Consider the following 57,671-nt stretch of genomic DNA (forward strand, 5'->3'; position numbering starts at 1 on the left):
ATAAATTTGGTGAACCTCAAGCGGATAGTGAACTCACACTTTCTATTCAACGCGCAGCACTCGAGCGTGGCTTGATCGTTGAGAAAGGTGGACGCGAAGGCGCAGTAATTCGTTTCCTTCCTCCTCTTATCATCTCGTTTGAACAAATCGACTTTGCTTTACGTGTATTTGAAGACGCGATTTTAGCGGCTGGCGGTAGTCACATCGAAACTCAGCCACAAGATGAATGGAAGAAGCATTTCATCCACAGTGGAGAGATGGGCAGCAATGAATTTGCTTCGGTGATGAATCACACTACTACGGCAATGAAGTCAGTGTTTGAACAAGTGACTGCACCGTATTCAGGTATGGATCCAAAAGCATTGGAAGCAGCGATTCACGACGTTGATCTTGATAATGGAAATGCGCCTCTTAAATCCGTTATCGACGATGCTGCTGAGCTGGTCGCGAAAAACGCAATTTTTACTCAACATCCAGATTGTATTGCTCACCTACATACTCCACCGTTGATGCCAGCGATTGCGGCAGAGGCAATGATTGCGGCTTTGAACCAGTCGATGGACTCATGGGATCAAGCTTCATCAGCGACTTATGTTGAACAGAAAGTTGTGAACTGGCTATGCGATAAATACGAGTTAGGTGCAAAAGCGGACGGTATCTTCACGAGCGGCGGCACGCAAAGTAACCAAATGGGTTTGATGCTTGCGCGAGATTGGATTGCTGACAAACTCAGTGCACACTCAATTCAAAAGCTTGGCCTTCCTGAATACGCAGACAAGCTACGTATTGTATGTTCGAAAAAATCCCACTTCACGGTTCAAAAATCAGCGTCTTGGATGGGATTGGGTGAAAAAGCGGTCATGACCGTCGATGCTAATGCCGATGGAACGATGGATGTCACTAAATTAGACGAAGTTCTCAATCAGGCCAAAGCAGAAGGTTTGATCCCATTTGCCATTGTTGGTACAGCGGGTACAACGGACCACGGTGCTATTGATGACTTAGACTTTATCGCCGATATCGCAGCGAAACATGACATGTGGATGCACGTCGACGGTGCATACGGTGGAGCTCTGATTCTAAGTAGCCAAAAAGCGCGTCTGAAAGGTTGTGAGCGTGCACATTCCATCAGCGTAGACTTCCATAAGCTGTTTTACCAAACCATCAGTTGTGGTGCGCTATTGGTAAATGACAAGTCTAACTTTAAATTCCTGCTTCACCATGCAGACTATTTGAACCGCGAACACGACGAACTACCGAACTTGGTGGATAAGTCTATTGCGACAACTAAGCGCTTTGATGCGCTCAAAGTGTTTATGACGATGCAAAGCGTAGGGCCAAAAGCCCTAGGCGATATGTATGATCATTTGCTTGAACAGACGCTTGAAGTGGCGGACATGATTCGAGATAACAAACACTTTGAGTTGTTGGCTGAACCATCACTATCTACGGTTCTGTTCCGCGCGACACATGAATCAGCGGATCTTGATGAACTGAACAAAACGTTGCGCTTAGAAGCGTTAACACGCGGTATCGCGGTATTGGGTGAAACCATTGTCGACGATAAAACTGCATTGAAATTTACGATTTTGAACCCGTGTCTGACGACGGCGGACTTTGAATCTTTGCTCTCAAAAATCAATACGCTAGCGGCAGAGCTAGTTTAACAAAGGTAACGGAAAACTATGGCAATTCTACAGATTGGTGCAGGCGGCGTTGGCTGGGTAGTTGCACATAAAGCAGCACAAAACAACGACGTTCTGGGTGATATCACAATCGCATCACGTACCGTAGGTAAGTGTGAGAAAATCATCGAATCGATTCAGAAGAAAAACAATCTGAAAGATTCAACTAAGAAATTAGAAGCGCGAGCGGTAAACGCGGACGACGTAGATTCTTTAGTTGCTTTAATTAAAGAAGTACAACCTGACTTAGTGATCAACGCAGGTCCTCCTTGGGTGAACATGTCTATTATGGAAGCATGTTACCAAGCTAAAGTGTCATACCTTGATACATCTGTTGCGGTTGATTTGTGCTCTGAAGGCCAACAAGTACCTCAAGCTTACGATTGGCAGTGGGGTTACCGTGAGAAGTTTGAAGAAGCCGGCATTACAGGTATTCTTGGTGCTGGTTTCGATCCGGGCGTAGTATCGGTGTTTGCCGCATACGCAGTGAAGCATCTGTTCGATGAAATCGATACTATCGACGTAATGGATGTAAACGCAGGCGACCACGGTAAGAAGTTCGCAACTAACTTTGATCCAGAAACGAACATGCTTGAGATTCAAGGCGATTCGTTCTACTGGGAAAACGGCGAGTGGAAACAAGTACCTTGTCACTCACGTATGCTTGAGTTTGAATTCCCGAATTGTGGTTCACACAAAGTGTACTCAATGGCGCACGACGAAGTTCGATCTATGCAAGAGTTCATCCCGGCGAAACGCATCGAATTCTGGATGGGCTTTGGTGACCGTTACCTAAACTACTTCAATGTGATGCGCGACATCGGTCTACTCAGCCCAGATCCACTAACGCTTCACGACGGTACGGTTGTTCAACCTTTGCACGTGCTAAAAGCACTACTACCAGATCCAACATCACTCGCACCAGGCTACACTGGCCTAACGTGTATCGGTACTTGGGTTCAAGGTAAGAAAGATGGTAAAGAGCGCAGTGTATTTATTTACAACAACGCTGATCACGAAGTCGCATACGAAGATGTTGAACACCAAGCTATCTCATACACCACTGGCGTACCAGCGATCACTGCGGCTTTGCAGTTCTTCCGTGGCAAGTGGGCAGACAAAGGCGTGTTCAACATGGAACAACTAGATCCAGACCCATTCCTAGAAACCATGCCATCTATTGGTCTAGATTGGCATGTTCAAGAACTGGAGCCAGGACAACCTGTTATCCATAAATTGAAGTAAGAATTTAGCGACTCTTATTTGTACGTTTAAGCCGATGCACTTGCGTCGGCTTTGTTCGATTTTATAGTGTCTTTGCTAAGGCGAAGAGACGTAAGGTATCAAAATGCAACAAAACGAACTAAAAACGCCATACTTCATGATCAATGAAGACAAGCTGATTGAGAACCTAGAGAAAGCAAAACAGCTAAAAGACATCTCTGGTGTGAAGCTTGTATTAGCACTGAAGTGCTTCTCAACATGGGGTGTATTCGACATCATCAAGCCTTACCTAGACGGAACAACAAGTTCTGGCCCGTTTGAAGTGAAGCTTGGCTACGAAACGTTCGGTGGTGAAACACACGCATACAGTGTGGGTTACAGCGAAGATGACGTTCGCGATGTGGCGGACATCTGTGACAAGATGATCTTTAACTCTCAGTCACAGCTAGCGGCTTATCGTCATATTGTCGAAGGCAAAGCATCGATTGGCTTGCGCCTAAACCCAGGTGTGAGCTATGCAGGGCAAGACTTAGCAAACCCAGCGCGTCAATTCTCTCGTCTTGGTGTTCAGGCTGATCACATCAAACCGGAAATTTTTGATGGTATTGATGGCGTAATGTTCCACATGAACTGTGAGAACAAAGACGTGGATGCGTTTATCGGCTTACTCGATGCTATTTCAGCTCAGTTTGGCGAGTACCTAGATAAGCTGGACTGGGTAAGCATGGGCGGCGGCGTGTTCTTCACATGGCCGGGTTATGACATCGAAAAGCTTGGCCTAGCGCTGAAAGCGTTTGCTGAAAAACACGGCGTGCAAATGTACCTAGAACCGGGCGAAGCGATCATTACCAAGACGACTGACCTAGTGGTCACTGTGGTTGATATCGTTGAGAACGTAAAGAAGACGGCGATTGTCGATTCAGCCACAGAAGCTCACCGCTTAGATACGTTGATCTACAATGAGCCAGCGTCAATTCTTGAAGCATCTGAAAATGGTGAACATGAGTATGTGATAGGCTCGTGTTCATGCCTTGCGGGTGACCAGTTCTGCGTGGCGAACTTTGAACAGCCGCTAGAAATTGGACAACGTCTGCATATTCTTGATAGTGCGGGTTACACCATGGTGAAATTGAACTGGTTTAACGGTCTACGTATGCCGTCGGTCTACTGTGAACGCTCGAATGGTGACATTCAAAAACTGAATGAATTTGACTACTCTGATTTCAAACGTTCACTATCTCAGTGGTCAGTGAAATAAGACGTATCGCGCCATAAGCACCAAAAGAGCAGCTTAATCGCTGCTCTTTTTATTGGGGAAACGATAACAGTACGTGATTAACTCTCCACAATCACACGAGTGTCTTCACTCAGAGATTCTAACTCATTGGCTATGTCTTCAATTTCTAGCTCGCTAGGCAGTTTTATCGCCATTTTAGCGCTGAATAAGCTAGAGCTTACCCCTCCGCCTCCAGCAATGAATACACGCTGACAATCCATATCTAAAATTGAGATACCTTGATTATCGAGAACGTGAGTAATTTCATTCACAATACCCGCTCTATCGTTGGCATCTAAACGAAGTTGGAAGATAGTGTCTTCACGATATGAATGAGGCTCAGAGTCGACGAACCTAACAACAAGAGTCTGACAAGAAGAGAACGCCTGTTTAACGATGTCGGCATTTTCTCTTGGAAGCTCTACTTTGATGACACCTGCAACTTGGTCTTCGATAAAGTTTACTTTGCTGATCAGCCATTTCCCGCCGTTTTCGTGTGTGATTGCAGCGAGCTCTTTAATCGTGGCGGGTGACGCTTGTCCGACAAAATTAACAATAAATACGGTGTTCATAATGTCCCCTCCTGGAATCAAGGTTTGGACGCAGTACGAATAAACGTGCTACTTAAGTTATTGGAATAAATCCTTTTATTTAGTGTAGGTGCTAAGGGCAGGTAATGTTTGATGAAAGTCAATTTTTAACACTAATTCGTGATGGAAATAATTAAAACAATGTTCAGAGCACAAAAAAGCAGCCATCGTAAGGCTGCTTTTTACCGAGTATCAACTTAGGATTAGAAGGTTACTTTTAACTCGACACCATAAAATTGACTGTCATAGTTTGCGCCTGCGTCCATGGCGAATTTTGCAACATCTTGGTTTCCAAACCAAGGTGATGAATTGAATTGTAGTTCTGCACTACCGCCCCATGCATCAGTTACCCAATAATGAATATGTCCAACAGGGTTTAAGAAGAAGAGCGAAACATCACCTGCGGTTTCAGAACCCATAACTTCGCCGCCGTTTGCAATAATGTCTTGCTCAGCCGTTAACATCATTTCACCAACAACAGCACCAAAGAATGGTGTGATAAAAATATCCTGCCAAGATGGTACTTCTGCGAACGCCTCCACGCCATACTCCCAAAAGAACGTCGACATCGTTGCGGAGTACAAAAACGACTGAAATTCATTATAGCCAGCGTGACGTGCTGCCGTGTAGTAAACGCCGCCAAAATATGGGTGCATGATGTAGTTGAGGACATGTTCATCGCGATCCCAAACGGGGCCGTCAGAGACATTATCTTTCCACTTTTGCCCCAACTTACTCATGTCTCGGTCTTCTTCGTCCCATTTGGTGATACTTTCTGGAAGAAAAGTCATCATGCCTACGGTCGCGATACTGAGACCTAGAATGGTGTAGGTTTGACCCATCAGATAATCCCAGTCTTTATCTTGAGGGATGATGAGATGTTTAGGCTGAAGCCCTGCGTCAAGGTTTAGCGAATCATCATTATTCTGTTCATACATAACACCGCGATTTTGAGCCTCGAAGGTGTACAGAGTCGTCGTTTCGCAGTAACCTGACAAGCAATCAGGTGTGTAAGAAAACTCTGTATGACGGCTTAGGTCATAGTGACTTGCGTGCGCAAGCGCTGACGAAGCCAAGCAAAGGCCTGTTAGAGTCGTCTTGAACATGGATGATTTTGACACAAAGGTCTCCGAGTTAATGGTGTATGTTCGGGCTCGTAATTATCCCTCAAAACATCAATCATTTAAACACTTGACCCTTATTTAGTCCCAACAAACCTCGGCGAGATTTGTCCAAATAAAAAGAAAAATAAGCGCTATAACGAAAATAGGATTGTGCTTACGTTCAGGAGTCAGTTGTGAAAATAGCAATGCTTAGTACTGGTGAGGAAGTCCTCCACGGTGATATTGTTGATACTAATGCGGCATGGTTGTCTAGCCTGTTTTATCAACAAGGATTTGGCTTAACAAAGCGCTCAACGGTTGGTGATAGCCTATCGAGTTTGGTTGAAGAGTTTTTAATGCTCAGCTTTAATAACGATGTGGTTATTGTTAATGGTGGTTTAGGCCCTACAACGGATGACATGAGTGCCGCCGCCGCCGCGAGAGCCGCCGATTGTAAACTGGTGCTATTCAAAGAGTGGTTGCAGCATCTAGAAAGTTTGTATGCTCGACGTGGCATCCCTATGCCGGACAGTAATTTAAAGCAAGCAATGCTGCCAGAAACGGCAGAGATATTGGACAACCCGATAGGCACTGCTTGCGGTTTCAAAATGCTGATTAATGATGCCATTTTTTATTTCACACCGGGTGTACCAAGTGAATTTAAGCTCATGGCAGAGACGCAAATTCTTCCCGATCTGAGAAGAGTGTTTCCCGATGTTCAAGGTTCATGTTGTAGTCGAATCTACACGTTTGGTCTGTCTGAATCCGGTATTTCAGATAAGCTAGATCAGCTAAAACTTCCTCAAGGCTATGAGCTAGGGTATCGCTCTTACTTGCCTTTTATTGAAGTGAAACTTTTTGGTCCTTCAGATCAGCTTGAACAGCGTTTGAAACTCGTACAGATAATTAATAAACACCTTGAGAGTAATACCGTTAGTATTGACTTACCTATGGTTGAAAATGTCGGCCAGTTGTTGGTCGATAAAGGACTAACGGTGTCGACCTCCGAAAAAAGTAGCGGAGGATACTTAACGTACTGGCTAAACGGTGATGAAAACGCTGAAAAGCAACTAGGGCATGGTTGGATACTACCGAGCCTGACTCAAGCGATGGCCAACAGCGGAGATCCATTAGCAGAAACGTTTGCTCTGGCTGGTGCTACGCGAGAGAAGTGTGGGACGGATTTATCACTCGTTACTGGCCATATTGAAGAGGGTGTTTTTTCCGTCGCTTTATCGACACCGTCAGGCGAGTGGGGAGCGTTATATAAACTCTCGAAAAAGTATCAGCGCAGTGATCAAGTTAAAGTGATCAGCACGGCAGCTCTAGACTTGTTGCGTCGCTACCTAGAACGTAAACCGATGTTTGCGCATTATGCATTTTTAGAGAAAGTTAAAGAGATGCACCTCCCGAGCAGTGCTTTATAACCAAAGCTCTCTACAGTAGTCTGAGAGACAAAAAACAGAGACAAAAAAGCCAAGGTGATTACCTTGGCTTTTGCATTTTATACCGTCGAGTCAACGTTATGCGCGCTGCTTTTCTTTCATCGCGTAGTTAACGCCGCTAAGTGACAAATCTGATTTTGCTTTACAGATACAAGGTAATATTTCATCACTTTGTGTGTAAGCCATGGCAAAACCAACATACTCCACTTCACCAGACTCCAATTTGCAGCGACAGGCGCCGCAGTGCCCATCACGGCAGTTGTATTCTGGTAATAGGCCAGCTTGCTCCATTGTTTCCAAAATCGTATTGGAAGGGTTGGATTCAATGCTGATCAGTTTGTTGATTTTGAGTGTTGCCATTACAGCTCGAATCCTTCGAAGTCATCTGCGCGAACTTCATTGTCAATTTGACCCACAAGGTAAGAAGAGATTTCTGCTTCTTGAGGCGCAACTTGAACGTTATCTGAAGACAACCAAGCGTTAATCCATGGAATTGGGTTGGTTGTTGCTTCTGGATACGCTGCTGGTAGACCTACCGCTTGCATACGAATATTTGTGATGTATTCAACGTATTGGCTTAGGATGTCTTTGTTTAGACCGATCATAGAGCCATCTTTGAATAGATACTCTGCCCACTCTTTTTCTTGCTCAGCCGCTTCTTTGAATAGGTCAAAACAGTCCTGTTTTGCCTCTTCTGCGATTTGCATGAAAGTGAAGTCATCTTGACCGTTACGTAACAGGTTGATCATGTGCTGCGTGCCGTTTAAGTGAAGTGCTTCGTCACGAGCGATCAGCTTGATGATTTTCGCGTTACCTTCCATTAGTTCGCGTTCTGCGAAAGCGAAAGAACATGCGAAACTGACGTAAAAACGAATAGCTTCTAATGCGTTAACAGACATCAGACAGATGTACAGCTTCTTCTTAAGATCGTACAGACTAACCTTAACCGTTTCACCGTTAAGGACATGCTCACCTTCACCGTAGCGATGGTAATCATTCGTCGCTTGAATCAAATCGTCGTAGTAGTGCGCGATGTCTTTTGCACGCTTCAGAATGTGCTCGTTCTCAACGATATCATCAAACACCACCGCAGGGTCGTTCACGATGTTACGAATAATGTGTGTGTAAGAACGAGAGTGAATAGTTTCAGAGAAAGACCAAGTCTCAATCCAAGTCTCTAGTTCTGGCAAAGACACAAGCGGCAGCAGTGCCACGTTAGGGCTGCGGCCTTGGATAGAGTCTAGAAGCGTTTGGTACTTCAAGTTAGAGATGAAGATGTGCTTCTCGTGATCTGGAAGTTTGTTGTAATCGATACGGTCGCTAGATACGTCTACTTCTTCTGGACGCCAGAAGAAAGAAAGTTGTTTCTCGATAAGTTTTTCGAAAATCTCAAACTTTTGTTGGTCGTAACGTGCAACGTTTACTGATTGACCTAGGAACATTGGTTCCTTCAATTGGTCATTCTTTTTTTGGTTAAAAGTACTGTAAGCCATAATGCCTCAATTCCTTTTAAACCTCCCCGTAAGGGGGAGGTTATCGATAGTCTGTCTTTACGGGTTCGCTAGGTACGGGAAGATTAAATCTTACAACCGCCGCCAGCACAATCGTCATCTTGTGGTTGAACAGCATCTTTCTGTTCATCTTTCGCGCCATCACGAGTGTTGTGGTAGTAAAGCGTTTTCACACCAAACTTATACGCTGTTAGCAGGTCTTGAAGTAGTTTCTTCATTGGAACCTTGCCAGTCTCGTAACGTGACGGGTCGTAGTTAGTATTAGCAGAGATAGCTTGGTCAACAAACTTCTGCATAATACCCACAAGGTGTAGATAACCGTCGTTCGAACTGATATTCCAAAGCAGTTCATAGCTGTCTTTAAGTTCTGTGAACTCTGGTACAACTTGCTTCAGGATACCGTCTTTCGAAGCTTTTACTGAAACGTAACCACGTGGTGGCTCAATACCGTTAGTTGCGTTTGAAATCTGAGAAGAAGTCTCAGAAGGCATTAGCGCAGTCAGTGTTGAGTTACGTAGGCCGTGCTCCATAATTTCTTTACGTAGGCTGTCCCAGTCGTAGTGCAGCGCTTCGTCACAAATTAGATCGATATCTTTCTTATACGTATCAATCGGCAGTAAGCCTTTCGCGTAGTTCGTCTCGTCGAATGAAGGACACTTACCTTGTTCTTTCGCCAGTGCTACAGATGCTTTCAATAGGTAGTACTGCATTGCTTCGAACGTACGGTGAGTTAGGCCGTTCGCGCTACCGTCAGAGTATTTCACGCCATTCTTCGCTAAGTAGTAAGCAAAGTTAATCACACCAACACCTAGCGTACGACGGTTCATAGTCGATTTGTATGCCGCTGGTAGAGGGTAATCTTGGTAATCAAGCAGTGCATCTAACGCACGAACAACAAGATCGGATAGCTCTTCGAAATCATCTAGAGACTTGATAGCACCTAAGTTGAATGCAGAAAGCGTACACAGTGCGATCTCGCCTGAGTCATCTTCAACGTTAGTTAATGGTTTCGTTGGCAGTGCGATTTCTAAACATAGGTTCGACTGACGAACTGGAGCGACTTCAGAATCAAATGGGCTGTGAGTATTACAGTGGTCCACGTTCTGGATGTAGATACGACCCGTTGATGCACGCTCTTGCATTAGCAGAGTGAACATTTCAATCGCTTTAACCGTTTCTTTCTTGATTGAAGGATCGTTCTCGTACTTCACGTATAGACGCTCAAACTCTTCTTGGTTTTCGAAGAATGCGTCGTACAGACCAGGTACATCAGATGGTGAGAATAGCGTAATATTGCCGCCTTCAACTAAACGTTGGTACATCAGTTTGTTTAACTGAACACCGTAGTCCATGTGACGAACACGGTTTTCTTCAACACCACGGTTGTTCTTAAGTACCATTAGTGAGCGTGCTTCGCCGTGCCACATTGGGTAGAACACAGTAGCTGCGCCACCACGTACACCACCTTGTGAACAACATTTTACTGCGGTTTGGAAGTACTTGTAGAACGGAATACAACCAGTGTGGAATGCTTCACCACCGCGAATCTCTGAGCCTAATGCACGGATACGACCTGCGTTGATACCAATACCAGCGCGCTGAGATACATAACGAACAATTGAGCTTGCTGTTGCGTTAATAGAATCAAGACTGTCTCCACACTCGATCAGAACACATGAGCTGAACTGGCGAGTAGGGGTACGCACGCCAGACATAATTGGCGTAGGTAGAGAAATCTTAAATGTCGATGTCGCATCGTAGAAACGTTTGATGTAATCAAGACGTGTCGCTTTTGGATATTTCGCAAATAAGCACGCTGCTACAAGGATGTATAAGAACTGAGCACTTTCGTAAATTTGGCCCGTAACACGGTTCTGTACGAAGTACTTACCCTCTAGCTGCTTAACTGCCGCGTATGAGAAGTTTAGGTCGCGTTTATGGTCGAGGTACGCATCAAGTTCGTCGAGTTCTGCTTTTGTGTAGTCTTCTAGAATATGTTGATCGTACTTACCCATATCGACGAGGCGAGACACGTGATCATAAAGCGTTGGTGGCTCGTATTGGCCATACGCTTTTTTACGCAGATGGAATACCGCTAGGCGAGCAGCTAGGTATTGGTAATCCGGAGTCTCTTCAGAGATCAGGTCTGCCGCAGACTTGATGATTGTCTCGTGAATATCTGTCGTTGTGATGCCGTCGTAAAACTGGATGTGAGCGCGAAGTTCTACTTGAGAAACCGAAACGTTATCTAGACCTTCTGCAGCCCAAGTGATAACGCGGTGGATTTTATCCAGATCGATACTTTCTTTACGGCCATCACGCTTGGTGACGGTAAGTTGTTGGTTCATTCTGCTTTATTTCCCTAAGAAAACTGATAAAAGCCGTATTTTTGTTTGTTTATGTGCAATATGAGTAAAGCTTGCGGCGGCTTTGTGATCAAAGTCTATCTATATATTGTCGCTTAAACACAACATATAGGGGTTCATTTGTTTGCGGGTTACAAGATAGTGCTATTACACTGATTTATCAAGGTACAGATCGGGGATGACTTGTGGATAACTGACAAAATGAAAAAAATCAGTAAGTGAACACTAACCGATGAGAAAAGGGCAGACTTGAATGGTTAAAAGTACGGTTTCGAGATCGGTTTAGAAATAACCGCATGCAAAAATATTTTCCTTGATCTTTGGCCGTTTTTATCTACGAAAAATGGCTTGGTCAAAATGGAATCTAGAGCACGAATTTTAGCCATAAAAAGACAAAAAAAGCGGCAACTTTATGCTACCGCTTCCGATTCATTTTCTTTAAAAAATGTCAATCACAAAACTCATTTTTTAACTTAATAGCGTTCAGTATTTTTTAGTATGAACGATGTAGTTTACATCTACATTACGACCGAGTTTGTAGCTATCATTTAGAGGGTTGTAATGAAGCCCAGTAATGCCCATTTCCGTCAGGTCAGTTTGGTCTATCATCTTCATCATTTCGGCTGGCTTGATAAACTTATCGTGCTCATGAGTGCCTTCAGGAACAATCTTAAGAAGCTTCTCAGCACCGACAATAGCAAATAAGTACGACTTAATGTTTCGGTTCAAAGTTGAGAAAAACACGTGACCACCGGGTTTGACTAGCGCAGCACAAGAGCGGATAACGGAGAGAGGATCTGGAACGTGTTCAAGCATCTCCATACAAGTCACGACATCGTAAGTTCCTGCGTTTTCTATAGCGTGGTCTTCTATTGTGCTCTGAATGTAGGTCAGTTGAGTGCCTGTTTCTAATGCATGTAGTCGCGCGACTTCTAATGGTTCTTTACCCATATCAAGCCCCGTCACAATAGCGCCTTCTTTTGCCATGCTTTCAGCAAGAATGCCACCACCACAGCCGACATCAAGTGTTCGCTTGCCAAACAAGCCATTTGCTTTTTCAAGTACATAGTTCAAACGAAGTGGGTTAATTTGATGAAGCGGCTTAAACTCGCCTTCTAAATCCCACCATCGAGAAGCCATGTCCTCGAATTTCTTAATTTCACTTGGGTCGACGTTTTGTGCTTTAGTCATAATTGGTTTTATTGCATTCAATCTGAGTCCTTTAGAGGGCGCCAGTATACTCCAACGTTTTACACCCAAACAACCTCGATGTGCTTAGTTAAGGGACAATGACAGAGTTCACTGGCGCGGCAATCGAGACAGGTGCCTGTAATTTGTAAAGCGCTAACTATTGTTTTTGGTTCATCCTTGAACTGGTGCCAGTGATAATAACTCTAAAACCTGCATTTTCGCGTTGTGTGGTTAAAGGAATTTACCTCGCTTTTCCGCGTAAAGGGTCCGATTTTGCTCAATATTGACCGAAATATAACCACTAATCAGAAAGATATGGGATGAGTGTGCAAATTCTCGACATTTGATTCATAACCAAGCTCACAACCTGATAAAAGGAGAGGGAAAGTGATGCCGAAGTGATGAATTGTGTGTTATATTTTTGCACCTTACACGTATCGTAATTACGATCAGATAATAGAGGGATAATGGCTCTATGAGCGATTTAGCTAAAGAGATCACGCCCGTAAACATTGAAGATGAGCTTAGAGGTTCATACCTAGACTATGCGATGTCAGTCATCGTGGGTCGTGCTCTTCCAGATGTGCGTGATGGCCTAAAACCAGTACACCGCCGCGTTTTATTCGCGATGAACGTACTAGGCAACGATTGGAACAAACCATATAAAAAATCAGCCCGTGTTGTCGGCGACGTAATCGGTAAATATCACCCACATGGTGATATTGCTGTGTACGACACAATCGTACGTATGGCTCAGCCGTTCTCGCTTCGTTACATGCTGGTCGATGGTCAAGGTAACTTTGGCTCGATCGATGGCGACTCTGCTGCGGCAATGCGTTACACCGAAGTTCGAATGGCAAAAATTGCCCATGAACTATTGGCTGACCTAGACAAAGAAACCGTAGACTACGTACCAAACTACGACGGTACTGAGCAGATCCCAGCGGTTCTTCCAACTAAAATTCCAAACCTATTGGTTAACGGTGCTTCTGGTATCGCAGTAGGTATGGCAACCAACATCCCGCCTCATAACCTTGGCGAAGTGATTGATGGCTGTCTTGCATACATCAATAATGAAGAAATCACTATTGATGAACTAATGGATTACATTCCTGGTCCTGATTTCCCAACGGCGGCGCTTATCAGCGGTCGTAAAGGCATTGTAGACGCGTACAAAACAGGTCGCGGCAAAATCTACATGCGTTCGAAAGCGGACATCGAAGTGGAGAAGAATGGTAAAGAGACCATTATCGTCACTGAAATTCCTTACCAGGTGAACAAAGCTCGCTTGATCGAAAAGATCGCTGAGCTAGTTAAAGATAAGAAAGTAGAAGGTATCAGTGCACTGCGCGACGAGTCAGATAAAGACGGTATGCGCATTGTTATTGAGTGTAAGCGCGATGCTGTGGGCGAAGTAGTTCTAAACAACCTTTACGCTCAGACTCAGCTGCAAACCACTTTCGGTATCAACATGGTGGCCCTAAACAATGGCCAGCCACAGCTATTCAACCTAAAAGATATGTTGAAGTGCTTTGTTGATCACCGTCGTGAAGTTGTGACACGCCGTACTATTTTCGAACTGCGTAAAGCGCGTGAACGTGCTCATATCCTTGAAGGTTTAGCTCTAGCGCTTGCTAACATTGATGAAATCATTGAGCTTATCCGTAAGGCACCTACACCGGCTGAAGCAAAAGCGGGTCTTATCGCTCGTGGTTGGGATTTAGGCAACGTTTCAGCAATGCTAGAGCGTGCTGGTACAGATGCTGCGCGCCCTGAATGGCTAGAGCCTGAATATGGTATTCGTGATGGTCAGTACTTCCTGACTGAGCAACAAGCACAAGCTATCCTAGATCTACGTTTACATAAACTAACAGGTCTAGAACACGAGAAGATTCTAGGCGAATACAAAACACTTCTAGAAGAAATCGCTGAACTCATGCATATCCTTGCTAGCACTGAGCGTTTGATGGAAGTTATCCGTGAAGAACTTGAAGCGGTTCGTGACGGCTTTGGTGACGCTCGTCGTACAGAAATCACAGCTGCGAGCCATGATATTGACATGGAAGAGCTGATCGCACGTGAAGACGTTGTAGTTACTCTATCTCACGGTGGTTACGTTAAGTACCAAGTACTGAGCGACTACGAGTCACAGCGCCGTGGTGGTAAAGGTAAGAGTGCGACTAAGATGAAAGATGAAGACCATATCGAGCGTCTTCTAGTGGCGAATACCCACGATAACATCTTGTGTTTCTCTACTCGTGGTAAGACATACCGCCTGAAAGTTTACCAATTGCCTCTAGCGAGCCGTACTGCGCGTGGTAAGCCAATTGTGAACATCCTTCCACTCGAAGAAGGTGAGCGCATTACCGCGATTCTGCGTGTTGATGAATTCTCTGAAGACAAATTCATCTTCATGGCAACAGGTGACGGTACGGTTAAGAAAACGCCGTTGAACCAGTTTGCAAACGTACGTTCAAACGGCCTAATCGCTGTGAACCTACGTGAAGACGATTCGTTAATCGGTGTGGATATCACTAACGGCGAAAACGAAATCATGCTGTTCTCTAAAGCGGGTAAAGTGGTTCGCTTTAAAGAAGCAGAAGAGATTCCAGTACTTGATGAAAATGGTAAACCAGTTCTTGATGAGAATGGTCAGCCAGAGATCAAGTTTAAAGGTGTTCGTCCTATGGGTCGTACCGCCTCTGGTGTTCGTGGTATGAAACTGGCTGAAAATGACCAAGTTGTATCACTTATTGTTCCTTCGCACGAAGGCGACATCCTAACGGTTACAGAAAACGGTTATGGTAAACGTACAGCACTTAGCGAGTACCCGACAAAAGGTCGTGGCACTCAAGGTGTAGTTTCTATCAAAGTTTCTGAGCGAAATGGCCCGGTAGTTGGTGCTATCCAGGTTGTTGAAGGTGATGAAATGATGATGATCACCGACGCTGGCACGTTAGTACGTACTCGTGTGGGTGAAGTTAGCCAGGTTGGTCGTAACACACAAGGTGTAACGCTTATCCGTACTGCGGAAGATGAATCAGTTGTTGGTTTGCAACGTATTGAAGAAGTTGATGATGAAGAGCTGCCTACTGATGAAGATGCAGAAGCGTTAGAGTCAACAGGCGAAAATACGCAGCAAGACGCTTCAGAAGCTCCAGCTGCTGATGATGCAGAGGAAGGTAACGAAGAGTAATCTTACATCGTTATCCTGATATGAAAAGCCGAGCCTTAGTTGCTCGGCTTTTTTGTATCTGTATCAACGCATTTAAAGTAAGAAATGCGTACACTGACGTTATCTTTGTTTATGGGACGTGTTATGTCTGTTTGGTTTTTCGCTGCCATCACTCTAATGGGGTTGTTTATCGTACTCTTATCACTGAGTGCATCAAAAGTTAAACCTGCTCAATGGTTTGGTTTTTGCCTGTTAGTACTTGTCGTGACGAGTGCCAGTTTCTTATTGCTGCATCAAACTCCGCCTAAACCAATACAAGCGGAAATGTCACGAATGATGACTGCTCGTGACATCATGAAAGAGATTCAAGACCAGTTGCGTGAAGACCCGAACAACGCTGAATTGTGGTTCCAACTCGGGCAGGGCTACCTGCTAGAGGGGGAATTTGATGGCGCGCTGATTTGTTTTGATTACGCGATCCAACTGACTGAGCCAGTCAGTGCCACGCAACTTGCCGCAAAAGCGACGACCTTGTACTACATTCACCAGCAATCAATGACGCAAGAAGTTAGCTTGCTTTTGGAGCAAGCTTTGCAGGTAGAGCCGCACAATGAAGCCGCTTTGTCTTTGATCGCAAATGATCATTTTCTGTCATTCCGATTTCAGGAAGCGATTGATGCCTGGGTACTATTATTAGATTCTGATGATCCAAATTTAGATAGGGTGCAAATCATTAACTCTATTAACAAAGCAAAAGAGCTGTTGTAAGCGTACAATTTAACAAGCAATAGAGGGAAAGGTGGGCAACGAATGAAAAATAAAGCACTAAGCATATTGGTTTTGCTGTGCGGCTCTGTGCTGGCGGGTTGTAGCTCTTCCGATCATTCTGGCTCTTCCTCTACGGTTTATTATTCATCGGGTTACTACGACCCGTGGTGGTACGATCATGACGACTACTGGATTTATTACTATCCGGGCTGTTGCGATAACGACGATGAATACAAAGAGAAACTGGAAGAGTGGTGGAATGGTTTAGATGAAGACCAACAGCAATCCATCAAAGACAAAGTCGAAGATTGGAAAGACGACGATATGTCCGCCAATATCGATAACATGAAACGCCAACTTGACGATCATTGGCAATCACTGCCTGACGAGCAAAAGCAAGAGATTCGAACCCAATGGGAGAATCGTCCGGAGCATATTGAACCAGCGACTTTACAAGGCAAGGCGGTGAAAGAAAAGGTTCAACAAAGAAAAGCACTGCCGGAAACGAAGATCCAGCGTCCAGTTGCTCGCCCAAATGTGCAGATACCTAAAGCACGTCCAAATATTCAGCCTAGACCGAGGCTTCCTCGTCGCTAGTACATTCGATTTTCACTCTCGATAGAATCGAGGATGAAGAAATAAGGATAACAAAGAAACAAATAAACAAAAAAAAGGGGCGTTCAGTGCGCCCCTTGTTGTATCTATAAATTAACCTCTGCCAGTTAGACTAATACGTGGCCTCGCGTTCAGCCGCTGCTTTATCCCAGTCTGGCGCTACTGTTTCTAGGAAGTGTTTCTTGTCTGCGTTCATTTTCTCCATATCCATGCCCAGTGCTTGTTGTGCTTTCGCTTTGGTCGAGATATCTGGAATTTGAACAGGGTGAGTAATGCCTTTGGTTGCCAGTAAACGAACCAATTTGGTACGGGCGTCAGCAGCGCGGTCAACTGCAGTACCTAGTACTTCAAGTGCTACCTCAGGAGCATGCATGTGAACACCGTGAGAAGCAATCGCGTAGTCCCAACGCCATTGTGCATGGCGAATATCTTGTAGGATAGGTTCCATCTCTGCTTCTGTTGCACCTGCTTTCCACGCTGCTCCTGCTTCAAAGTGTGCCGCTACGATTTGCTTCTCGGCGGTTAGCTTCATGTTCAGTACTTGCGCTTTGCGAGTCGAGACGATGCCTTGTAGCTGCTCTTTAGTTTGGGTATGGCATTGCGCACAGGTGTCTTCAAAACGATCAAATGGGTTACCCACTTTGTGGTCTGTGTACACCGTACCGTCTTCTTTGGTCACTTTAGGCATGTGGCAGTCCACACACACCACTTTGTTTTTACCATGAATACCCGCTCTCCAAGTTTCGAAACCTGGATGTTGCGCTTTTAGCATCGGCGCTTTAGATACGGCATGCGTCCAATCTTTGAAATTCAACGCGTCGTAGTATTTCTCCATGTCATTAACGGTGGTGCCCATATCCCATGGGAATTTAACCGCTTTAGTTGGGCCGGTGAAGTAGTATTCAACGTGACATTGAGCGCAGACCGATGCTTGCTTATCTAGGCGAGACTGTTCATCAAAGTTTTTACCAATAGTATCAAAAGCACGCTCGACGTATGGGCGAGTCAGTGCTAGCGCAGGTTCGCCTTTCTTGAAGGCTTCAGAGCCTGTGTTGTGGCAATCGGAACAACCGATAGGGTTGATGATTTCTGAGCCTAAGCGTGCCCATTTACCTTCGAAATAACCGTCTTCACCACGTTCATCAATCACGCGAGCAACGTCTGGGCTTTTACAGCTCCAGCACGCCATCGGCATAGGCCCGGACTTCTCGTCGGTTGGTGCGCCGGTACGTAAGGTTTGGCGAACATCATCAAGTGCGTAAAAGTGACCGCGCGCTTTGTTGTAGTCTTTCGCGAAGCCATAACCTGCCCACAGGATAACCATGTTTGGGTCTTCACTTAGAGCATCTTCAATGTGCTCACTTTCGGATGTTGCTTTCCAAGAATGGTATTGATCAGGGTGGTTCTGTTCAAAGACATCGTTACGAGGATCGATAAAATCCTTCTCTTCTGCCGCTAACGGAGCGTCAACCAAAAATAATTGGCTGGCGAATAAGGTCGCAACCGCAATAGGTGCGCTCATCCAGTGTTTTATGCTCACAGTGTTATCTCCATATTCGTTTTTATTAGCAGCGTTGTGAGGAGCTATTCCAAATAAGAACTGGAGATCTACGATTAATAATATTGCTTAATTGGATAGATGAAATAGTGAGTGAATCTTGTCTTGTTTTAGATCAATTTACACCAGTGATCTCAGTCATGTTTGAATTTATATACCTCTAAAGTGGTAGTTGTTAAGTCATTGTTCTGCAATGCTTTGGGTTTTTAACCTTTTTAAAAATAGGGTGATTTAGTTCGCTTTTTGAGCAGGCGTTTCTACCCCTTATGAATAATAGAGGTATTATAAATATAGGTTTAGCGTTGTGGCTTTCCGAAATAAGAATTGATGTCATTTGAAGATCTAAAAAATATCTTCAGAGGAAATTAATTGTCGCTCAAATAAATAATTGAGAATAGTTATCAATTATTATCGAGCTAAGGAAAGAACAATATGGGCAATATAAAATTGACCATAGAGACAATGCTGAAACTTCTCTTCGTCTTTGCCATCTATGGTTTCTCCATCGCCGCCCATGCGACTTCTTCAGAGCCGATTGAAGGTGCTCAAGCTGAGCGTCATCAAGTCGAGTTGATCCGTGACCGTGACTACAAGTGTCTGCAATGTCATAAGGATGCAAAAGAGACTCTGAACCTTTCGCATGACCCGCAAGCTCTACTCAGCCAAGGGAAGCAACTTAATTGCACCAATTGCCATAGCAACATTGGTCCCGACCATCGTGAAGGTGCGCCTGATGTGATTAAGTTTTCTGCCGCGCAATCGAAAGAGGTACACGACAAAGTGTTCCTTGATCCAAGCATGATTCTTAAAGCCAACGGCCAATGTGTGGATTGCCACGCACCGACACAGCTGAGAGAAAGCCACTGGACGCACGATGTGCACGCCAAAAACCTCACTTGTTCAAATTGCCACGATGTACACGCAGCGAAAACCAAAGCGTTGTCGTACGACAGAAAACAACTGATCAAGCAGTGTGTGGATTGTCACTCTGAATTTGCCGTCGAACCTGAACTTGCCAAAGAAGAGGAGAGATAGCATGAAATGTTCGAGAAGAAACTTTTTAGCCGGCAGCGGCGCGTTGATTTTAACTACAGGCGTTGCAGGCACTTCCGTTGTTAGCTCCTCTCTCTATGCCAGCAACAGTGAACAAGCGAAACGCATGGGTATGGTTCATGATGAAAATGCCTGTATTGGCTGTACCGCTTGTACCGATGCTTGTCGCGAAGTAAATAAAGTCCCTGAAGGCGTAACGCGACTTAAAATTCATCGCAGTGAACCGATTGGCGAATTTCCAGATGTGGAATACCAGTTTACTCGCGAATCCTGTCAGCACTGTGATAACCCACCATGTGTGTACGTTTGTCCAACAGGCGCTGCATACAAAGATGAAGCGACCGGCATCGTGGATGTGCACAAAGAGAAATGTGTCGGATGTGGTTATTGCCTTGCCGCTTGCCCTTACCAAGTGCGCTTCTTTAATCCAGTCGATCACTCTGCGGATAAATGTAACTTCTGCCGTGATACCAACCTAGCGCAAGGTAAACAGCCAGCTTGCGTGGAATCTTGCCCAACAAAAGCACTCATCTTTGGTGATTTGAATGACCCAACTAGCGAGGTGAGCAAAGCTATCGAAAGCCATGTTGTCTATCGCGATAAATCGCATTTAGGTACGCAACCTAAACTGTACAAAATTCCGCATAGCAAAGGGGAGGTGTCATCATGAACGGCTTCGAAAGTGCATTCCACTTTGACTCGTTAGTCTGGGATTGGATCATCGCGATTTACTTATTCCTTGCTGGGATGTCAGCAGGTGCGGTGATGATTTCTATCTATTTAAAACGCAAAGTGATTGAAGGTGATCCCGCAAACAACGGCATCATGAAAGCTATGGCTTGGCTTGCGCCATTTGGCATCATTGCTGGGTTGGCAATTTTGATTTTCCATTTAACCAAGCCTTTAGAGTTTTGGAAGATCATGATCTACTACAACCCAACGTCTGTGATGTCGATGGGCGTGATCTTGTTCCAAGTGTACATGCTAGTGCTGTTTGTTTGGATTGGCGTTATCTTCCGCCATCAAATCATCAGCTTTTGTGAGGGTAAGTTACCGAGCAAACTGTTGGATTTTGCCGATGGCATTTTGATTAAGGCGGGGAAAGCCAACAACGCAATTGAATTGTTCTTGGGCTTCTTAGCCATCGTGCTTGCAGCGTACACTGGCTTTCTATTGTCTGCATTGAAGACTTACCCAATGCTAAACAATCCAGTACTGCCAATCTTGTTCCTGTTCTCTAGTTTGTCCTCGGGTGCAGCGGCATGCTTGATGTTCGGCATCTTGGTGTTTAAAGAGTCGACCAGCAGCCCAAGTGTGTCTTGGGTGCACGGATTTGAACGCCCTGTAGTGTTGTTTGAGTTGTTTGTCTTAGTGACATTCTTTACTGGACTGATCTTCAGCGGTGGTCAGAACGAAGTCGCGGCTTGGAATGCTATTTCGAGTGGATTCTGGGCTCAATGGTTCTGGGTTGGCGTAGTGTTCATCGGCATGATAACGCCTTTGACTCTCAATTGGTTAACGCCTTCAGAAGTGCGCCACAGAGGCAGTTACGTTTTTGTGGTCACGACGTTGAGCTTGGTTGGCGTACTTATGCTGCGTACTTTCATTCTATATGCCGGTCAAATGACCATAGTGTAAGGGGGATAAATGGAAGCTGAGCTAGGGTTCTTCTTACTGATATTGGTGGCTGTAACATCGACTTGTGCATCGTTGCTGCATTGGCTACGTCGTGCTATGAGTAAGAAGGCGACATTGCCGCATCAAGTCGCGATGTCCCACATCATTAGCTTAGCTTCCTTCATTTGTTTAGCACTTCTGATCGTCTGCTTCGTGCAAGACAACTTCGCGTTGGAATATGTTGTTACGCATTCCAACAGTCAACTTCCCGTAGCATTCAAGATTGCTGCCGCTTGGGGCGGGCATCAAGGCTCCATGTTGTTTTGGGTCGTCACCTTGAGTTTATGGGCGTCGTTTATTGCATTTAAGTCACCGCTCAACGCCCAATATACTTGTGACTGTTTAGGAATCATGAACCTTCTTATTGCGACATTTGCTTGGTTCACGTTAATGACCTCTAACCCGTTCGAGTATGCCCAAGTATTGGCGTCGGAAGGACGAGATCTAAACCCAATGTTGCAAGATGTTGGGCTTATCATTCATCCACCATTGCTTTATCTCGGTTATGTCGGTTACGCAGCAATATTAGCTTTTGCATTAGCAGCGCTATTGGGTAAACAACCGATGAGCGATTGGTATGTGGTTGCTCGAAGCGCAGCGTTTTTTGCATGGGGAACGCTCACGTTGGGTATCTTGGTGGGATCATGGTGGGCGTACAATGAGCTAGGGTGGGGCGGCTGGTGGTTTTGGGACCCTGTGGAGAACGCTTCTCTACTCCCTTGGCTTACTGGTACTGCTTTGTTGCACAGCGGTGTTGTCGCAACACGTAACAGAGGCGCAATTTGGAGCACCTATGCACTGGCGTTTGCTACGTTCAGCCTAAGCATTTTAGGGACATTCGTGGTGCGCTCTGGCGTGCTGACTTCAGTGCACGCTTTTGCGGTGGACCCAACTAAAGGTTTGGTGCTGATTGGTGTATTGAGCTTGCTTGTCATTATCACTTTTGGCGTACTGATTTTGCGAGGAGAACAACTCCCTCGTTTCAAACTTCAATCTCTAGCGAGCCAAGCTTACACTGCTTATATCGCCAAAGGGCTGCTGGTTATTGCGACTGCCATCGTTTTTCTTGGCACTTTTTATCCGATGGTTTATCAACTGCTCGGCTTAGGGAACATTTCGGTTGGCGCACCTTACTTTAATAGTCTGACCTTTCCATTAAGCATACTGGCTCTGATTGCCTTAGCATTCATGCCAGTGCTGAAATGGACAAAAGGCGCAGTTCCGAGTGGAAGCACTGATATCGCGATTAGTATTGCGTTATCTCTAGTCTCTGGGATCGGGTTTATGTTCTCAGTGAACGTACTGCATTTCGAAGTATTGCTAACCATAATATTGGCTACTTGGGTGATTGTGGCGCATCTCGTTATGCTGTTTCGTTGTTCCAATAAGCGCAAACTCATGCCAATCGTGATGGCACATATCGGTTTTGCGCTGGCGGTGAGTGGAGCTGTATTCAACAGTCACTACTCATATGAACATAATTTACGTGTCGAACCCGGCAGTTCTCAACAAAGGGCGGGGATCACTATCGATTATCATGGTATCGAATGGCTGGTGGGGCCAAACTACACCGCGGAACAAGGACAGATCACCTTGCACTTGGAAGATGGCCGCATGCTCAATTTCAACCCGCAAAAGCGTCATTACCCTGTGCGAGTGATGAATATGACCGAGCCTGCGATTCGTTCACTATGGCATGGCGATTATTACGTGACATTGGGTGACAAAGTCGATACTCATGCTTATGCGATTAAAGTTCAGTACCGCGCAGGTATTTGGTGGATATGGTCTGGCGGGCTACTAGCTGTGTTTGGTGCGCTATTAACCGGCCTAAAGAAAAGGAGAGAGGCTATCAATGCGATCGAGAAATACGCTTAAACTCGCAGGTCTGTTTGTGGCTGTTGCCGTGTTTGCTGTAGTAACTGCGGTGGCTTTGTCTGAGCGACCACATGTTGAATTGTCCCCACAACGAAATTTAGATGCACCTAATTTTCGCTCTACTTCTCTGATCTCTGATGACATGGTTTCTGAGCAGTTGTTCAAAAGCGACGGATATAAATTATTGAATGTTTGGGCATCTTGGTGCGGAGTATGCAAACGAGAGCATGAAGAATTATTGCAGTTAGCAGAACTCGGTGTGCCTATTATTGGGCTGAATTATAGAGATCAAAAACAAGCCGCTCGTGAATATTTGAGCTCTAAACGAAATCCATATATTGAAGTAATTAGTGACCCTAATGGAAAGCTCGCTGTGGAGCTAGGTGTTATCGGAACGCCGGAAACTTACTTGATTGATCCAAATGGTCGTATATTGATCAAATATCGTGGAGAGCTAACGGCAGATAAATGGAACGATATATTTTCAGGATACTTGAATGTTTCGATTTAATAATCTTCTCCTCACTTTAATCCTATTTATACTATTTTCTCCTTTCACGAGAAGTGCGGATATAGAACAGAATGTTGATCTGTTTGAATTTCATTCCGTTGAAGTGCAACAGCGTGCAACCTCGTTAGCCAAGGCATTACGCTGCCCGCAGTGTCAAAACCAAAACCTTGTCGAGTCTAATGCACAAGCGGCTAAAGACCTGAGGTTGAAAGTGTATACGATGGCCAATGAAGGCAGCTCAGATCAAGAAATAAAGGACTATCTAGTTGCTCGTTATGGGAATATTGTTCTGTACCAACCACCATTAAATTATTCCACGGCGCTGTTGTGGATCTTTCCTGTGCTATTTTTGATCTTTTTTGTCTTATATTCGATCCGAATGGTGAAGCGTAATTAATGTGACCGTTATTCCACTATTAAAAATAAATTGTGCACTTAACAAGCAGAATGTTATCATTTTTCCGAATTTATGAAGTTTCCAGTATAAAGAAAATAAAAATTTTGAGCTGGATAAGTAATAAAAGAACGAAATAGGTGCACGCAGTGGATTCAGTTATATTACAACTTAAAAAAGACTTCTATTCGCAGATTCGTGCATTGCAATCACCGAACCTGCCTCAAGTTACTTCAACGCTCGCCGTGTTGACCGACGAGGAAATCCAAGAACTCGAAGCAGTTTGGATTGAACTCGCCGTTTGGAAGCGCAGTCAGACCCATTAAAAGATAGACCAAACGACCTTCTTGAAACCCCAGACAAAATTTGTCTGGGGTTTTTTATTGTAGTTTTTTTAAATTGTTATAATATAACAATTGTTCAGTTGGAGAGTGTTTCTCTTTTGCTGTCTTGAGTGGATAACTGCCCTCAATTGTGATCTCTATATTGCAAAATGCGGTATCAGTCCCCATAGTTGAAGAGCAACGAGTAAATCCCATGAATGCAATAACGAAAACGCATCAAGCGCATCAAGCAATAAATCGAGTGAGTATAGATATGGCGGAAGTACGTGCCAGAGTAGATTTTAAAGTCGGGGCAAAAAGTAACATTGATGCCGAAATTCTGTCTTTCCATGGTCTGAAGACAGACAAAGAGCATGTTGCTATTATCTTTAAACAAGCGGACCAAACTCAGGACATGCCTTTAGTTCGTATGCACTCTGAGTGTTTGACAGGCGATGTGTTTCACTCTTCACGCTGTGACTGTGGTGAGCAACTAGAAGAGACGATCAATCGCATGGGCGAGTCCGGTGGTATCATCTTGTATCTCCGTCAGGAAGGTCGTGGTATTGGTTTGTACAATAAGATCGATGCATACCGCTTACAAAGCCAGGGCATGAACACGTACGAAGCTAACAACCATTTGGGCTTTGATGATGACCTGCGTGATTTCACAGAAGCAGCACAAATGCTAGAAGCTTTAGGCGTGAATAAGATCCGCCTCGTGACGAACAACCCTAAGAAAATTCGTGAGTTATCTGAGTACGGAATTGAAATTGGCGAGGTTGTCAATACCTCTGCACATATCAAAGATGGCAACGAAAATTATCTGAAGGCAAAAGTCTCTCACGGAAAACATGACCTAAAGGTTTAATCCTAAAGATAAAACTGACAATAAAGTCTGTGAAAAACCTCATTTTTATGAGGTTTTTTTGTATCTGGAGTTGCAAATAAATTGTAAATTTGTATTATCTCGAGACTAAAGTGCAAATAAGAATAATTAGCACTACCAATACGATAATTGAAAAGCTCAACAAGGATGCTTCAGATGAATGCAAAAAAAGTTTTAGTCCAATCTATTGCTGCATCACTCCTCATTGCCAGTGGTTCTACCGTTGCTGCCACAGTAACTAAACAACAAGTAGTCGAACATTACGCGGACGTTGCCCATGCTGTATTTGCTGATTCAGTAACAACAGCGAAAGCGCTTGATGTGAAAATCGACGAATTTCTACAATCACCATCAGCGAAAAAGCTTGAAGAAGTAAAACAAGCTTGGCTAGATTCTCGCGTGCCTTACCAACAGTCTGAAGTTTTCCGTTTTGGTAACGCGATTGTTGATGATTGGGAAGGTCAGCTGAACGCATGGCCACTTGATGAAGGTTTGATTGACTACGTAGCGGCTGATTACCAATACGAATTGGGTAACGAGGGCGCTGCTGCCAACATCATCGCGAACACAAGTCTGCAGATTGGTGCTTCTAAACTGGACGTTTCAAAAATCACTCCAGAATTGCTAGCGGATCTAAACGAAGTAGGCGGTTCTGAGGCAAACGTTGCATCAGGTTACCACGCGATTGAATTCTTGCTTTGGGGTCAAGACCTAAACGGCACTAACGCGGGTGCAGGTCAACGTGCTTACACTGATTTCGTCGTTGGCTCTGAGTGTACGAATGGTCATTGTGATCGTCGTGGTGAGTACCTAAAAGCGGCCGCTGATCTACTGGTTCAAGACCTAGAGTGGATGGAAAAGCAGTGGTCTGCAGAAGTGAAAGGCAACTACCGTGAAGAGCTATTGAACGAATCTGCTGACAATGGTCTTCGTAAGATGCTATTCGGCATGGGTTCTCTTTCTCTAGGTGAGCTAGCGGGTGAGCGCATGAAGGTGGCACTAGAGGCAAACTCGACTGAAGACGAACACGATTGTTTCTCAGACAACACGCACAACTCTCACTACTACAATGAGCAAGGCATCTACAACGTTTACACAGGTACATACAAAGGTGTAAACGGCAAAGAGCTATCTGGTCCAAGTATCGCTGACCTTGTTGCTCAAAAAGACAAGAAAGCCGCGACCGAAATTCAAAAGCAGTTTGATACAACACGTAGCCAAGTTGGTGAGCTAGTGACTTCTGCAGAGAAGAACAACCAGCACTTTGACCAACTTATTGCAGCGGGTAACGCACAAGGCAACGCGCTAGTAAACGACACCATCATGTCGTTGGTAGCACAAACCGGTGCGATTGAGCGTGCGGCAAGCATTGTCGGCATCGACAGCCTAAGCCCTGATACTGCTGACCACGAGTTTTAATAAGAAAACCATAATAAATAAGGGCTCTTTGTGAGCCCTTTTGACGTTTGAGCTCGTTGTTATCACCCTTGTTGTCTATGTAGAGCAATGATATGAAGCCATACCTAATTTCTGCGCTAGCCGCGATCCTTTCTTCTTCTGCCATGGCTTATGATGTTAAGTCTGGTGGCAAAACCAGTGTTAAAAAAGACGGCGCGAATGCCTATTCTCTTCCTGCTGCTAACTTGCCAATGAGCAAACGCCTCGACTTTAGCGTAGGTAACAGCTTTTTCCGTAACCCTTGGGTACAAGCGCCAGCGTCAACGGACGCTCGTGATGGCCTAGGCCCGCTTTTTAACACCAATGGTTGTCAGAATTGTCACATCAAAGACGGTCGTGGTCATCCGCCAGAGAAAGATGATTTACATGCCGTGTCTATGTTAGTGCGCTTAAGCATTCCTGCGATGACGCCAGAACAAAAGAAAGCTTACATCAAAGATGGCGGCATACCTGAGCCGACTTATGGTGGCCAGCTTCAAGATTTCGCTCTGCAAGATCAAACGCCAGAAGGCAAAATCGAAATCACTTACACCGATGTCCCAGTGAAATTTAAAGACGGTACGACGGTGACGCTAAGAAAACCTCATTTGAACATTACCGATCTGGGTTACGGCGATATGCACCCTGATACCGAGTTCTCAGCACGCGTGGCACCGCCAATGATCGGCCTTGGTTTGTTAGAGAGTATTCCCGACGAAACGCTACTTGCTTGGGCTGATGAACAAGATGCCGACAAAGACGGTATCTCAGGCAAAGTCAATAAGGTGTGGGATATTGAGAAGGACGACTTCTCGATTGGTCGTTTTGGCTGGAAAGCAGGACAACCGACGCTAATGCAGCAAAATGCAGCAGCATTTAATGGTGATGTGGGTCTTACGAGCCATTTATTCCCAAATGAAAACTGTACCTCGAAACAAAGCATTTGTGACGACATGCCAAATGGCGGCAAACCAGAGGTGAGTGAAAATATTCTCGACTTCGTAGAGTTTTACAGCCAACACTTAGCCGTACCTATTCGCCGTAACGTCAATGATCCTAACGTGAAACTTGGTCAGCAAATCTTTGCTGCGTCTGGCTGTGAAAGCTGCCACAAGACCAGTGTTAAAACGGCGAAACGACCAGAGTTACCAGCGCTTTCTGAGCAGCTTATCCACCCATACACAGACATGCTTTTGCATGACATGGGTAAAGGCTTAGCCGATAACCGTCCGGAATACTTAGCAAACGGCCGTGAATGGCGAACGGCACCGCTATGGGGCATTGGTTATACCGAAGAAGTAAACGGACACACTTACTTTCTACATGATGGCCGCGCTCGTAACCTGATGGAAGCGGTGTTGTGGCACGGCGGCGAAGCTGAAACGGCGAAACAAAATGTTTTAGCTCTGAACAAAAAAGAACGTGATGCTCTCATTGCGTTTCTGAACTCTCTATAAGGAAGCAACCATGAAAAAAACACTGTTAGTGAGTGCGATTGCCGCAACGTTAAGTTTGGTTGGTTGCCAATCGACCATCGGTTCGAGCTCAGCCAAGCCTGAGAGTACAAGTCATATTTCTCAAAGCGTGTACGAGGTTGAGTTTCAATCAGCTCAGACGTTTTTAGCGCAAACCACAGAACTTGAACAGCGCTTCGCGGATTACTGCGCATCAGAGTCGAAAGATGATGCACAAGTAAAACAGCAATGGCATCAAACGATGCTTGCGTGGATGGCATTACAAGGTCAAGAACGTGGCCCTGCTACGGCGTTGGAGCAAAGCTGGAATGTTCAGTTTTGGCCAGATAAAAAGAATACCACTGGTCGTAAAATGTCTGTACTGACGAAATCTGATCAAGCTTGGAGTGCAGAAGATATCTCCACCCAAAGTGTCACCGTGCAAGGTTTAGGTGCATTGGAATGGCTGCTTTACGATAAAGCGTCGACCTTATCTAGCAACGGCAATACTTGTGTGACAGGCGTAGCGATTGCAGAAAACCTCGATAACAAAGCGCAGATCATCGCGGATTCTTGGGCAGAGAACCCTTGGAAATCGCTAGAGATGACGGAATGGGAGTCTGAGTACATTTCACTGCTCTCGAATCAGCTTGAATACAGCATGAAGAAGTTGAGCCGACCGCTAGCGAAGATTGGTAAGCCTCGCCCGTATTTCTCAGAATCGTGGCGTTCAGAGACCTCGCTTTCAAACTTAAAAGCCAACCTTCAAGGGATGGAAGCGTTGTACTTTGCTAACGGGAATGGTCTAGATGCGCTACTTAGAGAGCAAGGCCATGCAGATCTCGCAGACCGTGTCGTTCATCAGTTTGAAATGGCGTTAGAAACTTGGCCAGAAGATAAGAGCTTGTTTGCTGCACTACAAACAAAAGAAGGCTATCGCATGGTGCTCGCTCAATACAATAAGCTAGAGCAATTGAAGTACCTGATTCACGAAGAAGTGGCGATCGAGCTTGGCGTAGTTATAGGATTTAATGCAACCGATGGTGACTGATCAAACCCGCCGAACCTTGCTGAAAGCCGCTCTATTCGGGGCGGCTACACCTATGATGCCATTTGGTTGTTCTTCAACAAGCTCACGTGAGCCTGCGTTGATCGGCTGCTCTATCATTGGCCGAGACAAATTCGCAGCGGTGGTGGCGGATGAGCATGGTATGCCGCTATCTTCATTGCCGATTCCTGAACGTGGTCATGGTGTAGCAACGAACCAACAAGGCCACGCCGTAGTCTTTGGTCGACGACCTGGTACTTTCTTCATGGTATTTGATTTTCGCTCAGGGCAGATGATCAAACTGCAACTAGCAAAGTCAAATCGTCATTTCTATGGGCATGGCGTTTACTCCCATGACGGCACATTACTATTTGCCACAGAAGGTGAGAGGGGGACAAGCCGTGGGATCATTGGTGTTTATGATGTACAGAAGCAATATCAAAAGGTCGATGAGTTAACGGGTTTTGGTCTTGGTCCTCATGAAGTGATCATGATGCCTGATGGTGTATTGGCGATTGGCGTCGGTGGCGTACACACTAACGGTCGTGAACCTCTCAATCTTGATAGCATGAAACCCAGCCTGAGTTACCTTTCACAGAAGGGTGAGCTACTGGATCAAGTGTCTTTACCGGATCATAAGTTGAGTATTCGCCACTTAGCCCATGATGGTGCGGAAACCGTGCTTTGTGGTCAGCAATATCGTGGTGAGCCGGACGAGTATCCAGCTTTGATCGCCATGCACACGCGTGGTGGTGAAATGCAAGATCTTCAAGCTGAGCCTGAAGAGTGGGCGCGTTTCAATCACTACGTTGCGAGTATTGCAGCAACCGATGAATGGATCTTAGCCACTTCGCCTCCGGGCAGTTGTTATGGTATATGGTCTAAATCTACGGGCAAATTGGTCGAGCTAAGTGCGTTACCAGATGCCTCTGGTGTTGTGGTCTATGGCGATGAGTTCCGAGTCAGCTCTGGGGCGGGAAAAGTGGTAGAGCAAAGACCAGAGGAGTCAAAAAGTACCTTCGCAAGCGGAGTGCAATGGGACAACCATTGGTCGAGAATTATCTAGAAAGATCATTGAGTAATTACTTATAGAGAGTTTTGTTGTCGTTTTCGGCATCAGATTCTTAATTTTAAACCTGCAAGCTGTGAGATATTTGCCATACTTTTTATTATGGCAAGTAGCGCAAGGATCATTTCAGTGTTTGCTAGGGTTTTAATCATGACGGCACTTCTGGTGCCGTTTTGCAGCTTTTCCACCGTCGTTTCTCTCGAAGCTTCAGCGCAAGTCGAGCAAGAGGGAGCGGTACAAAAGCTGTCTGTAGAAAAAATGATCCATTATCCAGAGGTTATTGATCAACTGTATCAAAGCACCAATTACCGTTTGAACTGGGAAAATGAAAGTGATATTGAGCAGTTTCTTTTTCAAGTAAACCTGGTTGCACTTGCGGATGTCACCGATGAATTCGAAAATCAACTTCACCGGATAAACCAAGTAAGGTGGCAGGGAGATAATCTCGACTTCGATTTAGTGATGACAGACTCACTCTTGATGTACCTTAGTTATCTTGAGCAACTCCCCGAAGAAGGGATTAATTGGCTATTTACAGACAAAGCCCATGTTACGTTACCCGCTCCTAGCATCGATACTTTATCGGTTCTGAGTAATGAGATTACGGTTGGCAAACTTGGTCAGTTTTTGGCAAGTCTCCGGTCTCCATTACAAACAGATGATGCTTTCTACTCCGCCTATTCTTCGCTATCGGAACATTCTCAGTACCAATATCCTGCCTATCAACAAACTGGGCTAGCACGTGTTGGCGATATATTAGAAAACAGACCCCTATTGATTGAGCGAATGGAGATCGTAGGCGTAGATGTTTCTTACTTGGATTTAGTCACTGAAGAATATGACGAACAATTAGAGCTTGCGATAAAAGAGTTCCAGCGTATTCATGGTTTGAAAGAAGATGGCGTTATCGGCCCGAATACCATTCGATGGATCAACTTTTCTCCTCAAGAGCGATTGCATCTGCTGGCGTTGAATTCTGAGCGTTCAAGAATTTGGTCGAAAGAAAGGGATAATGTTGTCTTTGTTAACGTGCCTGGATACGAAGTCACGTATTGGCATGACGGTCAACCCTTGTTTGAGTCTAAAGTTGTGGTAGGGAGAGCATCAAGAAAAACGCCCATCATGTCGGTAGCACTGGATTCAGTTATTCTCAACCCAACTTGGAACGTGCCTTGGACTATCATGGTTAAAGACATTATTCCTAAAGTAAAACGTAATCCGATGTATTTGATTAACCATAACATTCAAATCATTCGGTCTTGGACTTCGAACGAAATTATTGACCCTACAACCATCAATTGGGCAACGGTGAATCCGAGAACATTTCCTTATCGTATGCGACAGGCGTCGGGCTTACAAAATGCACTGGGATTGTACAAGTTCAATATGCCTAACCCACAAGCTATTTATTTGCATGACACGCCAAGTAAGAACTTGTTTGAACAGGACAGACGCGCATTCAGCTCAGGATGTGTTCGTGTAGAACATGCAGACCAGTTAGCAGAACTTCTGTTCAAAACTCAGGGGTTGGAAGAACGTTTAGCGAAAAAGCGAGAAAGTTCTCGTCGGTCTAACACGTCAGTTCCTTTGGGAGAGCGCATTCAAGTACACATCATTTATCAAACAGCATGGTTGGAAGAGGGAACGCTTTACTACCGTGATGATATCTATAAGTACGATCACCGCAGTTGAAATCTTTAAGGAAAATTTACAAAACGAAGAATTCTCTTTTCGTTCAATAATTAAGCAATAATTACTGCATCTGAAAATCAAGATGGAGCGTTTTATGCATTTGACGTGACAAATGTGTTTGGTTAATGTCCACGACTTGTCTAGTTGTTGAGCACTGTATTTTGAAATGGTAAGTCGTAACTTTTCCCGCCGAGATTTCCTTAAAATGACCGCTGGTGGTGTGGTGTTGGCGTCTGCCCTGCCATCATTTTCTTGGGCTTCACTCCCTGACGAGCCACGTGCGCTGGCGATGAACAATCTTAATACTGGAGAGATCCTCGAAACATGCTATTTCGATGGAAAACGATACATTAATGATGAACTTCAAAGGCTGAATGAGTTTTGTCGAGACCATCGACGAAATGAGGTTCATCCCATGGATAGACGCTTGTTCGATCAAATAAGTCAAATTCAAAAGTTAATTGGTACAGAAGCAGAGGTGATCGTCATTTCAGGTTACCGTTCTCCTGCCACTAACGCCTCGCTGCGCAACGGGTCTTCTCGTGTAGCGAAAAAGAGCATGCACATGGAAGGAAAGGCCATTGATTTCCGTTTAGATGGCGTGAAGCTTTCAACGGTTCGTGATGCTGCATTAAGCCTAAAAGCCGGTGGCGTGGGTTATTATCCAGGTAGTAACTTTGTTCATATCGATACGGGTGCTGTTCGTTCCTGGTAGTGCCAGTTGAGACAAGGTTTCTAGTCTCAGAACGTCGTCGATTACCCACAGTTCAAAGCTTGAAGTCGCTAGGCCTTAGTGTCATAGTTGCGGCAGTTTTCACGCAAATTTATTCGGTATAGGTTATCTATGGCTCTGAAATACCAAGTTGTTCCAGTAACATCTTTCTCTCAAAACTGTTCTATTGTCTGGTGTGACGAAACCATGAAAGGTATTGTGGTTGACCCAGGCGGCGATGAAAAGCAGCTCGCTATGCTTATCAAAGAGCTGGGTGTTGACGTGGTAAACCTAGTGCTAACACACGGTCACTTGGACCACGTAGGTGGCACGGAGCCGCTGTCTGCACTGCTTGGCGGTACAGAGATTGTTGGTCCTCACAAGGCAGATAACTTCTGGTTGCAAGGTTTGGAAGGTCAGAGCCAAATGTTTGGTTTCCCACTGACAGAAGCGTTTGAACCGCACCAATGGCTAAATGAGGGTGACACTGTCACTTTTGGTAATCAAGTGCTGAACGTATTCCACACACCTGGTCATACACCTGGTCACGTTGTGCTTTACAGTGAAGAAGCGCGTTTAGCGTTTGTGGGTGACGTTTTGTTTAACGGTAGCATTGGTCGAACTGACTTCCCACAAGGCGATTTCAATACGTTGATTAGCTCTATCAAAGAGAAATTGTGGCCTTTAGGCAATGATGTCACGTTTGTCCCTGGTCACGGCCCTCAATCGACTTTCGGTCATGAGCGTAAAACTAACCCGTTCGTTGCTGACGAGATGCCGCTTTACTAAAAGTGCGTGTACTAAGCATTATTCTGGCTCGGCGGCAGCTAAGTATCGCCGAGTCAGTCCCACAAAATCCTCAGCCTCACGATCTAGATCACTTGCTGATATAAATAGATCGTAGCCATAAAAGCCTCTCTGATACTTCATCCGGTTGGCGAGCATCGCTAACAAACCTTTGTACTCAATCCCATCTCTGTTTATATACGGTTTAGGGTCAAGCACCATATCCTCAAACTTATCTTCACACTGATTTTGTTTCGCGCCTAAGTAAAGCAGTGCTCGCTGGCTGAGGAGAATTTCTGTCGCTATACGAGGGCAGATTGAATTTAAGTAGGGTGAGTAGTGTTTTAGACGAATACCGATCCAAGGTAGCGGTTGGTGCCACCCTTCCTGTTGGTAGCTACAAATACCGATTGACTCAATATTTCGCCATCGGACGACCCAACCTCCTTTAAAAAGGTGTTGCTGAAAGTGAGAAGCTGTCAGCGTAAAAGTGACTTGGCTTTTCTTAATCATCAAGATGGCGAAACCAACGATTGCAGACATCAAAATGACCGACAACATGGCTTGCTTCCATCCCGGAGAAATGGCAACCAAAAACAAAGTGATGAGTGCAACGAGCAACAAAAGTATTCTGTTGATAGGGGAGTCGGGTTTGAAATGTGAATTTGTTAGGTGCAGCGTTTCCATGCTTATAACCTCATCGAATACTTGTCCAAAAATAAGTGGGTAGCTTTATGTGCATTGATTTGCATTTAAAATAAAACAAACCTCTGTTTTTATACCCAGTATTCAATAAATCCGTTCATAAAATATCTGATTAAATAGTAGACGTTCTATGCTTTGAGCGCATTTTTCATCGCGTTTCGCCGCTAAAACCTACAAATTGCTTGTGAATTTTGGTATAAAACGCGCTTCAAATTTTCATCCCTGCTGAGATGCAGTGAACTGGAGAAATATTCAATGAGACTTGCTCATAAGCGTAAAGTGCAGATGAAACTGCAAAAACGCATTAAAGCGACAGTAGCAAACTTAGCTGCAGCACCTAAAGCAGTGAAGCCTGTTGCGGAAAAAGCAGTAGCACCTTCTGTTGCTGAAAAAGCTGTTGCGGAGAAAGTAGTAGCTGATAAAAAAGTAGCTGCAGTGAAAACAGTTGATGTTGCCCTTACTCCTAAGCAACAACAAGTATTAGACATCGTTATGGCGAATGCTGAAGGTATTAACCCTAAAGGCATCGGTCTAGCTGCAGGTCAAGAAGATACTAAAGCGGCATCATGGGCTACTGGCGCACTAAAGAAGCTTCTTGAAGAAAACCTAGTTCAAAAAGAGCAGTTAGCAGGTAACAAAGTTATCTACAAAGCAGTTTAATTACCGCTACCGTTCTGGATTGAATACCTCGGCCGATGCCGAGGTATTTTTTTATCTTGGCATTGGAAATAATGCATTAAGTACTGACTTTAACACTGCCAATAAGTGGTTTGTCACATTTTCTTAAATACTATGTAAATTTTTTGGCAGAAAAATACGTACGTATTGTTTTTTATTTTTATTCATAGATAAAAATATAATTTATTGATTTTGCTATTAACAGTCTTTTGTCATGACGATTATCCTACGTACTTATACGTAATACCTTAGGCTAATGCCTTATTGATGAATTACTCGCTTCCGTGTTCATGCCCATTTCGCATTAGACAACATTGTTACATCTTTTATACCGAATACAGCCAATCCTAATGAAATGGATGACAACAATAACCTTGGTGATAAAGGACGTGAACGATGAGTCTAATCCAAAAATCTTTAAAACGAGTGCTCAAAACAACCGCTGTCGCTGCCGCGATGGCACTCGCAGCGACTTCTGTAAACGCTGCTGAAAAAGTCTATCGTTTAAAGCTTGCTGAAACTTGGGGGCCTAATTTCCCAATTTTTGGTGATACCACAAAAAACATGGCCAAAATGGCGGAAGAGATGTCCAACGGACGTTTGCAAATCCGCATTGATTCCGCAAACAAGCATAAAGCGCCTTTTGGGGTGTTTGATATGGTTAAGTCGGGTCAGTATGACATGGGCCACTCAGCGTCTTATTACTGGAAGGGTAAGGTTCCAAACACACTTTACTTCACTTCTATGCCCTTCGGTATGTTGCCAACTGAGCAGTATGCATGGTTTTACTACGGCGGTGGTATGGAGCTGATGGAAAAAGTGTACTCTCCACATAACTTGATGTCTTTCCCTGGCGGTAATACCGATACTCAGATGGGCGGGTGGTTCCAAAAAGAGATCAAGTCCGTCAAGGACTTACAGGGTTTGAAAATGCGTATCCCAGGGTTTGCTGGTGAGATTTTGGCTGAGTTAGGTGCCAAGCCAACGAATATCGCCCCTGGTGAGCTATATACTTCTCTAGAGCGTCGCACAATTGATGCCTTGGAATGGGTTGGTCCATCGCTGGATCTACGTATGGGCTTCCACAAAATCGCGCCTTACTACTACACAGGTTGGCATGAGCCAGCGACTGAGCTTCAGTTCCTCGTTAACAAGCGCACCTGGAACCGTCTACCTGATGATCTAAAAGCGATTTTGCAAGTAGCCATGAAAACGGCCGCTTACGATATGTACACGCAATCGAAACACGAAAGCGGCAAAAACTGGGCATCTATTAAGTCTGAATACCCAAATGTTGAAGTAAAAGATTTCCCACCTGAAGTCGTAGCTGCGTTGCGAGAAGCAAACGATCGTTTGTTGAAAGAACATGCAGAAAAAGATGCTTTGGCGAAAGAGATTCAAGAGTCACAAGCGAACTATATGAATCAAGTTCGACCATGGTCAGATATTTCGCACCGAGCGTACTTAAACAGTCAAGCTCAACAATAACGTTATGAAGCAGGCGATGCCAAGAGGTTTAGCCTGCTATCGAAGCCCAAGAAAACTTCATAATGAATGCTCCGCACTATAGCGGAGCGCATCTAAACGTTCCACGGAGTTCGGAATGAGAAGTCTTATTTATATTGAGCGATTATTTAACCGCTTTAGCGATTTCCTCGGATGGTTATCCAGCATCCTGTTTATTTTGTTGTTAGCAAACGTTGTGTACGACGTTGTCATGCGTTACGTGTTTAATGATGTGTCTATCGCATTCCAAGAAATGGAATGGCATCTATTCTCTGCCGTGTTCTTGCTTGGTGTGCCTTACGCAATTAAGTCCGGTGGCCATGTTCGCGTCGACATTTTTTATGAACGCTTATCTTACAAAGCACAATCCATCATCGACATCATAGGCACACTATTTTTCTTATTCCCTTTTTGCCTACTGGTAGCTTGGTTTGGTATTGATTTCGCCAAGGAGAGTTACGCGTTAGGCGAGACGTCTGGTGACCCAGGTGGCTTACCATATCGTTGGATTATCAAAGCGATGATTCCGCTGTCATTTTTCTTTATGGCGGTGAGTGGTATTGGATTGTTACTTCATTCAATCAACAAAATTGTCAACCCTCATCTCATCTATGCCGGTAATAACGGTAAGTCGTAAAAGGAAGTCATTATGATCGGTATAGTGATGTTTTTTGTTGCGCTCTTTGCGCTTCTATTGGGATTTCCCGTTGCCTTTACTTTTGGTGGTATCGCGCTGATTTTTGGTGTTTGGGCTGAAGGCATCGAGATGTTTGCTTTTATGCCGTATCGAATTCAGTCCATTATGGAAAATACGGTGTTAATGGCCGTACCGCTGTTCGTTTTTATGGGGCTAGTGCTACAGAAAACGAAGCTTGCTGAACAGCTACTAGAATCAATGGGGCGTTTGTTCGGTGGCGTTCGCGGTGGTATCGCTATTTCTACCGTGTTAGTTGGCGCATTGCTTGCAGCTTCAACGGGTGTGGTAGGCGCATCAGTTGTTGCGATGGGCTTAATATCTCTTCCTGTGATGCTCAAGTACAATTACGACAAAGGTTTAGCGTGTGGGACTATTTGTGCGTCTGGCACGTTGGGCCAAATTATCCCACCTTCTATCGTGTTGATCTTGTTGGGTGATGTACTTGGCGTACCGGTAGGGGACCTATTTCAAGCTGCGATCTGGCCCGGTATTACACTTGTTGGCGCCTATGTGATCTACATTCTCATCTACGCGAAGTTGAACCCTCAAGCCGCACAGGCGATAGAGCGTGATGAGTCGATCAGTCGTAAACAAGAAGTGCTCACCGCACTGAAAGCTGTATTGCCACCTTTAGCATTGATCATCGTGGTATTGGGCTCCATCTTTGCAGGGATTGCAACACCAACAGAGTCAGCGGCACTGGGCGGTGCAGGTGCGATTATTTTATCGCTATTGTATAAACAGTTTAGTTGGTCGATGATTTATGATGCATCAAAAGAGACAGTTAAGGTAACCGCAATGGTCTTTGCGATCTTACTTGGTGCGACCGCCTTCTCAATGGCATTTACCTACACTGGTGGTGATTATTTAGTTGAAGAGTGGATGTTAGAACTGCCGGGTGAAAAGTGGGGATTCCTTATTATTACCATGGTGGTGATTCTGATTTTAGGTTTCTTTATCGACTTCGTTGAAATCTGTTTTATCATCGTGCCAATTATTGCGCCAGTCGCTGAATTGATGGGTATTAATATGACGTGGTTTGCGATTCTTATTGCGATGAACTTGCAGACGTCGTTCCTCACACCGCCATTTGGCTTTAGTTTGTTCTATCTAAAAGGTGTCGCTCCAGCAGGGGTTACTACGCGTGATATCTACAAAGGTGTGATGCCATTTATCGCGATTCAGATTGTTGTGTTGGCGTCTTTGCTGTTTTTCCCAGGTTTTTACGGTATGAGTTAATCACTCGATAATAAAGAGATTTTGTGAACTGAGAGTTTTTACCTTTTGAGACAAGTTGTTAAGCTGTTAATTATGTCTATGCAGACACAATCGATTCGTTTGTACTGCTAAGATAGTAAGCTGTAAAGGCAGCGTTTCATGGAGGGAAGGGATGCCTCTCAAAGCAAAGTTAATTCTGCTGACACTGATACCCGTGGTATTGGTGTCAGCGAGTATCAGCTGGATCTCTATCTATCAAACCAAGACCCTTGGCAAAAGGGAGGTGGAGATCTTTCATCAAAACCTGATCCAATCAAAAGAAGCGGCGCTGAAAGATACGGTCGACGTCGCTTTTGACTCCATTTCTTACATCTACAACAATCCGACTTTAGAAGAGAGTGTTGCCAAAACGCGTGTGAAAGCGATTTTAAATCGTTTGAGTTATGGGTCGGACGGCTATTTTTTTGCTTATGATAAATATGGTACCAACCTTGTACACCCAGTTCTTCCGGAGCTTGTCGGGGAAAACTTACTCTATCTTGAAGACGAAAATGGCGATCGCTTAATCGAAGCTTTATTGTATCAAGCGCAATCAGGTGGAGGATTTCATCAGTACCTATGGCAAAAGCCATCTACGGGTGAAGTCGTCCCTAAGCTTAGTTACGCTGCATGGCTCGATAAGTGGGAATGGATGATAGGGACTGGGCTGTATATTGAGGATGTCAGCCGAGAAGTCGCCAATATGCGCGCGGCGGTGAACAAAAATATCGAAACGACATTTTTCTCAGTCGTCGTGATCTTAGCGGTGACCGTTGCTGTAATCATTGTTCTCACTTTGGCGATCAATCTGCACGAGCATCGCCTCGCTGATAAGAACCTGAAAGAACTGGCACATAAAACCGTGATGTTCCAAGAAGATGAGAAAAAGCATTTAGCGCGAGAACTGCACGATGGAATCAATCAGTTGTTAGTCTCGAGTAAATGTCATTTAGACTTAATGAGTCATAGACTGGAAGACGAAAAACTCAAATCCCACTTAGATAAATCACAACGATCGCTCGTCACCGCGATAAATGAGGTGCGGCATATTTCTCATCAGCTCCGTCCAAGCGCCCTCGATGATATCGGTTTAGAAGCAGCACTGACGACCTTGCTACAGGACTTTCATTCCCATTCCGGGATTGATATCGAGAGCAATTTCGATACTCAGCAGCATAAACTGACTTCGGAAGTCGCAACGACGCTATATCGCGTCGCTCAGGAGTCTTTGAATAACATTGAAAAACATGCGCGAGCGAAAAAAGTAACGGTTACTTTGCAAAAAATGGGCAATATGCTGCAATTACTCATACGTGACGATGGGGTTGGATTTGTGGTTAACCATGCAGTGCACCAACAAGGGATTGGGTTAAGGAACATGCAAGAGCGTGTAGAGTTCATCGGTGGTGAATTTGAGCTAATGAGTGAGCTTGGCTTGGGAACAGAGATTACTGTGCTGCTTAATTTGGATGAAATAGTTTATGGATAAACCGATTAGTGTAGTGATTGTCGATGATCATCAAGTAGTATTGGATGGCTTCATGGCTCGTTTGGAGTTAGAGCCTGACATCGAAGTGGTGGGTACAGCAAGTAATGGCTTGGAAGCGATAGAGGTCGCAAAGCACTTGCAACCGGACGTCATATTGATGGATATCAGCATGCCAATAATGAACGGTATTGAAGCGACTGGTGTAATTAAAGAAGCGCGCCCAGAGAGCAAAATACTTATGTTGACCATGCACGATAATCGCGAGTACATCATGAAGGTCATGCAAGCTGGTGCCGTAGGATATATGCTCAAGGAAATCTCGGCCGAGAAAATGGTGCAAGCAATAAAAACGGTGAACCAAGGCTCGACGTATTTCTGTGAATCCGTCACACAAACACTCTTTACCCAAGAAGTGGTGCCTGCCACGCAAAAAACGAATCCTCTCAGCCGCAGGGAAGAAGCGGTACTTAAATTAGTTGCTCAAGGAAACAGCAGCAAGAAAATCGCCACTTTACTCAATATTAGTTATCGAACGGTAGAGACGCATCGCCATAACATTAAGCACAAGTTGGACTTACATTCGACGGCAGAGTTAGCAAAATATGCGTTTGAAACTGGGTTGACTGAGTAGGAGAGTAGTGCCCGCAAAAAGCGAGCACGTGGGAGCGAAACTAATCGGCTTTGGTAATGCTACCAAGCTCTAGCATTGGAGCAACATCGATGTCCTCTGCATTCATCATCGTCGAGATGCGTTGAACGGAAGATAGTAGAAGGGATTGCTCCCATTCTTCCAATTTTTGGAATCGATTAATGAAGTGCTCTTGCAGCGGCGTTGGTGCTTGTTTTAAGGCTTCTTGGCCCTTGCTCGTAAGCACAGCATGCACTTTACGCTTGTCTTGAACACTGCGCTGACGCTCAACAAACTGGCCTCGTTCTAGTCTATCTAGAATGGTCGTTGCGGTCGCTTGGCTCATGTTAGTGTGGCTAGACAACTGTTTAATCGTCACGTTATCTAAGTCATTGATAGCGCGCATCAAAATCAACTGTGGAGCAGTCAATCCAGACTCTTTGCTCAGCTTTTTAGAATGTAAATCAATAGCGCGGATGATCTGACGAATCGAGACCAATACTTCTTCGTACTTTTCCAATTTATTCATCCAGTCTGTAGGGAACATTTATCGAGGCGACACTAACTTAAATGCGCCCTTATTTAAAGGGGGGAAATCAAAAATTACCTCTACAATTTTACGCCGTGTCCTCAATACCATTTTGTCGCGCCTTTTCGACAAAATAAGAAGAGCTAAAATTATTATAGCAATAAATGTTTGTGGTCTAACTATTGTAGTAGTGATTTGTTCTATCAAAGGCCGTAATCACACAGTGAAAAGTAAGTTATTGGATTTTTTAATAGCAAAAAGATAGACAAAAACGTGTCAAATGATAGGATCTTGCGCCTTCACGGAATGCAAAACGTATCGTGTTCGAAAGATTTTTTTGTTTGGTACGTAAAAACACTACAAAAATAGAGAGGAACGATGACAAAGGGTATAGATAAGTACAGTATCGATAGTACCGACTATACGGTAGGTCAGGACAACGTTCAAAAATGGGGTTTTGATGTTCATAACCCAGTTTTTGGTATTAGTGCAGGTTTAATTGCGCTGTTTCTTGTCGCTGCATTAGTTCTAGATGCACATACCGCAAAGACGGCACTTGATGGGCTGAAGTGGAAAATTATTGGTTCATTCGATTGGTTGTTCATTATTGCAGGTAACATTTTCGTTATTTTCTGTTTGGCGCTTATCGTCTCACCAATGGGTAAGATCCGACTAGGTGGTAAAGACGCTGTTGCCGATTACTCGTTTATGTCATGGCTTGCAATGCTATTTGCAGCTGGTATGGGTATCGGTTTAATGTTCTGGAGTGTTGCAGAACCTGTCGCTTACTTCACCGGTTGGTATGAAACGCCACTTGGTGTTGAGGCAAATACACCAGAAGCCGCGAGATTGGCACTGGGTGCAACGATGTTCCACTGGGGCCTTCACCCATGGGCAATTTACGGTGTTGTAGCACTTTCTTTAGCATTCTTTGCCTACAACAAAGGTTTACCGCTATCTATGCGTTCGATCTTCTACCCACTTCTGGGTGATCGTGCATGGGGTTGGGCTGGCCACATTGTGGACATTCTGGCTGTGCTTGCGACTTTATTTGGTCTTGCTACATCCCTAGGTCTAGGTGCGCAGCAAGCAGCAAGTGGTATTCATCACGTATTTGGTGTTGAGCCAGGCCTAGGTCTGCAAATCGTCGTTATTACCGTGGTGACTTTACTTGCTGTTGTTTCAGTCGTACGCGGCATCGATGGTGGTGTTAAAGTCATTAGTAACATCAACATGGTTGTGGCGTTCTTGCTACTTCTCCTTGTTGGTCTTATCGGTTGGGCGGCGAGCCTAGGTTCGATTCCAACCACACTTATGGCATACGTAGAGAATATCATCCCACTAAGTAACCCGTTTGGTCGTACGGACGAAGCTTGGTTCCAAGGCTGGACAGTGTTCTACTGGGCTTGGTGGATTTCATGGTCGCCATTCGTAGGCATGTTCATCGCGCGTGTTTCTCGTGGTCGTACCGTTCGCGAGTTCATCACAGCAGTTCTACTGGTTCCAACTGCGGTTACCGTTGTTTGGATGTCTGTATTTGGTGGCCTGGCGATCGAGCAAGTTGTTGATAAAGTAGGTGAGCTGGGCACAAATGGCTTGACTGACGTATCACTTGCTATGTTCCAAATGTTTGATGTTCTTCCATTTGGTAGCATGCTTTCTATCATCGCTGTTGTGCTGGTACTTGTGTTCTTCATTACGTCTTCTGACTCTGGTTCACTTGTTATCGACAGTATTACGGCAGGTGGTAAAGTCGATGCACCTGTACTTCAACGTGTCTTCTGGGCATTCATGGAAGGTGCAATTGCGGTTGCTCTGCTATGGATTGGTGGCTCCGAGGCGGTTCAAGCTCTTCAGGCCGGTGCCATTTCTACAGCACTGCCATTTACCTTCATTCTGCTTGCAATGTGTGTGAGCTTATTGATGGGTATGCGAACTGAGCGTCAGTAATTCGGCATTTTATAAAACCGTCTGACTAACAATTAATCAAAAGGCCAGCAATTTGCTGGCTTTTTTTGTGCGGTTTTTATGACGCTTGAGACAAAAAAATGACACATGAAAGTTCATATTTTACAAAGAGTTAATGTGCTATTTTGTTTTTTAAAAATTAGTGAATAGTCGTAAAAAAGTGTGTAATATTCATGCACCTTAACTGTTCTCCCAACTCAAAAAACTATAAATATGAAATTATCATTAAAACAAAAGCTTATAGGCGCAAGCCTTTCTGCTGTTGTTGTGATGGCAACAGCACTTACTTGGTTGTCGGCTGGTCAATTATTTGATCAGACTCGTTCAGGTGTCTATTCACGTGCGCAAAGTCTTAGTACTACTGCGTCAGAGGGAATTTCTGATTGGGTCAATATCCGTAAAGATATTGCCACTGCGTTCAATGATTACTCGACCGAGCAAGACGTTGTTCCTTTCCTACAACAAGCTCGCAAGGCTGGTGGCTTCGATGACATCTTCCTTGGTACACCAAACGGTGATATGTACCGCTCTCATCCGGAGCGTAACCGTGCTGATTACGACCCTCGCACACGTCCTTGGTACAAGGATGCTGATGCAGCGGGTAAGCAAATCATCACCGCCGCATATCAAGACGCAATCACGAATGCACTACTTGTGACCATTGCTGAGCCAGTAATGAAAAATGGTCAGTTTGTTGGTGTTGTTGGTGCGGACGTACTGATCGATCAGCTTATCAGCGATGTGATTAACTTAGATGCAGGTGAAAACGCGCATGCGATGCTAATCGACATGAATGAAGGCACCTTCTTAGCGCATCCAGATAAAAGCTTGACGCTTAAGCCTATCACCAGTGTTCTAAAAGATTTTTCAGAAGAGGCAATTGAGCGCGCCGCCGATGAAGGTCGTATCGAAGATACGGTAATCAAAGGAAAAGAGAAGCTTTACTACTTCAATAAAGTTCCTGGTACGCATTGGATGTTTGCGATTGAAATGGATCGCGCAACAGAAGAAGCAGGTCATGCGGTATTGCTACGAGATCTATTGTTCACTGCTGTGGCGATCACGATTGTGGTTATTCTTGCAGTTTCTTGGCTAGTTGGTTTCTTGTTCCGTGACTTGAACCGCGTATCAAATGCACTGGAAGAAATTGCATCTGGCGAAGGTGATTTAACGCAACGCCTAGAACCACGCAGTGATGATGAAGTAGGTAAACTGGCGGAAAACTTCAACCGTTTTGTTGGCAACATGCACACAATGGTTACTAAGCTTAGCCACGTATCTTCTGCGCTTTCAGAGCAAGCACGCACGACAGCACAGCAAGCTGAGGAGCGTAGTCAGCGTATCTCTTACCAGCAAGATGAAATCAACATGGTGGCGACGGCCGTGAACGAAATGGCAGCAGCGACACAAGAAATTGCAGGTAATGCTGATAGCACGGCAAGTAACTCAGAAGAAGCGGTTCAAGCTTGTTCACACGGTTCAAGCCAAGTAACTCAAACGCAAGGCTCTATTCAGAACTTAGCGCAAGAAGTTCAAGTTGCTACTGATGTGATTCAAGAGCTAGAAGCACACGGAAATAGCATCAATACGATTCTATCAACGATTCAAGGCATTGCAGAGCAAACGAACCTACTTGCACTTAACGCGGCGATCGAAGCGGCACGTGCAGGTGAGCAAGGCCGTGGTTTTGCTGTGGTTGCAGATGAAGTCCGCGTATTGAGCCAACGTACTCATGCTTCAACGCAAGAGATTCAAGAAACTATCGAGATGCTACAAGGCACAACGGCCAAAGCGGTCGGTATTATGGGTGACAGTCGTCGTCTAGCTGATACCAGTGTTGATGATGCCAATGCGGCTGCAGCGAGCTTGACGCAAATCCACACTGCTGTTGAGCGTATCAGTGATATGGCAACGCAGATTGCTTCAGCAGCAGAAGAGCAAGCATCGGTAACCACTGAGATCACTCGTAACACTGAAGGTATTCGTGATGTGTCTAACGAGCTGTCAGTCGAAGCTCATCAAGCAGCAGAACAAGCTGCTCACCTGTCTGAGCTATCACACGAACTTGAACAAGAGATTCAACGCTTTAAGCTGTAATCTTGTCTCAAGCTAAGTAAAAAGGAGCCATCTGGCTCCTTTTCTGATCGCTATTAAGCGTGAAGTATATTACAGCCAGAACTCACTGATGGGTTGCTCTTCACTGTAATGATGGGCGATTTGCGCTTGCAGTAGCTCTGCGGTAGCAATTGCATCGGTTAATGCATGGTGAGGCGTATAGTCTGGCAGCCCATAACGGCGTCGAGATTGCGCTAGCCGAACCGATTCTGGTTTTTTCCCTTTTAAACGCTTCCAGAGAGAGCCTGAACGTTTCTGTTGAATCGTTTCTTCAAGGTGCAGCGTATCTAAAACAGGAAACTCAATACCTTCCCCTAAACGGCTTTTGAGCGCTTTATCCAGAAACTCTCTCTCGATACGACGGTAATGAACAACAATGATTTTCCCGCTTAAGCATGGTAGCAGCTCGCTTAAGATATCGCCTAAGTCAGGCGCATCGATCAATTCGCTGTGAGTAATACCGTGTATAATGACTGAGTCTTCATCGAGTGCACGCTGTGGACGTACCTTCCAATGACGCGAGTTACGTAGGAAAATTCGCTTCAGGTTAAACGGCACTAAACCAATAGTAATGATGTCATGTTTTTCAGGATTCAAACCCGTCGTTTCGAAATCTAACGCCACGAACTCCACCTCAGATAACGGTGTTTCTGGAGCAGGCGGCTTGTTGCTATAAAACGCAATTAAATTCTCATCCTTCGCCATCTCCAGCTTTTGTTCAAACTTCGTTGTCCACTGGATGGTTGGCTTCTGAAAGAGCTTTTTAATCATGCTAAACCTCACTTAAAGCTCTTGTTCGCTTGGTAGCGGAACTTAAGGAAATTTTGACCATTGCTTAGGATCTGGAATGCATCCTTTAGGTTGCGACGTTCAAACTCAGAGAGGTTTTCCGGTTCGATATTGTTATCAGGATCAATGCCTAGTTCCACATCCGTCGCTTGGTGACGAATACGCACCATGGAAATAAACTCTAACGCGTCTTTTAAGTCTTGTGCTCGACCTTTTGGCAAAATGCCAGCGTCAATGATGTCGTCGAGACGCTCAAACGAGTTCTGTGCACGTGAGCCAACTGCCAGAGAGTGAACACGAATTAAGTCGACCAGAGGAGCAGTACCGCGACGTTTGAGGTTGATGGAGTTGTTGTGTCTGCCATCTTTTTCCATCACGAAGTCTTTAAAGAAGCCCAGAGGTGGTGTTCTGTTTAGTGCGTTACGAGCCAAACACGCTAAGAAGCGGTTGTTCTTTCGAGCGCGACGAACAATAAAGCTGGTTAACTGTTCTGCCCATTTTAAGCGGCCATAGACGCCATCCAAATCGAAAAAGATGGAGGCGTTGAGTAGTGCTTTCGGGTTCGGGTTATCAATCCAGTCAGCAAAACACTCTTCCCACTCTGAACGAGTCATGCGCCATAGTGGGTTGGTTGCCATAATATCACCTGTGCAATATTTGTAGCCACAGGCATCTAACCCATCGCTGACGTATTTTGCTAGGGCTTCGAAGTATTTACCATGTTTCTCTTCTTGATAAGTCTCATCTAGAATGATGGCGTTATCTTGGTCAGTCACCAACAGTTGCTCATCTCGCCCCATTGAGCCAAGTGCAAGGAAACAATAAGGAATTGGCGGTGGACCAAGCTCTTCTTCTGCCATTTCTAGCAGACGCTGTTTGAAGCTTCGGCCAATGACCGACATCGCGCTACCCACCATGTGAGAGTTGGCATCTTCATTGACCAGACGCACGAAGCTGCTTTTCACTTCTTCGGCAACAACTGCTAAATCTTCGATAGTCTGTTGTTGGAAAATACTACTCACCAACAACAACGAATTCTGAGATTCATAACGAACAATGTCGGTTGTTTCGATAATACCGATTGGTAATTGGTTTTTTACCACTGGTAGGTGATGTACGTTGTAACGCAGCATCGTTAACATTGCTTCATAGATGTAAGCGTTGTGGTCAAGAGACATGACCTCCGTGGTCATCACACTGGACACATCGTCCTGTGGGGACAAACCTTCAGCTAACACACGGGTACACAAGTCACGGTCAGTAATGATACCAAGTACTGGGGACTGTGGATCGTCTTCGTCACGAACGAAATCTGGGTCGACGATAAGTAAAGCCGATACGTTGTCATTCGCCATTTGCTGCGCGGCTTGCTGGATTGTCTGACCACGATCAATCGTATGAGCATCGCCAGTCAGCAAGGTTTTCACTTTCGACGTCGTCAGGTCATTGGCGTCTTTGTTTTCTGAAATGGCTTGGCGTAAACGAGCGCTATTTTCAACTTCAACAAAATCCGCAAAGGAATCAAAGTTATCGTAAATTTCTTGGAAGATGTCACCAGGAATACAGTAGAGCAGGGTATCCTCAATGGCTTTTACCGGAAAGCGGACTTTGTTATTGGTGAGCATGCCCATCTGGCCAAATAGGTCACCTTCGTCAAGGCGGTTATACAGCTCACCTTTGCGTCGATAAACTTCAACAACACCGCTTCGCACCACGTATAAATCTTGGATATAGTCTCCAAAATGGATGATGGGGGTATCTTCTCGGTAGTACGAGATTTCGACACTCTCTGTCACCTTGTTTAGTGTTTCTTCAGGGAGTTCATTGAACGGGGGATACTTGGCGAGAAAGTTGTAAATCTCGAGAAGTTCTGCATCCATCGAAGGCGCCTTTTAGTTCGCAAATAATAAAGTAATCTTAACTTAGTTTTAAAACAGAGTCTTATCTGAACCGCGATTTTCGTGCTCAGTCATAAGATTCTGACATATCGCACGATAAGGGAGCTTCATTTTTACTACTATATGGTCACCTCAATTGAAAAAGACGTCGTCGATATGTTTTCTTCGTGATGACTGATTAGATCTTTGGCTGTTTCAGATCGTTATCACGTCTTTAGATTAAGCTATTCTTCTTGAGCCAAGTAGCTCAGGCGATGGAATACAGTGTTTAGATAATTCTCATGAAAGGAAGTCGAATGGTGAGAAATTTATTGCTTGTTTCTTTAGCTGCTTTGCCGGCGATATCAAGCGCAGCGGTCATGGACCAAGCAGAAAAATTTGGGTACGAACACATTCATTTGGATGTTGGTGCCGGAACGACAAACGAAGAATGGTTAGATAACTCTAATGCGACCACAGTTGGACTCGGTGGTAACTATTTGTTTACTGAGAACTGGTTGTTTAATGTTGATTACTCAGCGCAGTTTTTCCATCCGGATGATTTTACTCTTCGCATTGACCGCCTTTTGTTTGGTGGTGGTTACCGTTATGGAGTTACAGAGCAATTCGATATCTACGGGCTATATGGAATAGGCGCAATCAAAGCGAAAGCGACGGACGACAAAACGGATAATACGTTGTCTTCCGATAGCGAATTGATTCAAGCTGTAACTGTTGGGGTGAATTACTTGCTCAGTGAAAAGCTTATTGCGACAGCTGAAGTGGAGTTGAACCGTAGTGATATCGTTGATGAGAACAATTTTAAGATCGGTCTTAACTACCAATGGCATAAAGTCATCGGCACTGGTCTTTTTTATCAGTTTAGAGATACTGATTACAGCGGTGAAAGCTCAGATTACGTCAATGAAGTAGGGCTGAGTTTGAAGTTTGTCTACTAGATCGGACGGGTTCGTTTTTGGCGTTAAGTTAAAACAAAAAAGGTCAGCTTATGCTGACCTTTCCTTTTAATAAAGTATGCGACAGTCGATTATAAAACCGCTGCAATGCCTTTACATAGAGGGCCCATATTTGACTTCGTCATACCAGCAACACTGATTCGGCCAGAACCGACAATGTAAATACCGAACTCTTCTTTAAGGCGGTTAACTTGCTCTTTAGAAAGACCAGAGAAAGAGAACATACCATTTTGACGTTCGATGAAACTAAAGTCTGCGTCCACACCCTCTGCTTTTAGTGTCGCTACAAACAGTTCACGCATTTCTTGAATGCGGTCACGCATTTCTGCTACTTCAGCTTCCCATTCCGCACGCATTTCGGCGTTGCCAAGAATGTGAGTCACGACAGCGCTGCCGTGTGCAGGTGGGTTAGAGTAGATAGAGCGAATAATGGCTTTAACTTGAGAAAAAGCGGTTGTTGCGACTTCTTCTGACTCAGCTACTAACGTGAAGGCACCTACGCGTTCATTGTATAGGCCAAAGTTTTTCGAGAAAGAGCTCGCGACTAGGATTTCTTTGTTGTATTTAGCAAAAGTACGAAGACCTGCAGCATCTTCTTCCACGCCTTTAGCAAAGCCTTGGTAGGCGAAGTCGAACAGAGGAAGCAATTTCTTCTCTGCGACAAGTTTCGCCAATGTTTCCCATTCTTCAGCCGTAGGATCGATCCCTGTAGGGTTGTGACAGCAGCCGTGTAGAAGCACGATGTCGCCTTCAGGTGCAGATTGCAGATCATTTAGCATCGCATCGAAGTCTTTGTCTTTTGTTTCAGCATTGTAGTAGCTGTATTGTGCCGTTTCGATACCAGCAGCAGTAAATACGCCGTTGTGGTTCGCCCATGTTGGGTTGCTGATCCAGATCTTTACATCGCCTAGTTGACGTTTAATAAACTCGCCGGCAACACGTAGTGCACCAGTACCACCCGGAGCTTGAGCTGTTTTAGCGCGTTTTTCGTTTACAATTTCTGCATCAGAGCCGAAAAGCAGTTTTTGCACTGCAATGCCGTACTCTGCTGTGCCTTCGATGGTTAGGTAAGATTTGGTTTTTTCAGTTTCAACAAGTGCTGCTTCAGCTTTCTTTACTGTCGCAAGAACGGGAGTTTCGCCTTGCTCGTTTTTGTAAATACCTACGCCAAGGTTAATTTTGTCTGCGCGAGCATCTTTTTTAAACTCTTCAGTAAGGCCAAGAATAGGGTCAGCCGGAGCGGCAACTACTTTTTCAAACATAATCTTCATCCATGTTAATCGAAGGGGTGTGCTAACATTTATACCTTTCAGCAATATTGGTTACAACCGTTACTGAAAAGAAAACCTAAAAAAGTTGCGATTTGAAACAGAATTCTAACATAACTAAAGTTTTTGCCATGAAAACGTTTGGTAGGCACAGAGTTTGAAGGGCATTTATGCCATGGTTGGAGAAGTTTTGCACACATCCCAATCGTTTCAATTCAGTGCTTTGCGTTAACGCGTTTATAATTGTCTAGTGAGGATTTGTTGAGACAAAAACGCCCCACCAAAGGTGGAGCGTTTACTGTTAGAAGTATGGATATCGGTTGGAGTTATTTCTTCAGATTGATTTCCGACTCAACCGCATTGGTTTCGATGTCAGGGTTAGAAGAAAGTTTTTCAGTCGCCCAGTCGTTCATATGCTTTAAGATCGCTTTTAATGCGTGCTTTTCGGTTGGTACTTCTGTCTTTTCAACTTCAAGTTTTTGCTTCGGATGCGTACCCGTCGCATCTTCCGCAACGTGTAACCAATCTGGGTGCCAGTAATAAGGTTGGCCGGAAGGAGAGCTCCAAGAATGTACGCCGTTGGATTCACCTTTGTATTTAATATCTTCTTCGTTGTATTTCGCCATTATTGTTTTCTCTCATAATCCATGAGTTGAGGTGTGCATCACCATTACTATTTAAATGTAACAGATGTAATGAAAATTAATGTGATAACAATCGACTTATTTTGCCCTTTGAACGCTATAGAAGATGCGTACTTCTCATTCAGAAGAATTTACTATTTGGCAGGTTTTAGCTTTATTTGTGTTTAAAGCATACAACGATGGATTCGCCTACCTAATGCTATTCTTGAACGGTGATAGAGCCTAAACTACTCGTCATTCAAGTGTTTGAGAATCGCCGCTTTTGCATGCTCTTCTGTCGCTATTTCTCCATCAGGGACTTCAAGGTCAGTCTTTTTGTGTTCACCCAAAGCATCTTCAGCGATATGCAGCCAATCAGGATGCCAATAATAAGGGGTGGTACTGCCAGGATGGTCCCAACTATGTACACCTTTATGTTTTCCGCGATACGAGAGATCGTCCATTGTAAAAACTTTCATCGCTTCCTCCTGATTTAAAGACCGTAGCTCGAAGTGAGTTTAACGCACTCAATCCAACGTAAAACCTTGGCTTTTAGGTATTGCAAAGATGTGAGGCAATATGTGTGTAACAGTCAAAGTATGGGATATAAACGCTCACTTCGTGGCTGAAATATCTATTGATAAGCTTGATAAATTACGTTGCTAAATTGAATACTCCCATATCAGAATGCTGGCGCGAAGTATGCTATGGTGCGGCTGTAAGTGAAATGAGGGAAACATGAACCGATACCGTCAACTGGCTGAGCTGTTCAAAACGCAGATTCAGCAAAATACATGGAGAGCAGGGGAAAAGCTGCCATCAGTGCGTGTAACAAGCCGAAACCATTCTGTCAGCGCAGGTACGGTATTACAAGCTTATCAGCTGCTCGAAGCACAAGGTTGGGTCGCAGCGAAACCTCAGTCTGGATACTTTGTGACTGCGGAGTTGGACCGCTTCGAACCGAGTTCTCCAGCTACTTCCGTTTATCGCTCCAGCATCAACGATGAACTTTACGACTACCTCAAAAATCAGGCCTCACCGAATGCGGTGAAGTTTGGCTCCGCGTTTCCAGACCCTGCATTGTTCCCATTAGAAGCGCTAAACCGTAATCTAGCCAGCTCAGGTAGGAAGATGGGGGCAGAGACGTTATTGGATAACTTGCCGCCGGGCTGTGAGTCTCTACGCCGTTTGATTGCTCAACGGTACATCCAACAAGGTATGGTGTTTACCCATGATGATATTGTCGTTACTTCTGGCGCATTAGAAGCGTTGAATTTAAGCCTTCAGGCCGTGACCCAGCCTGGAGATACTGTTGTAGTTGAATCACCGACGTTTTATGGCGCACTTCAAGCGATTGAACGTTTAGGTCTAAAGGCGATAGAAATAACGGTGGATCCGTTAACTGGACATTCAGTGGATCAAATTGAAGCGACTTTTGTCGACAATGATGTTCGCGCATGCTGGTTAATGACTAACTTTCACAATCCAACAGGAACCTTATTAAGTGACGGGCAGAAGCAACGTATCGTCGAACTGGCTGATAAATACGATGTGTACTTGATCGAAGATGATGTGTATTCAGAGCTTTATTTTTCTGAAAAAAAGCCAAGCTCACTTAAAGCTTTTGATACACAAGAGCGCGTGTTGCATTGTGGATCATTTTCAAAAAGCCTTTGCCCTGGCTATAGGCTGGGCTGGGTGGTAAACAAACGCTTCAATGAGCAACTTCAAAAGCTGCAACTTATCTCGACGTTGTCAGGCAGTGCGCCAATCCAGCAGGGTATCGCGCATTACTTGCAAAACGATAGTTATGATAGCCATCTTAGAAAACTGCGAAAGAATCTTGAGCAGCGGCAATTGGCGTTTATTGAACTGGTTGATAAGTACTTTCCCCAATCGATTCGTTACACGCAACCGGAAGGCGGCTATTTTCTTTGGATAGAACTGCCGAAAACAAAGTGCGGAAAAGCGATTTATCAAAAGTTATTGGAAGCGAACATCACTGTAGCATTTGGTCAGTTGTTTTCTGTCGCTCCAAATTATGAGAACTACCTGAGGCTTAATACATCGTTACCCGTAAATGATGAATTAGAACAAGCCGTGAAGACGGTCGGAGAATTACTTCATTAGCCAACTGTTTACCTGTTTTTTGCTCAAACTGTATCAGTGGACGATACCGAAGCTGTGTTTCAATCATGGGCAGACAACCATTTAGGTTAGGAGCCGTAATGAAAAAGCAGTTGGTAAAGCATGAACTTAGGTTGATGGGTGTTGCTATTTTTAGCGCATTTTTGTTGGTGTTTGCACACTTGATATTGGCGAAATCTTTTTCTCATATGGTTTGGACGGAATACACTGCTGCCGTTATCCCATTTGTGATGTTTGGCTTGTGTGTGGTTGGAGTAAAATACGCAGCGCGAGCAGATGAGGATGACGACGAAAATAACAACTAGAGTGCATACACCGGTTGCTAGAAAATCATTCGTACAAATAAAAGACCTCCACATGGGAGGTCTTTTTAATTCGATATCACTAAAAAGTGATTAGAAGTTCGCAGAGCGAGGAGTACGTGGGAATGGGATCACGTCACGAACGTTGCCCATACCAGTTACGTAAGATACTAGGCGCTCGAAGCCTAGTCCAAAGCCTGCGTGTGGCACTGTACCGTATTTACGTAGGTCGCGGTACCAGCTCATATGTTCAGGATCGATACCCACTTCACGCATACGCGCATCTAGAATGTCTAGGCGCTCTTCACGCTGAGAACCACCGATGATTTCGCCGATGCCCGGTGCTAGAACGTCCATCGCTGCAACTGTTTTACCGTCATCGTTAGCACGCATGTAGAATGCTTTAATGTCTTTCGGGTAGTTCTTAACGATTACAGGTGCTTTGAAGTGTTCTTCAGCAAGGAAACGCTCGTGCTCAGAAGACATATCGATACCCCATTCAACTGGGAATTCGAACTCACGGCCTGAATCAAGAAGAATCTGGATTGCGTCAGTGTAGTCAACCTGCGCGAAGTCAGAAGAAACGAACTGCTCTAGACGAGTGATTGCTTCTTTGTCGATGCGTTGAGCGAAGAACTCAAGGTCATCGCGACACTCTGCAAGCACTGCTTTAAACACGTACTTGAGCATGTCTTCAGCCAGTTTCGCTACATCATCCAGTTCTGCGAACGCAACTTCAGGCTCAACCATCCAGAATTCTGCTAGGTGGCGGCTTGTGTTTGAGTTTTCAGCTCGGAAAGTAGGGCCGAAAGTGTAAACTTTGCTTAGCGCACAAGCGTAAGCTTCTGCGTTTAGCTGACCAGATACGGTTAGGAACGTCTCTTTACCGAAGAAGTCTTCGTTGTAGTCCACTTTACCAGCGTCAGTGCGAGGAAGGTTTTCCATGTCTAGCGTAGATACGCGGAACATTTCACCAGCGCCTTCAGCATCTGAAGCCGTGATCAACGGCGCAGATACCCAGAAGTAACCTTGCTCGTGGTAGAAGCGGTGGATTGCTTGAGATAGGCAGTTACGTACACGTGCTACTGCACCGATTACGTTTGTGCGCGGACGTAGGTGCGCAACTTCACGTAGGTACTCGATTGAGTGACGAGTTTTTGCCATTGGGTAAGTTTCAGCATCTTCAACCCAACCAACCACTTTAACGTCAGTGGCAGCAAGTTCGAAGTCTTGACCCTTTGCAGGAGATTCAACAATCTTACCAGTTACTTCAACAGAGCAGCCAGTCGTTAGCTTTAATACTTCGTCTTCGTAATTATTAAGATTATTTGGGACCACGGCCTGAATCGGGTCGAAACAAGAGCCGTCATATATGGCAAGGAAAGAGATTCCAGCTTTGGAATCACGACGTGAACGGATCCAGCCACGAACAGTCACTTCGCTGTCTACTGCTAGCTGACCTTTCAATACGTCTGATACAGGCGCGTAAGTCATGTTTTCAATATTCTCCATTGAGGTAAAAATTCAACTCAACGCTTACTTAAAGTACTTGTCTAATAACATTTTTTGTTCAAAAAACAAGCTAAGCGCTGAGTTGGGTAGCATTTTACAGATTCAACGAGACATATTACCTGTCAATTCGCTCGCATCAACCTTTATATTCGTTTTGATGGGGAGAATCTCTCTATTTATTCACTCTTTTGTGCTCTGAAAGTGTGAATTGGTTTAGTAATTGCTCTAAACGTTCGGATAGATGCTCTAAATCAACACTAATATCACGCGTGTGCGATGCTGATTGCGATGTGTCGTTAGCATGCAGTGTGATCACATCTATTTTAGATTGAATATGCTGACTTACATCAGATGTGGTTTGCGTCTGGTTTTGGATATCTTCTGCATGTCTGAGCACTTGGCGCATTTCGTCAACAACGTTATGCATTGTGGCTGATAGTGCCTCGACATCGACAGAGCGTTGATGAGCAAACTGGCAGACGGTATCAACAGAAGTTAATGACTCTTCACTTCCTTGCTGGAATTGAGAAATGATATGTTCAATATTACCAGTGGCCTCAGCCGTCCTAGAAGCCAGGTTACGCACTTCTTCCGCGACGACCGCAAAACCGCGCCCTTGCTCTCCGGCTCGGGCGGCTTCAATAGCAGCATTCAACGCGAGCAGATTGGTTTGTTCTGCAATACCCTTAATAACCACAAGAATGGACGACACTTCTTCGGTTCTTTGGTTTAGAGAGCTGATTTTTTCCCGTACAGTATCAATGTTACTCACTAGTTGTTTGATGTCTTCACTTACATTGTGTGCTTGGCTTGCACTATGAGTGGCGACATCAACGGTGTGATTGACCAAAACAGTAGCGTTGTTAGTCGAGTCCTCAACCGCAGTTTGTTGCTGCAACATATCGGTGATATTACTTTGTACTTCGTTGGTCTCTAGCTGTTGGTTATTGGCCGCTTTATCTGTGGACTGCGCGACAGCAGTTAGTTTGCTCGCGGAGTCGGCAAGTGAGTGAGAGGTGTCTTGCACACGTTCTAAGCTTTCGGAGACCGTATCCATGAATGAATTGATGGCAGTAGAAAGTTGGCCCACTTCATCCTGTTGGTGATGCATAAGTCGTTGAGATAGATCTTTGCTATGGCTCACATTCGACATGAATTTCGACGTTCTTTGAATTGGTCGTACAATGATTTTCTGAATCAAACTCATCGTTATGATGAAGCCCACAAATGCGATTACGGCCATTATTCCCATCGCAAACATTGCCTGTTTACTGATCATTGAATTGACATGATTCATGTTGTATTCCAAGCGAATCGCGCCCAACACTTCTCCTGCTGGTGCAACGTGGCAAGAAACGCAGTTGGTGCCACGGTAATTTTCGCTCGATTTCATTGGTAGTGCGACTACTAACCCTTTGCCCCAATCGGCTGAGATTGGTTCAATCACCAGTTCACCATTCAACGCTCGTTGATCAATATCATCGACAGGCTGCTGGTTTTGTTGCCCAGGTCCGTAAAGTTTGGTCACAGTATCAGCTCGCAACACGCGAACTGCTTCAATGCCTTCTTGGGCCAGGGCCTTTTGACGTAAGGTTTCTTTTTGCGACATGGTGCCCGTAAGCATCATCATATTTAGGCTATCGAAATAATTACTAGCCTTATCATGGAGTTGTTCACTAAGAACATCATTGATTAAGGTTTTTTGTTGATGGTATTGGTAAGCCGTAGAGGCAGCTAGAACGCAGCTGAAGACAGCAATTAACGCCAGTAAGAGCTTAAAAGTGATAGTTGAGCGCATAAATTTATAAGTGTAATTGGAACGAACTGCACAATATTAATGTGCACAAATGCGCACTGCGAACAACGAAATGAATGATTGTGACCCCACACATGTTGGGGATATGTAATTGTGATGTGAGTGCTGTGTAATCAAATGTTTGGCGCGTGACAGAAATACGGCGCTTTGGTGTGAGTGATAGCAAAGAGGCCAGGAACCAGCGGAAGTTTTTGCTACGCTTGTATGGGGTAACGCTTGTCTCTTGGCAGCGAATTCCTTAGTATTGCCTGTCTTTTTAAAGCCTGAGAATCAAGATGAAAACAGAATTATACAAAGAGTTTATGTTCGAAGCAGCACACCATTTGCCACACGTACCAGAAGGTCACAAGTGTGGTCGTTTGCACGGACACTCTTTCCTTGTTCGTCTTTATGTAGAAGGTGAAGTTGATCCACATACAGGTTGGGTAGTGGATTTTGCAGAGATCAAAGCTGCATTTAAACCAATTTACAATCGCTTAGACCATTACTACCTAAACGACATTGAAGGGTTAGAGAACCCGACTAGCGAAGTGTTAGCAAAATGGATTTGGCAGCAGCTTAAGCCAAGCTTACCACTGCTAAGTAAAGTCGAAATCAAAGAAACGTGCACAGCGGGTTGTATTTACAAAGGCGAATAAGTCACTTTCTATTGAGCATTAAACAAAGGCAAGCGAGAAGCTTGCCTTTGTTGTGTCTGAATGGCCCAATTTTGATTATGCTTCACCAGCTAGCTTAATGGGTGTCGTAGAATCCATTCTTTTTCATTATCACCCAATGTTGTTTCCTCTGTATTAATGAATCCGCACGCATCAAGAAAACTGATAGCGTATTGCTGACTTTGTGGGACAGTGGCGCAAAGAGAGGTGCTTTTAGGGTTAATGGTATACGCATAAAGGAACAGTTTACGCAATGCCTCACTCCCAACCCTTTGACGTTGGAAACGTTGATCAATCATCAAGTATTTAAGCTCCAGTTCGTATCGTTTAGCAAACGGCGCATGTTGGGAGAAACCTTTATCGATAACAAGATAGCCTACTAATAGGTCATCAGAATAAATCGTAAAGAACGCCTCTGACTTACTGCGTTTTTGGTAAGCCATTTCAAACGGTGTAAAAAATCCTTTTTGCTCTTCTTGCACATCCAATTGCATCAAACTTGAAAAATCTTTCAGTTTGGTGGGTTTAATCGCAATCATCGCTCAATCACAAATTGGCGGCATACCGTTATGCCACCACGAGTTTTTATAGAGTATTAAATCTATTTTAAGTAACTAACCGAGTGAAGAAAAGCTAGCAATGAAGAGGGTAATAATAACCTTGGTGAATATAGGCGCCCAATGTTGTGAGTAAGTGAGCAC

General features: G+C 44.7%; 52 protein-coding genes (2 of these 52 cut by a window edge). 34 read left to right on the forward strand and 18 right to left on the reverse strand.

Annotation, left to right across the window (positions count from 1 at the left end; all coding sequences use genetic code 11):
• From R8O10_RS06650 to nspC, 3 genes are all read left to right on the forward strand, one after another.
• Window positions 1–1,667 carry the 3' portion of a pyridoxal phosphate-dependent class III aminotransferase gene (locus R8O10_RS06650; protein WP_318191237.1) on the forward strand. It extends 1,210 nt beyond the left edge of the window, so 1,667 of the gene's 2,877 nt are visible here — the last part of the coding sequence; its start codon lies beyond the left edge, outside the window; it ends in the stop codon at window positions 1,665–1,667.
• An 18-nt stretch (window positions 1,668–1,685) separates the two neighbouring features.
• Window positions 1,686–2,930 (forward strand): carboxynorspermidine synthase, encoded by a 1,245-nt coding sequence (locus tag R8O10_RS06655; protein ID WP_012841628.1) that lies wholly within the window; start codon window positions 1,686–1,688, stop codon window positions 2,928–2,930.
• Window positions 2,931–3,033: 103 nt separating this feature from the next.
• Entirely contained in the window at window positions 3,034–4,167 is a 1,134-nt protein-coding gene (nspC, locus tag R8O10_RS06660; protein ID WP_213871696.1) for a carboxynorspermidine decarboxylase, read from the forward strand.
• A 77-nt stretch (window positions 4,168–4,244) separates the two neighbouring features.
• On the opposite strand, the gene R8O10_RS06665 is transcribed toward nspC, so the two are convergent.
• Entirely contained in the window at window positions 4,245–4,757 is a 513-nt protein-coding gene (locus tag R8O10_RS06665) for a glycine cleavage system protein R (protein WP_005376814.1), read from the reverse strand.
• A 221-nt stretch (window positions 4,758–4,978) separates the two neighbouring features.
• Complete coding sequence (locus R8O10_RS06670) at window positions 4,979–5,881, reverse strand: DUF3943 domain-containing protein (protein ID WP_005376815.1); 903 nt, start codon at window positions 5,879–5,881, stop codon at window positions 4,979–4,981.
• Window positions 5,882–6,072: 191 nt separating this feature from the next.
• Here R8O10_RS06670 and R8O10_RS06675 point away from each other — a divergent pair, with 191 nt between their 5' ends.
• A complete protein-coding gene (locus tag R8O10_RS06675) occupies window positions 6,073–7,305 on the forward strand; it encodes a CinA family nicotinamide mononucleotide deamidase-related protein (protein ID WP_318191238.1) in 1,233 nt (410 codons plus the stop codon).
• Between the two features lie 96 nt (window positions 7,306–7,401).
• On the opposite strand, the gene yfaE is transcribed toward R8O10_RS06675, so the two are convergent.
• From yfaE to ubiG, 4 genes are all read right to left on the reverse strand, one after another.
• Complete coding sequence (gene yfaE, locus R8O10_RS06680) at window positions 7,402–7,683, reverse strand: class I ribonucleotide reductase maintenance protein YfaE (protein WP_005376817.1); 282 nt, start codon at window positions 7,681–7,683, stop codon at window positions 7,402–7,404.
• Entirely contained in the window at window positions 7,683–8,816 is a 1,134-nt protein-coding gene (gene nrdB, locus R8O10_RS06685) for a class Ia ribonucleoside-diphosphate reductase subunit beta (RefSeq protein WP_005376818.1), read from the reverse strand. Before nrdB ends, yfaE begins: the two co-directional genes overlap by 1 nt.
• A gap of 83 nt (window positions 8,817–8,899) precedes the next feature.
• Window positions 8,900–11,182, reverse strand: a complete 2,283-nt coding sequence (gene nrdA, locus R8O10_RS06690) for a class 1a ribonucleoside-diphosphate reductase subunit alpha (protein WP_318191239.1) — start codon at window positions 11,180–11,182, stop codon at window positions 8,900–8,902.
• Between the two features lie 501 nt (window positions 11,183–11,683).
• Window positions 11,684–12,391: a bifunctional 2-polyprenyl-6-hydroxyphenol methylase/3-demethylubiquinol 3-O-methyltransferase UbiG gene (gene ubiG / locus R8O10_RS06695; protein WP_017636129.1), complete on the reverse strand. Its 708-nt coding sequence runs from the start codon at window positions 12,389–12,391 to the stop codon at window positions 11,684–11,686.
• Between the two features lie 475 nt (window positions 12,392–12,866).
• Here ubiG and gyrA point away from each other — a divergent pair, with 475 nt between their 5' ends.
• The 3 genes from gyrA to R8O10_RS06710 all read left to right on the forward strand — a co-directional run bounded on the left by gyrA (window position 12,867) and on the right by R8O10_RS06710 (window position 16,931).
• Complete coding sequence (gene gyrA, locus R8O10_RS06700) at window positions 12,867–15,587, forward strand: DNA topoisomerase (ATP-hydrolyzing) subunit A (protein ID WP_206959889.1); 2,721 nt, start codon at window positions 12,867–12,869, stop codon at window positions 15,585–15,587.
• A gap of 123 nt (window positions 15,588–15,710) precedes the next feature.
• Window positions 15,711–16,334: a tetratricopeptide repeat protein gene (locus tag R8O10_RS06705; RefSeq protein WP_213872837.1), complete on the forward strand. Its 624-nt coding sequence runs from the start codon at window positions 15,711–15,713 to the stop codon at window positions 16,332–16,334.
• 42 nt (window positions 16,335–16,376) lie between these two features.
• On the forward strand, window positions 16,377–16,931 hold the full coding sequence (locus tag R8O10_RS06710; RefSeq protein ID WP_005376825.1) for a hypothetical protein: 555 nt from the start codon (window positions 16,377–16,379) through the stop codon (window positions 16,929–16,931).
• 130 nt (window positions 16,932–17,061) lie between these two features.
• On the opposite strand, the gene nrfA is transcribed toward R8O10_RS06710, so the two are convergent.
• Window positions 17,062–18,489: an ammonia-forming nitrite reductase cytochrome c552 subunit gene (gene nrfA, locus R8O10_RS06715; protein WP_318191240.1), complete on the reverse strand. Its 1,428-nt coding sequence runs from the start codon at window positions 18,487–18,489 to the stop codon at window positions 17,062–17,064.
• A gap of 450 nt (window positions 18,490–18,939) precedes the next feature.
• Between nrfA and nrfB the strand changes: the two genes are divergently transcribed.
• From nrfB to R8O10_RS06790, 15 genes are all read left to right on the forward strand, one after another.
• Window positions 18,940–19,542 (forward strand): cytochrome c nitrite reductase pentaheme subunit, encoded by a 603-nt coding sequence (gene nrfB, locus R8O10_RS06720; protein ID WP_053306575.1) that lies wholly within the window; start codon window positions 18,940–18,942, stop codon window positions 19,540–19,542.
• Window position 19,543: 1 nt separating this feature from the next.
• Window positions 19,544–20,230, forward strand: a complete 687-nt coding sequence (gene nrfC / locus R8O10_RS06725) for a cytochrome c nitrite reductase Fe-S protein (RefSeq protein ID WP_017636123.1) — start codon at window positions 19,544–19,546, stop codon at window positions 20,228–20,230.
• Window positions 20,227–21,198, forward strand: a complete 972-nt coding sequence (nrfD, locus tag R8O10_RS06730; RefSeq protein WP_213967806.1) for a cytochrome c nitrite reductase subunit NrfD — start codon at window positions 20,227–20,229, stop codon at window positions 21,196–21,198. The genes nrfC and nrfD overlap by 4 nt, the downstream gene beginning before the upstream one ends.
• A gap of 9 nt (window positions 21,199–21,207) precedes the next feature.
• Window positions 21,208–23,115, forward strand: a complete 1,908-nt coding sequence (locus R8O10_RS06735) for a heme lyase CcmF/NrfE family subunit (RefSeq protein WP_182039492.1) — start codon at window positions 21,208–21,210, stop codon at window positions 23,113–23,115.
• Window positions 23,093–23,626: a DsbE family thiol:disulfide interchange protein gene (locus tag R8O10_RS06740; RefSeq protein ID WP_005376839.1), complete on the forward strand. Its 534-nt coding sequence runs from the start codon at window positions 23,093–23,095 to the stop codon at window positions 23,624–23,626. Before R8O10_RS06735 ends, R8O10_RS06740 begins: the two co-directional genes overlap by 23 nt.
• A complete protein-coding gene (gene nrfF, locus R8O10_RS06745; protein ID WP_053306573.1) occupies window positions 23,613–24,023 on the forward strand; it encodes a heme lyase NrfEFG subunit NrfF in 411 nt (136 codons plus the stop codon). The genes R8O10_RS06740 and nrfF overlap by 14 nt, the downstream gene beginning before the upstream one ends.
• Window positions 24,024–24,169: 146 nt before the next feature.
• Window positions 24,170–24,346, forward strand: a complete 177-nt coding sequence (locus tag R8O10_RS06750) for a hypothetical protein (protein ID WP_020480909.1) — start codon at window positions 24,170–24,172, stop codon at window positions 24,344–24,346.
• 271 nt (window positions 24,347–24,617) lie between these two features.
• Window positions 24,618–25,214, forward strand: coding sequence for a GTP cyclohydrolase II (locus R8O10_RS06755; protein WP_025767283.1), 597 nt, complete (start codon window positions 24,618–24,620; stop codon window positions 25,212–25,214).
• A gap of 174 nt (window positions 25,215–25,388) precedes the next feature.
• Entirely contained in the window at window positions 25,389–26,651 is a 1,263-nt protein-coding gene (locus R8O10_RS06760; RefSeq protein ID WP_053304295.1) for an imelysin family protein, read from the forward strand.
• 92 nt (window positions 26,652–26,743) lie between these two features.
• On the forward strand, window positions 26,744–28,126 hold the full coding sequence (locus R8O10_RS06765) for a di-heme oxidoredictase family protein (RefSeq protein WP_005376848.1): 1,383 nt from the start codon (window positions 26,744–26,746) through the stop codon (window positions 28,124–28,126).
• A 10-nt stretch (window positions 28,127–28,136) separates the two neighbouring features.
• The gene (locus R8O10_RS06770) at window positions 28,137–29,174 is read left to right on the forward strand and encodes an imelysin family protein (protein ID WP_054866138.1); all 1,038 of its coding nucleotides are present in this window, start codon (window positions 28,137–28,139) and stop codon (window positions 29,172–29,174) included.
• Window positions 29,155–30,237 (forward strand): DUF1513 domain-containing protein, encoded by a 1,083-nt coding sequence (locus R8O10_RS06775; protein ID WP_193838084.1) that lies wholly within the window; start codon window positions 29,155–29,157, stop codon window positions 30,235–30,237. The genes R8O10_RS06770 and R8O10_RS06775 overlap by 20 nt, the downstream gene beginning before the upstream one ends.
• Before the next feature lie 153 nt (window positions 30,238–30,390).
• Window positions 30,391–31,932 (forward strand): L,D-transpeptidase family protein, encoded by a 1,542-nt coding sequence (locus R8O10_RS06780; protein WP_005376852.1) that lies wholly within the window; start codon window positions 30,391–30,393, stop codon window positions 31,930–31,932.
• A 166-nt stretch (window positions 31,933–32,098) separates the two neighbouring features.
• A complete protein-coding gene (locus tag R8O10_RS06785) occupies window positions 32,099–32,647 on the forward strand; it encodes a DUF882 domain-containing protein (protein ID WP_031778936.1) in 549 nt (182 codons plus the stop codon).
• Between the two features lie 129 nt (window positions 32,648–32,776).
• Window positions 32,777–33,433, forward strand: coding sequence for an MBL fold metallo-hydrolase (locus R8O10_RS06790; RefSeq protein ID WP_005376855.1), 657 nt, complete (start codon window positions 32,777–32,779; stop codon window positions 33,431–33,433).
• A gap of 18 nt (window positions 33,434–33,451) precedes the next feature.
• On the opposite strand, the gene R8O10_RS06795 is transcribed toward R8O10_RS06790, so the two are convergent.
• Window positions 33,452–34,117, reverse strand: a complete 666-nt coding sequence (locus R8O10_RS06795) for a DUF2982 domain-containing protein (RefSeq protein WP_005376857.1) — start codon at window positions 34,115–34,117, stop codon at window positions 33,452–33,454.
• A 273-nt stretch (window positions 34,118–34,390) separates the two neighbouring features.
• Between R8O10_RS06795 and R8O10_RS06800 the strand changes: the two genes are divergently transcribed.
• From R8O10_RS06800 to R8O10_RS06825, 6 genes are all read left to right on the forward strand, one after another.
• Window positions 34,391–34,795, forward strand: coding sequence for a hypothetical protein (locus R8O10_RS06800; protein ID WP_005376863.1), 405 nt, complete (start codon window positions 34,391–34,393; stop codon window positions 34,793–34,795).
• Between the two features lie 414 nt (window positions 34,796–35,209).
• The gene (locus tag R8O10_RS06805) at window positions 35,210–36,301 is read left to right on the forward strand and encodes a TRAP transporter substrate-binding protein (protein WP_054577022.1); all 1,092 of its coding nucleotides are present in this window, start codon (window positions 35,210–35,212) and stop codon (window positions 36,299–36,301) included.
• Window positions 36,302–36,416: 115 nt separating this feature from the next.
• Window positions 36,417–36,956, forward strand: a complete 540-nt coding sequence (locus R8O10_RS06810) for a TRAP transporter small permease subunit (RefSeq protein ID WP_005376869.1) — start codon at window positions 36,417–36,419, stop codon at window positions 36,954–36,956.
• A 12-nt stretch (window positions 36,957–36,968) separates the two neighbouring features.
• Window positions 36,969–38,255 carry a TRAP transporter large permease gene (locus R8O10_RS06815; protein WP_005376871.1) on the forward strand — a complete coding sequence of 429 codons (1,287 nt, stop codon included), beginning with the start codon at window positions 36,969–36,971 and terminating at the stop codon, window positions 38,253–38,255.
• A gap of 151 nt (window positions 38,256–38,406) precedes the next feature.
• Window positions 38,407–39,762 (forward strand): cache domain-containing protein, encoded by a 1,356-nt coding sequence (locus R8O10_RS06820; RefSeq protein WP_262649906.1) that lies wholly within the window; start codon window positions 38,407–38,409, stop codon window positions 39,760–39,762.
• On the forward strand, window positions 39,755–40,393 hold the full coding sequence (locus tag R8O10_RS06825) for a response regulator (protein ID WP_005376875.1): 639 nt from the start codon (window positions 39,755–39,757) through the stop codon (window positions 40,391–40,393). The genes R8O10_RS06820 and R8O10_RS06825 overlap by 8 nt, the downstream gene beginning before the upstream one ends.
• A 40-nt stretch (window positions 40,394–40,433) precedes the next feature.
• On the opposite strand, the gene R8O10_RS06830 is transcribed toward R8O10_RS06825, so the two are convergent.
• The gene (locus R8O10_RS06830) at window positions 40,434–40,910 is read right to left on the reverse strand and encodes a MarR family winged helix-turn-helix transcriptional regulator (protein WP_005376877.1); all 477 of its coding nucleotides are present in this window, start codon (window positions 40,908–40,910) and stop codon (window positions 40,434–40,436) included.
• A 387-nt stretch (window positions 40,911–41,297) separates the two neighbouring features.
• Here R8O10_RS06830 and R8O10_RS06835 point away from each other — a divergent pair, with 387 nt between their 5' ends.
• Entirely contained in the window at window positions 41,298–42,869 is a 1,572-nt protein-coding gene (locus R8O10_RS06835) for a BCCT family transporter (protein ID WP_005376879.1), read from the forward strand.
• A 231-nt stretch (window positions 42,870–43,100) separates the two neighbouring features.
• Window positions 43,101–44,984, forward strand: coding sequence for a methyl-accepting chemotaxis protein (locus tag R8O10_RS06840; protein WP_005376880.1), 1,884 nt, complete (start codon window positions 43,101–43,103; stop codon window positions 44,982–44,984).
• Between the two features lie 69 nt (window positions 44,985–45,053).
• Here the strand turns inward: R8O10_RS06840 and R8O10_RS06845 are convergent, their stop codons facing one another.
• On the reverse strand, window positions 45,054–45,773 hold the full coding sequence (locus R8O10_RS06845) for a 3'-5' exonuclease (RefSeq protein ID WP_318191241.1): 720 nt from the start codon (window positions 45,771–45,773) through the stop codon (window positions 45,054–45,056).
• Window positions 45,774–45,781: 8 nt separating this feature from the next.
• Window positions 45,782–47,671, reverse strand: coding sequence for a DUF294 nucleotidyltransferase-like domain-containing protein (locus R8O10_RS06850; RefSeq protein ID WP_017636107.1), 1,890 nt, complete (start codon window positions 47,669–47,671; stop codon window positions 45,782–45,784).
• A 314-nt stretch (window positions 47,672–47,985) separates the two neighbouring features.
• Between R8O10_RS06850 and R8O10_RS06855 the strand changes: the two genes are divergently transcribed.
• Window positions 47,986–48,627: an outer membrane beta-barrel protein gene (locus tag R8O10_RS06855; RefSeq protein ID WP_017820457.1), complete on the forward strand. Its 642-nt coding sequence runs from the start codon at window positions 47,986–47,988 to the stop codon at window positions 48,625–48,627.
• 89 nt (window positions 48,628–48,716) lie between these two features.
• Here the strand turns inward: R8O10_RS06855 and R8O10_RS06860 are convergent, their stop codons facing one another.
• The 3 genes from R8O10_RS06860 to R8O10_RS06870 form a co-directional block, all read right to left on the reverse strand.
• A complete protein-coding gene (locus R8O10_RS06860; protein ID WP_318191242.1) occupies window positions 48,717–49,907 on the reverse strand; it encodes an amino acid aminotransferase in 1,191 nt (396 codons plus the stop codon).
• 332 nt (window positions 49,908–50,239) lie between these two features.
• Window positions 50,240–50,539 carry a hypothetical protein gene (locus R8O10_RS06865; protein WP_005376885.1) on the reverse strand — a complete coding sequence of 100 codons (300 nt, stop codon included), beginning with the start codon at window positions 50,537–50,539 and terminating at the stop codon, window positions 50,240–50,242.
• Window positions 50,540–50,784: 245 nt separating this feature from the next.
• A complete protein-coding gene (locus R8O10_RS06870) occupies window positions 50,785–51,015 on the reverse strand; it encodes a hypothetical protein (protein WP_064368579.1) in 231 nt (76 codons plus the stop codon).
• A 259-nt stretch (window positions 51,016–51,274) separates the two neighbouring features.
• Between R8O10_RS06870 and R8O10_RS06875 the strand changes: the two genes are divergently transcribed.
• Together R8O10_RS06875 and R8O10_RS06880 are read left to right on the forward strand one after the other, a co-directional pair.
• Window positions 51,275–52,666 (forward strand): PLP-dependent aminotransferase family protein, encoded by a 1,392-nt coding sequence (locus tag R8O10_RS06875; RefSeq protein WP_149191755.1) that lies wholly within the window; start codon window positions 51,275–51,277, stop codon window positions 52,664–52,666.
• Between the two features lie 98 nt (window positions 52,667–52,764).
• A complete protein-coding gene (locus tag R8O10_RS06880) occupies window positions 52,765–52,989 on the forward strand; it encodes a hypothetical protein (RefSeq protein WP_017636102.1) in 225 nt (74 codons plus the stop codon).
• A 90-nt stretch (window positions 52,990–53,079) separates the two neighbouring features.
• On the opposite strand, the gene asnS is transcribed toward R8O10_RS06880, so the two are convergent.
• Together asnS and R8O10_RS06890 are read right to left on the reverse strand one after the other, a co-directional pair.
• On the reverse strand, window positions 53,080–54,480 hold the full coding sequence (gene asnS, locus R8O10_RS06885) for an asparagine--tRNA ligase (protein WP_017636101.1): 1,401 nt from the start codon (window positions 54,478–54,480) through the stop codon (window positions 53,080–53,082).
• Between the two features lie 190 nt (window positions 54,481–54,670).
• Window positions 54,671–56,296, reverse strand: coding sequence for a methyl-accepting chemotaxis protein (locus R8O10_RS06890; protein WP_025767294.1), 1,626 nt, complete (start codon window positions 56,294–56,296; stop codon window positions 54,671–54,673).
• 293 nt (window positions 56,297–56,589) lie between these two features.
• Here R8O10_RS06890 and queD point away from each other — a divergent pair, with 293 nt between their 5' ends.
• On the forward strand, window positions 56,590–56,952 hold the full coding sequence (gene queD, locus R8O10_RS06895) for a 6-carboxytetrahydropterin synthase QueD (protein WP_005376896.1): 363 nt from the start codon (window positions 56,590–56,592) through the stop codon (window positions 56,950–56,952).
• An 89-nt stretch (window positions 56,953–57,041) separates the two neighbouring features.
• Here queD and R8O10_RS06900 read toward each other — a convergent pair whose 3' ends face one another.
• Window positions 57,042–57,509, reverse strand: a complete 468-nt coding sequence (locus tag R8O10_RS06900; RefSeq protein WP_025767296.1) for a GNAT family N-acetyltransferase — start codon at window positions 57,507–57,509, stop codon at window positions 57,042–57,044.
• A gap of 94 nt (window positions 57,510–57,603) precedes the next feature.
• Window positions 57,604–57,671, reverse strand: the 3' portion of a protein-coding gene (locus R8O10_RS06905; RefSeq protein ID WP_318191243.1) for an EAL domain-containing protein. 1,648 nt of this gene lie beyond the right edge of the window; 68 of the gene's 1,716 nt are visible here — the last part of the coding sequence; its start codon lies beyond the right edge, outside the window; the stop codon is at window positions 57,604–57,606.

Origin of the sequence: Vibrio sp. 1727, assembly GCF_033344415.1 — a bacterium.
Lineage (GTDB): Bacteria > Pseudomonadota > Gammaproteobacteria > Enterobacterales > Vibrionaceae > Vibrio > Vibrio alginolyticus.

Bases quoted from the DNA above. Each gene is read 5' to 3' on its own strand.
- R8O10_RS06875 (WP_149191755.1), top strand. From the start codon at position 51,275: ATGAACCGATACCGTCAACTGGCTGAGCTGTTCAAAACGCAGATTCAG.
- R8O10_RS06765 (WP_005376848.1), top strand. From the start codon at position 26,744: ATGAAGCCATACCTAATTTCTGCGCTAGCCGCGATCCTTTCTTCTTCT.
- R8O10_RS06870 (WP_064368579.1), bottom strand. From the start codon at position 51,015: ATGAAAGTTTTTACAATGGACGATCTCTCGTATCGCGGAAAACATAAA.
- R8O10_RS06865 (WP_005376885.1), bottom strand. From the start codon at position 50,539: ATGGCGAAATACAACGAAGAAGATATTAAATACAAAGGTGAATCCAAC.
- R8O10_RS06775 (WP_193838084.1), top strand. From the start codon at position 29,155: ATGCAACCGATGGTGACTGATCAAACCCGCCGAACCTTGCTGAAAGCC.
- nrdA (WP_318191239.1), bottom strand. From the start codon at position 11,182: ATGAACCAACAACTTACCGTCACCAAGCGTGATGGCCGTAAAGAAAGT.
- R8O10_RS06805 (WP_054577022.1), top strand. From the start codon at position 35,210: ATGAGTCTAATCCAAAAATCTTTAAAACGAGTGCTCAAAACAACCGCT.
- nrfD (WP_213967806.1), top strand. From the start codon at position 20,227: ATGAACGGCTTCGAAAGTGCATTCCACTTTGACTCGTTAGTCTGGGAT.
- R8O10_RS06795 (WP_005376857.1), bottom strand. From the start codon at position 34,117: ATGGAAACGCTGCACCTAACAAATTCACATTTCAAACCCGACTCCCCT.
- R8O10_RS06890 (WP_025767294.1), bottom strand. From the start codon at position 56,296: ATGCGCTCAACTATCACTTTTAAGCTCTTACTGGCGTTAATTGCTGTC.
- R8O10_RS06845 (WP_318191241.1), bottom strand. From the start codon at position 45,773: ATGATTAAAAAGCTCTTTCAGAAGCCAACCATCCAGTGGACAACGAAG.
- R8O10_RS06855 (WP_017820457.1), top strand. From the start codon at position 47,986: ATGGTGAGAAATTTATTGCTTGTTTCTTTAGCTGCTTTGCCGGCGATA.
- nspC (WP_213871696.1), top strand. From the start codon at position 3,034: ATGCAACAAAACGAACTAAAAACGCCATACTTCATGATCAATGAAGAC.
- R8O10_RS06790 (WP_005376855.1), top strand. From the start codon at position 32,777: ATGGCTCTGAAATACCAAGTTGTTCCAGTAACATCTTTCTCTCAAAAC.
- R8O10_RS06900 (WP_025767296.1), bottom strand. From the start codon at position 57,509: ATGATTGCGATTAAACCCACCAAACTGAAAGATTTTTCAAGTTTGATG.
- R8O10_RS06755 (WP_025767283.1), top strand. From the start codon at position 24,618: ATGGCGGAAGTACGTGCCAGAGTAGATTTTAAAGTCGGGGCAAAAAGT.
- R8O10_RS06670 (WP_005376815.1), bottom strand. From the start codon at position 5,881: ATGTTCAAGACGACTCTAACAGGCCTTTGCTTGGCTTCGTCAGCGCTT.
- R8O10_RS06820 (WP_262649906.1), top strand. From the start codon at position 38,407: ATGCCTCTCAAAGCAAAGTTAATTCTGCTGACACTGATACCCGTGGTA.
- R8O10_RS06850 (WP_017636107.1), bottom strand. From the start codon at position 47,671: ATGGATGCAGAACTTCTCGAGATTTACAACTTTCTCGCCAAGTATCCC.
- gyrA (WP_206959889.1), top strand. From the start codon at position 12,867: ATGAGCGATTTAGCTAAAGAGATCACGCCCGTAAACATTGAAGATGAG.
- R8O10_RS06880 (WP_017636102.1), top strand. From the start codon at position 52,765: ATGAAAAAGCAGTTGGTAAAGCATGAACTTAGGTTGATGGGTGTTGCT.
- R8O10_RS06840 (WP_005376880.1), top strand. From the start codon at position 43,101: ATGAAATTATCATTAAAACAAAAGCTTATAGGCGCAAGCCTTTCTGCT.
- R8O10_RS06705 (WP_213872837.1), top strand. From the start codon at position 15,711: ATGTCTGTTTGGTTTTTCGCTGCCATCACTCTAATGGGGTTGTTTATC.
- R8O10_RS06860 (WP_318191242.1), bottom strand. From the start codon at position 49,907: ATGTTTGAAAAAGTAGTTGCCGCTCCGGCTGACCCTATTCTTGGCCTT.
- ubiG (WP_017636129.1), bottom strand. From the start codon at position 12,391: ATGACTAAAGCACAAAACGTCGACCCAAGTGAAATTAAGAAATTCGAG.
- nrdB (WP_005376818.1), bottom strand. From the start codon at position 8,816: ATGGCTTACAGTACTTTTAACCAAAAAAAGAATGACCAATTGAAGGAA.
- R8O10_RS06780 (WP_005376852.1), top strand. From the start codon at position 30,391: ATGACGGCACTTCTGGTGCCGTTTTGCAGCTTTTCCACCGTCGTTTCT.
- asnS (WP_017636101.1), bottom strand. From the start codon at position 54,480: ATGACTTACGCGCCTGTATCAGACGTATTGAAAGGTCAGCTAGCAGTA.
- yfaE (WP_005376817.1), bottom strand. From the start codon at position 7,683: ATGGCAACACTCAAAATCAACAAACTGATCAGCATTGAATCCAACCCT.
- R8O10_RS06785 (WP_031778936.1), top strand. From the start codon at position 32,099: ATGGTAAGTCGTAACTTTTCCCGCCGAGATTTCCTTAAAATGACCGCT.
- R8O10_RS06815 (WP_005376871.1), top strand. From the start codon at position 36,969: ATGATCGGTATAGTGATGTTTTTTGTTGCGCTCTTTGCGCTTCTATTG.
- queD (WP_005376896.1), top strand. From the start codon at position 56,590: ATGAAAACAGAATTATACAAAGAGTTTATGTTCGAAGCAGCACACCAT.
- nrfB (WP_053306575.1), top strand. From the start codon at position 18,940: ATGGGCAATATAAAATTGACCATAGAGACAATGCTGAAACTTCTCTTC.
- R8O10_RS06760 (WP_053304295.1), top strand. From the start codon at position 25,389: ATGAATGCAAAAAAAGTTTTAGTCCAATCTATTGCTGCATCACTCCTC.
- R8O10_RS06740 (WP_005376839.1), top strand. From the start codon at position 23,093: ATGCGATCGAGAAATACGCTTAAACTCGCAGGTCTGTTTGTGGCTGTT.
- R8O10_RS06770 (WP_054866138.1), top strand. From the start codon at position 28,137: ATGAAAAAAACACTGTTAGTGAGTGCGATTGCCGCAACGTTAAGTTTG.
- R8O10_RS06800 (WP_005376863.1), top strand. From the start codon at position 34,391: ATGAGACTTGCTCATAAGCGTAAAGTGCAGATGAAACTGCAAAAACGC.
- nrfC (WP_017636123.1), top strand. From the start codon at position 19,544: ATGAAATGTTCGAGAAGAAACTTTTTAGCCGGCAGCGGCGCGTTGATT.
- R8O10_RS06835 (WP_005376879.1), top strand. From the start codon at position 41,298: ATGACAAAGGGTATAGATAAGTACAGTATCGATAGTACCGACTATACG.
- R8O10_RS06825 (WP_005376875.1), top strand. From the start codon at position 39,755: ATGGATAAACCGATTAGTGTAGTGATTGTCGATGATCATCAAGTAGTA.
- R8O10_RS06665 (WP_005376814.1), bottom strand. From the start codon at position 4,757: ATGAACACCGTATTTATTGTTAATTTTGTCGGACAAGCGTCACCCGCC.
- R8O10_RS06735 (WP_182039492.1), top strand. From the start codon at position 21,208: ATGGAAGCTGAGCTAGGGTTCTTCTTACTGATATTGGTGGCTGTAACA.
- nrfF (WP_053306573.1), top strand. From the start codon at position 23,613: ATGTTTCGATTTAATAATCTTCTCCTCACTTTAATCCTATTTATACTA.
- R8O10_RS06710 (WP_005376825.1), top strand. From the start codon at position 16,377: ATGAAAAATAAAGCACTAAGCATATTGGTTTTGCTGTGCGGCTCTGTG.
- R8O10_RS06810 (WP_005376869.1), top strand. From the start codon at position 36,417: ATGAGAAGTCTTATTTATATTGAGCGATTATTTAACCGCTTTAGCGAT.
- R8O10_RS06655 (WP_012841628.1), top strand. From the start codon at position 1,686: ATGGCAATTCTACAGATTGGTGCAGGCGGCGTTGGCTGGGTAGTTGCA.